The sequence below is a fragment of the Mycobacterium syngnathidarum genome (assembly GCF_001942625.1).
GTDB classification, from domain to species: Bacteria; Actinomycetota; Actinomycetes; order Mycobacteriales; family Mycobacteriaceae; genus Mycobacterium; species Mycobacterium syngnathidarum.
The window spans coordinates 397,087-451,073 of sequence record NZ_MLCL01000062.1; the positions used below are offsets into that span (position 1 = coordinate 397,087).

The window sequence follows — 53,987 nt, forward strand, 5'->3', positions numbered from 1 at the left end:
ATCGAGTCGATCGCCGCAACGGACCGCTGGGTGCCCGACTTCCTGTCGTTGCCGATCGCGGTGGAGAACAGCCTCAAGAACCAGACCTACAACACCCCGGCCATCGCGACGCTGATCCTGCTGGCCGAGCAGCTCGACTGGCTCAACGGCAACGGCGGCCTGGACTGGGCCATCAAGCGCACGGCAGATTCGTCCGAGCGGCTCTACTCGTGGGCCGAGGGCACGTCGTTCGCCACCCCGTTCGTCACCGATCCCGCATTGCGCTCGCAGGTGGTCGGCACCATCGACTTCGACGATTCGGTGGACGCCGCCGCGGTCGCCAAGGTGCTGCGGGCCAACGGCGTCGTCGACACCGAGCCCTACCGCAAGCTGGGCCGTAACCAGCTGCGAATCGGCATGTTCCCGGCCGTGGACCCCGATGACGTGAGCGCGCTGACCAGCTGCGTCGACTGGGTCGTCGGAAAGCTCTGAGTCCGTCGCACTCCCGCCAGCGTGTCAGCCCGGTCACGGGCTGATAACGCAGTAGGGTTCGCGCAGGAGGTTTGGTCGGTATGCGAGAACTCAGAGTCGTTGGTTTGAACGTAGACGGCAGACGCATCATCTGTGAATCCGACGACACCGCCAAGGACATGTTCAGCTTGCGTGTCGATGACCGGCTGCGTGCCGCCATGCGCGGTGACAAGGTCGCCTCGAATCAGACCGATATCGATGCAGAGGTGCAGAACGTGCTGCGACCCAAGGAGATTCAGGCCAGGATTCGCGCCGGGGCATCGGTGGAGCAGTTGGCCGAAGCAGCCGGGGTGCCTGTCGAACGGGTCGAGCGGTTCGCTCATCCGGTCTTGCTGGAACGCGCCCGGGCAGCCGAGCTGGCCACCGCGGCACATCCGGTACTGGCCGACGGACCTGCAGTACTGACGCTGCTGGAGACCGTCACCACTGCCCTGGTGGGTCGCGGACTCGACCCGGACTCCATTGCCTGGGACGCCTGGCGCAACGAGGACAGCCGCTGGACCGTGCAGCTGGCCTGGAAGGCCGGACGGTCCGACAACGTTGCGCATTTCCGGTACTCCCCCGGAGCTCACGGCGGCACCGTCACCGCGTCAGACGATGCCGCCCGCCAGTTGATCAACCCCGATTTCGGTCGGCCGTTGCGCCCCGTCGCGGCGGTACCGCACCTCTTCGACCATCACGAAACCCCCGAAGTTCAGGAGAGCCCGGCCGCGGCCGTGCCCGACGAGTTCAGCCGGCCGGCCGAACCGGAGCCCGCCCCTGCCCCGCAGGCGCCCAAGCGCGGCCGCAAGGCGCGGCCGGCGGTTCCCGCGTGGGAGGACGTGCTGCTGGGCGTGCGGTCGTCCGGCACTCAGCCCTGATCGTCTTCGAGGAGCCTGTGCTGAAGTTTGCGGCCATCAGGTAGCCGCAATCTTCAGCGTTGACAGCCCTCCACGTCAGGCCGCCAGCTCAACGCCGGTGAACTCGCAGCCCGGACCGCAGGCGTGGCCACTCACCCTGATCCCGTGGCGCCGCATCACCTGGGCGATCTTCGCGGCGGTCCGGCACGGTCGGTCGAAAACCTGACGGTAGGACAGTCGGACGGTTGAGCGGCCGTCGACCGCGGCGTCGAGATCACGCTCGACATCCTCGTTTCGTGCCGATGCCGTGTTGTGGAACAAGAGGCCATCGAGTTCGACCACGAGCCGTTGGTCGTACTCAGCATCGCGGTAGCTCACCCCCACCGATGAGGTCGAACGCTTCTGACGAGCGGCCCGTGGCAATCCGTGCGCCCGTTCCACGCGATTGAGATATCCGTGCTCCAGAACCGAGCAGGTGCCCTCGGCAATGTCGACCATCACCGCCCGCAGCCAGCGTCTTCTGCGAACCCGTAAACGAGCGTCGAGGGCTCGCAGTAGATGTCGTGCGGTGGTTCGCCGCGATTGGCAGGCGTTGGCCAGCACCGCGATGGCATCGAACTCGGATTTGGCCTGGCATGCGACGTCAAGGGCGGCTTCCTCGAAACGCAGCCGTGGCGGACCGACGTGCCAGAGCACCCGTTCCTGCAGGTGGGCCTGATGGTGGATGCGCACTCCGTGGGGTTCGGCGAGCACGCCCCGGTCGCGGGAGACTGCGATATGGATCACCGCACCCTCGTCGGTCAACGCCGATTCCAGGCACAGCGCCGCCGGAGCCGCGTAAAGCACTGCGGCCCAGGCCCGTTGCAGCCACGTCAACGGTCCGGTGTGATCGATGTACACGCCGTCGTGGACCCGCGCCCACTCATTACGCCGGAGCAACCGTCGAATGTCGTGCTGCTGCATCCCCGCGTCCAGGGCTTGCCGACGCGAAACAACTCCCGACTGCTGCCCAAGCACGTCCCCGATGTCCACGCCGTCGATGCTCGTCGACCGGCGACTCCCCGACCAGACCCGTTCCGCGCACTTGTGGATAACTACGTGCGCTGAAGATCGCGGCTACCTGGTGGCCGCAATCCTCAGCACTCACAGGCCCGCAGTGTGGTGCACCGACCACCAACGTGAGCAGGGTCTGGAGACCGAACTGGTGGCCTGAGCGGTCAGCCCTGGGTCAGCCCGATCGCCAGCAGCGCCAACCAGCCACCCGCCACCCCGACGCCCGAACCCAGGACGAACCAGCGCCACACCGGCCGGTGCCGCCAACCCCACACCGTCGGGGCCAGACCTCCGACGGCCACCATGTTCAGCCCGATCGCTAGAAGCGGGTGAACACGCAGCAACCCGACCCCGAGCACCACGATCGCCGCACCGAGCACCACGGCCACGAAGGCGGCCACCGTCAGGCCGGTACCCCACGGCGTGGAATCGTCGGTCACGGAGTCAATCTAGCGCGATCTCAGCTTCCGAGCCTGGCGCGTTCGTAGAACGCGAGCGCCGCCGCGGTGGCGACGTTGAGCGAATCGGTGCCGCGCGACATCGGAATGCGCACCCGCACATCGCTGGCCCGCATCGTGTGCTCGGTCAGACCGGGACCTTCCGCGCCGACCAGGATCGCCACCCGGTCCCCTTCGAGCTGCGACATCGCCTCCGACAATGTCGCGGCAGCCGGATCGGGCGTCATCGCCATGACCCGAAACCCTTTGTCGCGCAACAATGTCAAATCGCCGGGCCAGGATGCAGCCCGGGCGAACGGCACCAGCAGGGCGTGCCCCATCGACACCCGCACCGCGCGCCGGTACAGCGGATCGGCGCAGCCCGCGCCGAACACCACCGCATCGACTGCGAGCCCGGCGGCATTACGGAAGATCGACCCCAGATTCTCGTGGTCGTTGACTCCTTCGAGCACCGCCACGGTGCGTGCACCGGAAATCACCTCGGCCACCGACAACTCGGGTGCCCGGGAGGCCGACGCCAGCACGCCACGGTTGAGGTGGAAGCCGACCGCGGCGGCCATCACCTCAGCACTCGTCCGGTAGAAAGGCACATCCACACCGTCGAGATCAGCCGCGAGCTCGGTCAGGCGCCGATCGGTGCCCAGCAGGGCGCGCGGGACGAACCGGGAGGCCAGCAAACGCTGTACGACCAGCACCCCCTCGGCGATCACCAGCCCCTTGCCGCTGGGCAGATCGGGCCGGCGGTCCACGCTGTTGAGATCACGGAAGTCGTCCAACCGGGAATCGGCCGGGTCCTCGATATCGATTACCTGCAGCAGACTCACGCGCCTTCGAGAACCATTGCCGACATCAGATCGGTCGCGGTGACCAGAGTCTGCCGTTCAGCCGGGTCCAACCGCGACAGCTGCGCCATCAGCCACTCCTGGCTGGCCTTGCGCTCGGCCTCGACCAGGGTCACGCCGGCCGGTGAAGCCGACACCACGATCTGGCGCCCGTCGACCGGATGGGCGGATCGCGCCACGAGCCCCTGCTCGGCCAGTGAAGCGATCACCCGGGTCATCGACGGAGGGCGCACCCGCTCACGCAACGCCAAGGCACCCGGCGTCATCGCGCCCTCCTTGGCCAAGGTGGCCAGCGCCGAGAACTGGGTCAGCGAAACCGGGGATTCCGCACGCCGCGTACGCAATTGACGCGCAAGACGGACTACCGCCAGAGCCAGATCATTCGCCAGGAGCGCCTCCGGATCCTTCACATCGGAAATAGTACTGAGGCTGACGCAGTAAAGGGCTAAAACCAGGACCAATGAATCGCCCTGCCATCGGATACGTTGGTCACCGATGACCGACGACACCGACGACGCGCAGGAGCCCCAGCCACCGGCCCTACCGCGTGCACTGCTGGAACCGTGGCCGGTGATCGCGGTGATCGCCACCGGCTGGTTGATCGCCACCGTCGTGGCGTTCACCGTCAGCGGTCTGCAACACTGGCGGCCGTTCACGCTCGCCGGGCTGGCGATCGGCGTTCTCGGCACGACCATCTTTCTGATCCAGCGCCGTGCCGTGCGTCGCGGATCCCGCGGCGCACAAAGCGGATTGACCTGAGGAGACACCATGGCCGCACCACTTCTGCAAGCCACCATCGACATCGAGGCACCGGTCGACAAAGTGTGGGGGCTGGTCTCGGACTTGAGCCGGATGCCGCAGTGGAGCCCGCAGTGCCGGTACATGGGGCCCCTCGGCCCGCTGCGGCCGGGAACCCGCACCTTCAATCTCAACCGGCGCAAGTTCATGTTCTGGCCCACCACCTCACGCATCACCGAGGTCGTCGACAACAAGAAGCTCGCATTTCTGGTGGAGGGTAACAACACCATCTGGAGCTACGAACTGGAGCCGACTGCCACCGGTACCAGGGTGACCGAATCCCGCCACGCCGAGAACGGCACCACGGCCGTGTCCAACGCTCTGGTCGGCGCGTTGTTCGGCGGAGTCCCCAGCTTCGAGGATGAGCTGGTCGACGGGATGAATGCGTCACTGGCGCGGATCAAGGCCGCCGCCGAGAACTGAGCCCTATTCGGCGGTGTCGAGGACACCGTCGTCGTAGGGCTCGTACATCGGTGACCCGGTGCCGGGCGGTTGCGGGGTGTCCGAATGGGCCCCGCAGCCGTATTCGGCCTCCACCACATGCCCGTCAGCAGACAGATCGTTGGCACACACGCCGAACATCACGCCCAGCGCACCGCCGAGCGGCAGATAGAACCCGCAGTCGCGGCAGACCCGGCGCGTCGAGCGGGCCATCGCCGAACCCGGCCCGTGATCACCGTCGTGCCACCGCTGCGCCGCCTGCGCCCGGCCCCACGCACTGAGCACCTGGCGCCGGCCGAGGCCGAGCTCGAGCGGAGCGTCGTCGATCAGCGGATCCCCGGTGGCCACGTATCCGGGAACCAAACGGGGATCGTTCGGTGGCGGAGCCAGCAGGTCGCCGGGCCCCAGATCGCCGGGACGGACCCGGTCCTGCCACGGCACCCACTGCGGTGCCAGCAGCGCCGTCGGGCCCGGAATCAGCACCAACTCGCTGATCGTCGCGTGATCGGCGCCCGGATAGGCCGCCACCACGACAGCCCACTGCCACCCGCGGTAACCAGGCAGGTCAGCCAGGAATCGGTGCGTGGCCGAGGCGGCATCTTCGATGCTCACACCGAGGTACTCACCGACGGCGCCCTCGCCGCTGAACTCGATCAGCGCCGCGCGCGCCTGCTCGGCGGCACCCGAGAGCAACGCCTCCTGTTCCGGCGACGGTGCCGCAGGGCCGGTTTCCCGGTCGGATTCGTAGGCCTGCTCGGCTGGTTCGGTCACGCTTTCCATCGCCTCCATAGTGCCTGATCGGGGCGACCGCGGGCCACACCGGTCGCCTGTCGGCCGCCTGGACGCCGGATAAGAGAGAATCGAGGGGTGACCTACTACCCGCCGCGGCCCCCAGCCGATCACGGTGCGGAACATCCCGGAATGGCGAACTACCCCAGCGATGAGACGCCGCGCCGGCCACGCAGGCAATCAGTGCCCAGCTCCAACCGCTGGCTGCCGCCACTCGATGAGCAACACACCGCCGCGCATTCCGCGCCCGACGACACACCGCCGCGCCGGGGTGTCGGGTCAGCGGCCGGCGAGAGGGTCACAGTCACCCGGGCAGCAGCGGCGCGCAGTCGCGAAATGGGTTCGCGCATGTACGGTTTCGTACACCGTGCGGCAACCGCCGACGGCGCCGACAAGTCGGGGCTGACGGCACTGACCTGGCCGGTCGTGGCGAACTTCGCCGTCGACGCGGCCATGGCCGTGGCCCTGGCCAACACGCTGTTCTTCGCCGCGGCCAGCGGCGAGTCCAAGGGCAAGGTGGCGCTGTACCTGCTGATCACCATCGCACCGTTCGCGGTGATCGCCCCACTGATCGGGCCCGCACTCGACCGCCTGCAGCACGGCCGCCGAGTGGCGCTGGCCGCGTCCTTCGCGCTGCGCACCGTGCTGATCGTGGTGCTGATCGCCAACTACGACGGCGCCACCGGAAGCTATCCGTCCTGGGTGCTCTATCCATGCGCGCTCGGAATGATGGTGCTGTCCAAATCCTTCTCCGTGCTGCGCAGCGCGGTCACCCCGCGCGTGTTGCCCCCGTCGATCGACCTGGTCCGGGTGAACTCCCGGTTGACCACCTTCGGACTACTCGGTGGCACCGTCGTGGGCGGCGCGATCGCCGCCGGCGCCGAGTACCTGTTCAACATGGCGGAACTGCCCGGGGCGCTGTACATGGTGGTCGCGGTCAGCGTCGCCGGCGCCGTGCTGTCCATGCGGATCCCGAAATGGGTCGAGGTGACCGAAGGTGAGGTGCCCACCACGCTCAGCTACCACGGTCAATCGGCGGGCCGGGCCGACGAGCTGCGTCGGCACCCCGACAAGCCCAAGGCCGAACGTCAGCCGTTGGGCCGCAACACCATCACCGCGTTGTGGGGCAACTGCACCATCAAGGTGATGGTCGGGTTCCTGTTCCTCTACCCCGCATTCGTCGCCAAGTCCCACGATGCCAGCGGTTGGGAACAGCTGCTGATCCTCGGGCTGATCGGCGCCGCGGCCGGCATCGGAAACTTCGGCGGCAACATCACCGCGGCCCGGCTCAAACTCGGCCACCCCGCCCAGCTGGTGGTACGGGCGGCCGGGGCGGTCACCGTCGTCGCCCTGGCCACCGCACTGACCGGAAATCTTCTGGTGGCTGCCGGGGCCACGCTCGTCACCTCGGCCGCCAGCGCCATCGCCAAGGCCTCGCTGGACGCGTCCCTGCAGGACGATCTGCCCGAGGCCTCACGGGCCTCGGCGTTCGGCCGGTCCGAATCGGTGCTGCAGCTGGCCTGGGTGGCCGGCGGCGCCACCGGGGTGCTGATCTACACAGACCTCACAGTCGGGTTCACTACGATCACGGCCGTGCTGATATTGGGCCTGGCGCAGACGATCGTGAGCTACCGCGGCGAATCACTGATTCCCGGCCTGGGCGGCAACCGCCCGGTCCATGCCGCACGAGAAGGCGGCAGCCGCCGCTCCGCCGCCCCGAGGACAGCACAGTGGGAGTCCCGATGAAACGTGCTCTGGCGGTCCTGGCGGCCGTGGTCGTGCTGGCGATCGCCGGCACCGCGGTCGGGGTCTGGCGCCTGCACAGTTCGCACGGCGACCGACTGCCGCAGATCAGTGCGTACTCGCACGGGCACTCGGTGCGGGTCGAACCGTTCCAGTACTGCGAGGTGCTCAACCTCGATGACTGCCAGGAACCGCGCGACACGGGTGAGCTTCGGGTCACCGAGGACAGCCCGGTGCAGCTCTCCGTGCCCAGCGCGGTCGCCCGGGCGCCGTGGCGCCTGCTGCGGGTCTACGAGAATCCGATCGACACAACCGTCACGTACTACGCACCCAAGACCACGCTGGCCGTCACCATCCCCACGGTCGACCCCAACCGGGGCCGGCTGACCGGGCTGGCGGTCCAGCTGCTGACCCTGGTCCAGGATCAAGACGGCGAGGAGTTCGCGCTGCCGCACGCCGAGTGGTCGGTCAGCACGATATGGCCGGACCGCGAGCACGCGGACCCGCGCTAGCCGGCTGAGTGTCCGGACGGTACGCGCTCGCCCTCGGGCGTCGGCCCCGGCGGGGTGCCGTCGCCGAAAGGCCTGCCGCCCAATGATTCCCGACCATGCGGCGTGAGCCAGTTGGCCAGATCCGGACCCTTGGGCACGATCTGCGTCGGATTGATGTCCGAATGCACGAGGTAGTAGTGCTGTTTGATCTGGACGAAATCGATGGTGTCACCGAATCCCGGCGTCTGGAACAGATCCCGCGCGTACGCCCACAGCACGTCCATCTCGGCGAGCTTGGACCGGTTGCACTTGAAATGCCCGTGATAGACCGGGTCGAACCGGGCCAGTGTGGTGAACAGCCGCACGTCGGCCTCGGTGATGGTGTCGCCCACCAGAAATCGCTGAGTGCTCAGCCGGTCGGTCAGCCAGTCCAACGCGGCGAACAACCGGTCGTAGGCCGCATCGTAGGCCTGCTGTGAGCCGGCGAAACCACACCGGTACACCCCGTTGTTGATCTCGGTGTAGATACGCTTGGCCACCTCGTCGATCTCGGCACGCAGCGGCTCGGGATACAGCTGCGGGGCACCCTCGCGGTGATAGGCCGTCCACTCGGTGGAAAAGTCCAGCGTCATCTGGGCGAAATCGTTGGTGACCACCGCACCCGTGTCGATCTCGACGATCGCGGGCACGGTGATGCCCTTCGGATACTCGGGGTCACGCTTGAAGTACGCGTCCTGCAACCGCGGGATCTTGAGCACCGGATCGAGACCGCCGGGGTCGAGGTCGAAGGTCCAACTGCGCGCATCGTGCGTAGGCCCGCAAAAGCCAATGGACAGAACATCTTCCAGACCCAGCAGGCGCCGGACGATGATCGTGCGGTTGGCCCAGGGGCAGGCCCGCGCGACGATCAGCCGGTACCGGCCCGGTTCGACGGGAAAGCCGTCACGGCCATCGGCCGTGATCCTGGTGGTGATGTAGTTGGTATCGCGGTTGAACTCACCGCTGCCGGTTGCGACGTACGAGCCCTGGGCCATATCCCCAGCATGCCCGCAGACAGCGTCAGGCGTCGAGCTCCTGCGCCACAGCCTTGACCACCTCGGACACCCGGCGCGCGACCTTGCGGTCGGGGTAGCGGCCCTTGCGCAGCTCGGGCTGGACGATGTCCTCGAGCAGCGTGATCATGTCCGAAACCATGCCGTGCAACTCGTCGGGCGTGTGCTTGTGCTCGGGACGCTCGGCCTCGCGGCGGGCCCGGCTCAAGCTCGGGGGCGGGTCGATGAGCTTGAGGCTCAACGCCTGCGGGCCACGACGACCGGCAGCCACGCCGAATTCCACGCGTTGACCGGCCTTGAGGCCTTCGACACCCGCGGGCAACGCCGAGGACCGCACATAGACGTCCTCACCGTCCTCTTGGGACACAAAGCCGAAGCCCTTTTCGGCGTCGTACCACTTCACCTTGCCGGTCGGCACTGCACTCACCCGCTCGTCTTGTCAGAACTGCCTACACACATAAAGCTCGCGTCCCGTCAGCGCCGGGACGCGATGGAGCGATCTTACTCGGCCCTCCCTCGGTGCTTCACCCCTATTACTCGGTAGGCTGGAAACCACCTCTGGAAGAGAGATACGCCGGTAATGCGAGTGATTCTGAACATCATCTGGTTGGTCTTCGGCGGCCTGTGGCTGGCGTTGGGATACCTGCTGGCCGCGCTCATCTGCTTCGTCCTGATCATCACGATCCCGTTCGGGTTCGCCTCGCTGCGCATCGCCTCCTACGCCCTGTGGCCCTTTGGCCGCACGATCGTGGAGAAGCCCGGCGCCAGGCCCGGCGCCCTGATCGGCAACGTCATCTGGGTGCTGTTGTTCGGCATCTGGTTGGCCATCGGCCACCTGGTCAGCGCGGCGGCCATGGCCGTCACCATCATCGGAATCCCATTGGCGCTCGCCGACCTCAAGATGATCCCGGTCTCGCTGGTGCCGCTGGGCAAGGAGATCGTCCCGGTCGACTCACTCAAGGCCGCGGTATGACGCTGACCTCGCTCGGGCTGCCCGCCGTCAACAGGTCGGGTGGCGCGCCGCATGCTCCGGCCCCCACCACCGGCCCGCTGGTGGACACCTACGGCCGGATCGCCACCGACCTGCGGGTCTCCCTGACCGACAAGTGCAATCTGCGGTGCACGTACTGCATGCCCGCTGAAGGCCTGGACTGGCTGCCCGGCGAGGCGCTGCTCAGCGCCGAGGAACTGAGCCGGTTGTTGGGCATCGCCGTCACCCGGCTCGGCATCACCAGCGTGCGGTTCACCGGCGGCGAACCGTTGGTCACCCGCCATCTGGAGGATGTGGTGTCCGCCGCTGCAGCATTGCAGCCGCGGCCGGAGATCACCCTGACCACCAACGGCATCGGTTTGGCGCGGCGCGCGGCAGGGCTCAAACAAGCCGGGCTGAACCGGATCAACGTGTCACTGGACAGCGTCGACGCCGCCCATTTCGCCCGGATCACCCGCCGAGACCGGCTGGTCGACGTGCTCGACGGTCTGGCGGCCGCCAAAGCGGCCGGCCTGGAGCCGGTGAAGGTCAACGCGGTACTCGACCCGGTTTCGGGCCTCGACGACGCGGTGGGCCTACTGGCCTACTGCCTGGATCACGGATACCAGCTGCGGATCATCGAGCAGATGCCGCTCGACGCCGGGCACACCTGGCAGCGCGGCACCGTGATCGACGCCGAGGCCATCCTGACCACGTTGCGTCGCCACTTCGACCTGCAGCCCGATCCGTCGCCGCGCGGTTCCGCGCCGGCCGAGCTGTGGCAGGTCGCCGAGAGCGCCGATCACCCCGCAGGCGCTGTCGGCGTGATCGCCTCGGTGTCGCACGCATTCTGTGGGGCCTGTGACCGCACCAGGCTGACCGCCGACGGCCAGATCCGCAGTTGCCTGTTCTCCACGGAGGAGAGCGACCTGCGCGCGCTGTTGCGCGGGGACGCCGATGACGACGCCATCGAGGCGGCCTGGCGTACGGCGATGTGGGCCAAGCCCGCGGGGCACGGCATCAATGACCCCGATTTCGTGCAGCCGGTCCGGCCGATGAGTGCGATCGGCGGGTAGATGACAGAGCCCACCACGGCCGTAACGGTCCGTTATTTCGCCGCTGCGGCAGCCGCAGCCGGAGTTGATACGGAAACGTTAGATTTGGCAAAGGATTCCACCGTCGCGACGCTCGTGGATCAGCTCAGCGGTCGCGACGCGGAACTCGCCCGGGTACTAAAGCGCTGCTCATACCTGTTGGACGGGGTGGCGGTCCGCGATATGGACAAGCCGCTTTCAACGTCGGAGACCATCGATGTGTTACCGCCCTTCGCCGGCGGCTAACGTGATTTGCATCACATAACGAAATGGTCACGAGCTGGCTACAGCGCGGTGGAGCCCTTCGCCCACCTGCGAGAACGCCGAAATAACCTGCACCTTTAAACAACTTTTAGAGTTTGCTCAGAGCCAAAACGCCCGAGGCCGCCAAAAGTGACGGGATAGCGGGAAGCCGTTACCGTTCATTCCCAAGTCAACCGACCCTAATCAGTTGACCTACCCCAACCGGTAGCGCCGAGCTCCATCCATCGGGCAGGGGTTAACGACGAACAACAAGGATGGAGGCGGGGGACCCAACCGGTCCACCGATTTATCTCAGGACCAGGAGCCGCTTGCGGCCCCTTGGGGTGAAGCCGTCGCCGTTTCGACGACGCCGGCCGGGTGACCTCTCCCACCCGAACCCGACAGCTGACCTCGTGGGCGCATACGAGAGGACCTTCACGCTTATGAGTGGACGGCATCGCAAGCCTGCTTCCTCGTCTTCAGCAAAGAATGTCGCCAAGATCGCCTTTACCGGCGCTGTGCTCGGTGGAAGCGGCCTCGCCATGGCCGGTCAGGCCATGGCTGCCACTGACGGCGAGTGGGACCAGGTAGCCCGCTGCGAGTCCGGTGGCAACTGGGCGATCAACACAGGCAACGGCTACCACGGCGGTCTGCAGTTCTCCCCGAGCACGTGGGCCTCCCACGGCGGCGGCGAGTACGCGCCCACCGCCTTCATGGCCACCAAGGAAGAGCAGATCGCCGTCGCCGAGCGCGTTCTGGCCAGCCAGGGCAAGGGCGCTTGGCCCACCTGCGGTCGCGGCCTCTCGGGCGCCAGCCCGCGCAACGTCGTCGCCGAGCCCGCTCCTGCTCCGCTGGACGCGCCTGCGGTCAACGGTGAACTGCCGCCGCCCCCCGACGCCGCGCCGCTCGACGCACCGCTGCCGGCCGACGCCCCGCCGGCTCCAGAAAACTTGCCGCCGGCCCCCGAGAACCTGCCGCCGGCCCCTGAGGCCCCCGCACCGGCCCCCGAGGCCGTCCCGGTGGATGCCGCGCTGGCGCCGGCCCCCGAGGCCGCCCCGATCGCCGACGCCGCACTGCAGGTGCCCGCTCCCGAGGCGCCGCCGGCGCCTGAGGCACCCGCTCCCGTGGATGCCCCGCTGCCCGAGGCCCCGGCTCCCGAAGCGGCCCCGGCACCCGTACAGCCGGTGAGCTACACCGAGAAGATCCAGCAGGCCATCGAGCAGCAAGGTCTCGACGGCAACGTCATCATCAACGGCTGAGTTTCAGGCCGAGCCGACCCACTCGTCGGTGCCGTCGGAGAAGTACTGGTGCTTCCACACCGGTAGCCGCTCTTTGACGGTGTCGACGAGCCGGGCGCAGGTTTCGAACGCCGCCGCGCGATGGTCTGCGGCCACCGCAGCCACCAAGGCGGCGTCTCCGATTTGCAGGGTCCCGATACGGTGGCTGACTGCGATCGCACGCACGCCGGTGGCTTCCGCGGCCACCTCGGCGGCCACCTCTTGCAAGGTTTGAAGGGCATTGGGGTGCGCGGAATAGTCGAGCCGAGTGACCGAACGGCCCCCGTCGTGATCACGGACCACCCCGGAGAACCCGACTACCGCCCCGGCCGCCTCATGGGCCACCAGAGCCTCGTACTCGGTCAGCGAGATGGGCGTCTCGGCCAGTTCGACACGGACGACGGTTGCGCTCATCTGGTGGGGTGGTCCTTTCCGCTGAGCTGGTCCAAAGCATGCTCGAGCACACCGGCCAACACGCCAAGGCCGTCTTTCACCCCGCCAGGTGACCCGGGCAGGTTGACGATCAACGTGCGTCCGGCGACACCACACACGCCTCGGGACAACACGGCGGTGGGCACCTTGTGCACGCCGGCCCGGCGAATGGCATCGGCCAACCCGGGAATCTGGTAGTCGAGTACCGACGCGGTGGTTTCCGGCGTCGCATCGGTCGGGGAGATACCGGTTCCGCCGGAGGTGATGATCAGGTCGACGCGCTCAGCCAGGGCGGCGCGCAGCGCATCGGCGACGGCGTGCCCATCGGCGACGACCATCTGCTCGGTGACGTCGTAGCCGCGATCGGACAGCCAGCCGACGATGAGGGGGCCGGTTCGGTCGTCGTACACCCCCGCCGCGGCGCGGGTGGAGGCGATGATGACCCGCGCCGAACGCGTCACTGCTGAGTTTTTTCCGACGGGCTTTCCCATACTCCCGTTTTACCGCCTTCTTTCCGCAGCACTTTGATGTCGTCGATGCGTGCGGCGGGGTCGACGGCCTTGATCATGTCGTACAGCGTCAGCGCGGCGACGCTCACCGCGGTCAGGGCTTCCATCTCGACCCCGGTGCGATCAGTGCTGCGCACGGTGGCGGTGATGGCCACTGCGGCATCGCGGACGCCGAAATCCACATCGACGCCGGTCAGCGCCAATTGATGGCACAGCGGGATCAGCTCGGGCGTCCGCTTGGCGGCCATGATTCCGGCCACCCGCGCGGTGGCCAGGGCGTCACCCTTCGGCAGACCCCCCGAGGCGATCAGGGCCACCACATCGGGCCGCGTGTGCAGGGTGCCCACGGCCACCGCGGTGCGCTTGGTGACGTCCTTGGCCGAGACGTCGACCATGTGTGCCGCGCCGGACTCGTCGAGGTGCGACAGTCCCACTGTTACCTGTTGACGACGGTGGCCGACTGGATGAAGGGCAGTTCGTCGGCCGGCAATGGAAAGGTCACATCGCCGAACGGGGACAGTGCGCCGGTGCGGTCGGTGGCGAGCTCACTTACGGCGTGATCATCGCCGTCGGAGAGCACGGGCCAGCCGTTGTCGACGTAATGGTTCTTCTTGTTGTCAGCCACGCCCCACATTGTGGCAGGCTCCTCGTCTGGTGGCGAGACCGGCGGGCTGCTCTACGCTGGTCAGGAAATGACCGCCGCACAGACTCCCGGATACCCGCTGGGCGCCTGGCTGTCCGACCTCGACGACAAGGGCCTCATCCGCCTGCTGGAACTGCGGCCCGACCTGAGCCAGCCCCCACCGGGAACGATCGCTGCGCTTGCCGCGCGCGCCACCTCACGGCAGTCGGTCAAGGCTGCCACCGATTCCCTGGACTTCCTGCGGCTGGCTGTCCTGGACGCATTGCTCGTCCTGCATGCCGACGCACATGCCGTGGCGGTGTCCGAAGTGAACGAACTGCTCGGCGAGCGCGTCGGCGCCGATGACATCACCGCCGCCCTGGAAGATCTGCGCGAGCGGGCTCTCGTCTGGGGCGAGGCCACCCTGCGGGTAGCGCCCGAAGTCGCCTCCGGACTGCCCTGGTTCGTCGGCCAGGCCGCCGTCGAAGTGTCCGAGCGCAGCGCCGACGAGATCGCCGGCCTACTGGCAGGCCTCGACGAAGCCCAGAGCGATCTGCTGGCCCGTCTGCTGGAAGGGTCGCCCATGGGCCGCACGCGTGACGCGGCCCCCGGCACCCCGCCCGACCGGCCGGTGCCACGGCTGGTGGAGGCCGGGCTGCTACGCCGGATCGACGACGAGACGGTGATCCTGCCGCGGGTGGTCGGCCAGGTGATGCGCGGTGAGGCCCCCGGCCCGGTGGAACTGACCGCACCGGTCCTCGAGACGACCGTGACAACGCCCGCCGATGTGGACGCCGTGGCCGCCGGTGCGGCAATCGACCTCCTACGTGAGATCGACCTGATCATCGAAACCCTGGGCAGCGCACCGGTTCCCGAGTTACGCAACGGCGGGCTCGGAGTGCGTGACGTCAAACGCTTGGCCAAGACCACCGGCATCGACGAACCGCGGCTGGGACTGCTGCTGGAACTGTCCGCGGGCTCGGGGCTGATCGCGGCCGGCATGCCCGAACCGGATCCGGGTGACGGGACCGGGCCTTACTGGGCGCCGACGGTGGCAGCCGACCGGTTCGTCGAATCCCCCACCGCCGTGCGCTGGCACCTGCTGGCCGCGACCTGGCTGGACCTGCCGGCCCGGCCCGCCCTGATCGGCAGTCGCGGGCCGGACAACAAACCCTTTGCCGCCCTCTCGGATTCGCTGTATTCGACGGCCGCTCCGCTGGACCGCCGGCTGATGCTGAGGGTGCTGGCCGAGCTGGCCCCGGGCACCGGGGTCGACGGCACTGAGGCATCGCGCGCGATGGTCTGGCGACGGCCCCGGTGGGCGGCGCGGCTGCAACCGGCGACCGTCAGCGGACTCCTCGCCGAAGCTCATGCGCTGGGCATGGTGGGCCGCGGCGCGATCAGCACGCCGGCCCGCGGTCTGCTGACCGGCGACCCCGACGAGGACGTGCTGGCGGCGATGGAGAAAGCGCTGCCCAAGCCGCTCGACCACTTTCTGCTGCAGGCTGACCTCACGGTGATCGTGCCGGGCCCTCTGGAGCGTGATCTGGCCGAGCATCTGGCCGGGGTGGCCACCGTGGAATCGGCGGGCGCGGCGATGGTCTACCGGATCAGCGAAGCGTCCATCCGGCGCGCGCTCGATGCCGGCCGGACCGCCAGCGAGTTGCACAAACTTTTCGAAAAACACTCGAAAACACCCGTGCCACAGGGGTTGACGTATCTCATCGACGACGTCGCGCGCCGCCACGGCCAGCTGCGCGTCGGCATGGCGTCGTCGTTCTTGCGGTGTGAGGACCCCGCTCTCTTGGCGCAGGCCGTCGCCTCACCAGGTGCCGACCGCCTGGAGCTACGGCTGCTCGCTCCGACCGTTGCGGTGTCTCAGGCCCCGATCGCCGACGTGCTCACGGTGCTGCGCGAAGCCGGATTCGCACCGGCCGCCGAGGACTCCACCGGCACCGTCGTCGACATCAGGGCCCGGGGCGCGCGCGTCGTGGCACCGACCCGCCGCCGCGTCTACCGACCCCCCACCCCACCGACCGCGCAGACCCTGGGCGCGATCGTCGCGGTCCTGCGCAAGGTGGCCTCGGGCCCGTTCGCCAGCGTGCGCCTGGACCCGGCGATGGCCATCACCCAACTGCAGGACGCGGCGATCAACCAGACGTCGGTGGTGATCGGCTACGTCGACCCCGCGGGGGTGGCCACGCAGCGCGTCGTCTCCCCCATCAACGTGCGCGGCGGCCAGCTGACCGCGTTCGATCCGGCGGCCGGGCGGGTCCGCGAGTTCGCCATCCACCGGGTCACGTCCGTGGTCTCGGCCGACACCGACTGACGACCGGGGATCGAGGGTACTTTCGCTGAAGATTGCCGTCACCAGGTGGCCGCAATCTTCCGCATAGTGCTCGGTTCGTAATAATGGACAGAATGACCGACGGCCCACTGATCGTGCAGTCCGACAAGACGGTGCTGCTCGAGGTCGACCACGAACAGGCCGGTGCGGCGCGCGCCGCCATCGCGCCGTTCGCCGAGCTCGAACGCGCCCCCGAGCACGTGCACACCTACCGCATCACCCCGCTGGCGCTGTGGAACGCCCGGGCGGCCGGCCACGACGCCGAGCAGGTGGTCGACGCGCTGGTCAGCTTCTCCCGATACCCGGTACCGCAGCCGCTGCTGGTCGACATCGTCGACACCATGGCCCGCTACGGACGGCTGCAGCTGATCAAGCACCCGGCGCACGGGTTGACGCTGGTCAGCCTGGACCGCGCGGTGCTGGAGGAGGTGCTGCGCAACAAGAAAATCGCCCCGATGCTGGGCGCGCGCATCGACGACGACACCGTGATGGTGCACAACAGCGAGCGTGGCCGCGTCAAGCAGATGCTGCTCAAGATCGGCTGGCCGGCCGAGGACCTGGCCGGCTATGTCGACGGGGAGGCCCATCCGATCGAACTGGCTCAAGACGGCTGGCACCTGCGCGACTACCAGGAGATGGCCGCCGACTCGTTCTGGGCGGGCGGCTCCGGTGTGGTGGTGTTGCCGTGCGGCGCCGGCAAGACGCTGGTCGGGGCGGCCGCGATGGCCAAGGCCGGGGCGACGACGCTGATTCTGGTCACCAACACCGTGGCCGGGCGGCAGTGGAAGCGTGAACTGGTGGCCCGCACCTCGCTGACCGAGGACGAGATCGGCGAATACTCCGGTGAGAAGAAGGAGATCCGCCCGGTCACCATCGCGACGTATCAGGTGATCACGCGCCGCACCAAGGGCGAGTACAAGCATCTCGAACTGTTCGACAGCCGCGACTGGGGGCTGATCATCTACGACGAGGTGCACCTGCTGCCGGCACCGGTGTTCCGGATGACCGCCGATCTGCAGTCCCGGCGCCGATTGGGCCTGACGGCGACGCTGATCCGCGAGGACGGGCGCGAAGGTGACGTGTTCTCGCTGATCGGCCCGAAGCGCTATGACGCACCGTGGAAGGACATCGAGGCCCAGGGCTGGATCGCCCCCGCCGAGTGCATCGAGGTGCGGGTGACGATGACCGACAACGAGCGGATGCTCTACGCCACCGCAGAACCCGAAGAGCGCTACAAGCTGTGCTCGACGGTGCACACCAAGATCGCGGTGGTCCGCTCGATCCTGGAACGCCATCCGGGCGAGCCGACGCTGGTGATCGGAGCCTACCTGGATCAGCTGGAAGAACTGGGTGAGGAACTGAACGCCCCGGTGATCCAGGGGTCGACCAAGAACTCCGAGCGCGAGGCGCTGTTCGACGCGTTCCGCCGCGGCGAGATCTCCACGCTGGTGGTCTCCAAGGTGGCGAACTTCTCCATCGACCTTCCGGAAGCCTCTGTCGCCGTTCAGGTTTCGGGCACCTTCGGCTCCCGCCAAGAAGAGGCCCAGCGGCTGGGCCGGCTGTTGCGCCCCAAGGCCAACGGCGGTGGGGCGGTGTTCTACTCGGTGGTCTCGCGCGATTCATTGGATGCCGAGTACGCCGCGCACCGGCAGCGCTTCCTGGCCGAACAGGGATACGGCTACGTCATCAAGGACGCCGACGACCTGTTGGGCCCGGCGATATGACAGTCCGCCGAGTGATGCCGGTGCTCACGGTGTCCGATTTGGCTGTCGCCGAGGCATACACCCAGACCCTCGGCCTGACCGAGGTGATGAACCACGGCTGGATCGTCACCCTGGCCGATGCCGAGCTGCGCCATCAGGTGAGTCTGATGACGAAGGACGCCACCGCACCGGTGAATCCGTCGGTATCGATCGAAGTCGACGACGTCGACGCCGCCTATGCGGCCGCGGTCGAGGCGGGGTTGGAGATCGTGCATCCACTCAGCAACGAGGAGTGGGGTGTACGGCGGTTCTTCTTCGCCGACGCGGCGGGCAACGTGGTCAATGTGCTCAGTCACCGCCGATAGCCCGCTTGCGCACCGTCATCAGCAATTCACCGTCCGGCCCGCCGGTAAAGGTGAGCTCACGACGTAGCCGTTGCCCCGCAACGAGATCGAGCTCGAAACGCTGGGCGAGGGTGGCGATCACGAGTGCGGCCTCGAAGTTCGCGAAACCCGACGCGACGCACATCCGCCGGCCCGCACCGAACGGCATGTGGGCGCGGCGCTGCGCCGGCTCGAGGTTCTCCTTGAGGAACCGTGCCGGATCGTAGTCGCGCGCGTCAGGCCACACCCGATCGTGGTGGTGCATGCTGTGGGTCAGAATGGCGACGCTGGTGCCGGCCTTGATCGGGTAATCACCCAGCACGTCATCGGATTTCGCCACCCGGGCCACACCCATGATGGGCGGGCAGACGCGCATCGCCTCGGCCACCACAGCCTGTGTCCACGGCAGATTGTCGACGTCGTCCGCGGTGGGTTCGCGACCGCCGAGCACCTCGTCGAGTTCACGTCCGAGCCGGTCGCGGGCATCCGGGTTCTGCGACAGCAGATACCAGGTCCACGCCAGCGCCGCCGCGGTGGTTTCGAAGCCGGCACCGAGGAACGTCATCACCTCGTCGCGGATCTCCAGATCGCTGTAGCGGTAACCGGTTTCGGGATCTTCGGCGGCGATCAACAAGGCCAGCAGATTGTCGGTGCGCTCCATCTTGCCGCTGCGATGGTCGGCGATGAGCTGGTCGATGAACCGCTCGATGCGCCGCAATCCGCGCCGGGTCCGGGGTGCTACCAGCCACGCACCGCGCCGCAACGCGTTGATCGACAGCCGCGGCGACGAGACCCGCTCGGCGATCCGGCGCAGTGGCCGGGCTGCCCCGAGCAGGAAGCCGTACCCGAAAAGCGTCAGCAGACGGGCGAAGTCGGTGCGCATCTGCTCGGCGAGCCGGCCGTTGAGCTCGATGCCGAACATGGTACGGGCGATAATGTCGAGCGTCAGATAGTTCATCTCCGCGGCGACGTCCACCGGTTGGCCTGCGGCCGCGCTGTCCTCCCAACGCCGGGCTGCGGCTACACTGGCCTCGGTCATCTGTGGCGCGAAGGCATCCACCTGCCGCTTGGCGAAGATCGGCTGGACCAGACGCCGGTTACGTTGCCACAGTTCATCATTGAGATCAGTGACCAGACCCCGGCCGAATGCCACGGCCAGCAGGTCGTACTCGGCGTTCTTGGCGTAGTTGTCCTGGTTGGAAACCAGCACGTGCCTGGCGATGTCGGGGTTGCGCACCACCACGAACTTGGCGAGCGGCGTACGGGCGACGACGATGTCGTCCTGGCCCGGCAGTTCGGTGGCGTACTCGTAGATGGTGTGCCGGTAGCCGGCCCGGATCGCCTTGAGGGCCAGCCACCACGATCTGAGGTACCCGACCTCGGTATGTTGCCAGCGCACCGGCGTCGGCGCCCAGCGCGGTGGGTGCAGCGTCCCGACCCCGCGGGCTGGACACGTGCTGTTTGCGGTGTGCGCGCTGGGCACAGTCATCGGCCACCTCCCCGGTGAAGCACCGGGAAGCCAACCCCGGACTCGGGGTATACAGTACCGACGGTATCGGGATAAGGCCAGGCTCAATCTCAGGTGTGCGGACCCATGGCCTTGACCACGGTGAGCAGCACCACCGAATCCTCGAGCGCGTGCAGGCTGTGGCGGGTACGCGGGATCACGATGTGATCGCCGGGAGAGCCTTCCCAACTGGCTTCGGCGTTGGCCAGCTTCACCCGGCCCTCGATCACCTGCAGCGTGGCCTCCCCCGGACTCTCGTGTTCGTCGAGGCCGCTTCCCTCGGTCAGCGCGATCAGGGTCTGGCGCAACTGATGCTCGTGGCCTCCGTAGACCGTGTGGGCACTGCGTCCGCTGCTGGCTGTGCGGGCTGAGGCCAACTGCTGACGGGCAATCGCGGTGAGCGAGATCTTTTCCATACCCACAGATCGTGCCACCTCCCGGCGACGGACCGTGAGCGATAGCGGCAGAACCGCGCTCGCGATCCCCGACCGGTGGGAGACACCGCCTTTCAGCTGTGAGCCTTTCGGTCGTGGCGCTGCGAGATCCGCACGTCACACGATGGGCCGATGCGCACACACGGACACGTGGCCCGAACCGCGGCGGCACTGGCATCGGCGATGGGTATCGGCCGCTTCGTCTATACCCCGATCCTTCCGCTGATGTCGGCGCAGGCCAGTCTCACCGCCCACGATGCCGCCGTCCTCGCCACCGCGAACTATGTGGGTTATCTCGCCGGGGCGCTGGCGGGTTCGATCTGGCCGCGGCTGGCCCGCTCGTTCACGGTGTGCCGCGTGTCTCTTCCCGTGATGGCGGCCAGCTTGGCTGCGATGCCGTTGGCTACGAACACATTCGAATGGGCGGTACTGCGTGGCGTGGCCGGATTCACCAGTGCCTTGGTGTTCGTGATCGCCGTCAACACCATGCTGGAGCACCTGCACGGACATCCCGCACACCTGGCCGGATGGGGATTCGGCGGGGTCGGCGCCGGAATCGCGCTGTCGGCACTGCTGGTGCTGGCCACCGGAGACTGGAAAATGGCCTGGTGGGCGGCGGCCGCGGTGGCTGCCGTGCTGGGTCTGGCCGCCTGGTCGATGCCTGCCGTCCCGCACAGCACCGCAACCGCACCGGCCGGTGACGCCCGGCCGCCCCACGGCCCGTTCACTCTGCTGCTGACCAGCTACACGCTGGAAGGGATCGGCTACATCATCGCCGGAACTTTCCTGGTGGCGGCCGTCGCCCAGGGTGCACCGGAGTGGCTGGGTGGGAGCACATGGCTGGTCGTCGGCCTCGCCACGGTGCCGTCGGCAGCGCTGTGGGCGGCGCTGAGCAGCCGATGGTCACATCCGGCACTGTTGGTGGCGGCGCTGGCGCTGCAGGCGGTCGGGATCGCCGTGGCCGGCATGGTCGGCGGGGTCACCGCTGCGCTGGTGGGCGCGGTGCTGTTCGGCGGCACCTTCATCGGTGTCAGCACGCTGGCTCTGGCCGCAGGCAGGCTGCTGCGGTACCCGCGCGCCGTCGCGCTGCTCACCACCGGCTACTCGGTCGGCCAGATCCTCGGCCCGCTCGTGGTCGCGCCGCTGCTGCACCGAGGTTTCGCGCCAGCACTGCTGGTCGGCGCCCTGGTGGTGTCAGCTGCCGCCGTGGTGTCGGCGGTGATGCGGATCGTCGTCGGGCACCCAGGCGCCGGGGTCGTCCAGACCGAGATCGCCGATGCCGCGGGTGAACTCGTCGACGACGGCGAGAACCGCCGGGCTGTCCTCGGCCCGACGCCACACCAACGACCACGTCCATAACGGGGTGGGCGCCACCACGGGGCGACGCACCAGGCCCGCGGGCAACGACACATCCTGCCCCTTTGGATTGTTGAGGACGGGCCGGCGCAGCCGTCGCACATGCTCGAAGAACGTGGGGCCGGTGACGCCCCCGTCATCGGTGCGCATCACGGGCGCCCCGACCGCCGCGGCGAACAGCTCGCCGTAGCGATTCCACGACGACCAGCTTGCCGCGTCCGTATCGACCAGCACCGTGGTGTCGCGGGCGGCGACCGGGGATTCGTCGGTACCGGCGCACAGCGCGTACAACCGATCCACCCCAATCAGCCTGGCCTGCAACGACAGCGCCTCCAGGTCGGTGTTCTGCACCCAGCAGATCGCCAGATCGAGGTTTCCTTCGGCGACCCGGGCGGCCTGCGTGTGCGACGGCATCACCCAGGTGTCCACCCGCACCTGGGCCACCCCCGAGGCCCGCTCGGCCCAATCCGTCGGGCACCAGTTCACATATCCGATCCGAACCGGCTCTGATGCCGCCAGACCTTGTGCGCGCCTGCGCAATTCATCGGCTTGCTGGACCAGCGCCCGCGCCTCGGGCAGTAGTGCGGTGCCTGCTTGAGTCAGCGCCACCGAGCGCCGGTCGCGGTCGAACAGGGTGACTTTGAGGTCGCGTTCCAACGCCTTGATCTGCTGGGACAGTGACGGCCCGGCGATACGCAGGCGCTCGGCGGCCCGGCCGAAGTTCAACTCTTCGGCGACGGTGACGAAATAGCGCAGCTGGCGTAGCTCCACCGTTGCAGCGTAGTAGGCGCAGCCTCCCAGCAAGGAGCCAACAGGTCGCGCAGGGCGGACATGACATGGGCGGCGGGCACGTTGAGCAGTGCATCAGTCCAGACGTTTTCAAACAAGGAGTTCCCATGAGCACCACACCACACGTCGTGGTCATCACCGGCGCCTCCCAGGGCATCGGCGAGGCCCTGGTAGCGGGCTACCGCAAGCTGGGCTACGCCGTCGTCGCCAATTCCCGGACCATCGATGCGAGCGACGATCCGATGGTGTTGACCGTCCCCGGCGATATCGGGCAACCCGGAGTGGGTAGAAAACTGATCGACGCCGCCGTCGAGCGATTCGGCCGTGTCGACACCATCGTGAACAACGCCGGCATCTTCGTCGCCAAGCCCTTCACCGAGTACACCGACGACGACTACGACGCCGTCACCGGAGTCAACCAACGTGGATTCTTCGAACTGACCCGCGCCGGGATCGCAGCGATCGAATTGCACGGCGGAGGCGGACACGTGGTCACCATCTCCACGAGCCTCGTCGATCACGCCAACTCCCAGGTGCCCTCGGTACTGGCGTCGCTGACCAAGGGCGGTCTGAACGCCGCAACCAAGGCACTGGCCATCGAGTACGCGTCGCGTGGCATCCGAGCCAACGCCGTCGCGCTGGGCACCATCCGGACCCCGATGCACACGCTCGAAACCCACGACTTCCTGGCGGCGCTGCATCCGCTCGGACGCATGGGCGATATCGACGAGGTAGTCGACGCAGTGCTCTACTTGGAGCAGGCCGGATTCGTGACCGGCGAGATCCTGCATGTGGACGGGGGCCAAAGTGCCGGACACTGAGCAGGTTCTGCGCGGGGTGCTCGACGAGTGGCGGGCCGGCATCGCCCACTATCGGGTCGTCGCCGTACCCGACTGAACAACTCTGGCAGCAGCCGAACCGGCCCCCGCTGTTCAAATCACCCGGAGTGAATCTCCGTCGTAGCCAAATCGGGACCGCAACTGGACCAGCAGACGCTCGGCCTCGGCGATCCGTGCGTGCAGCCGAACGAGCCCTTCCGGCATGGGCGCGTCGGCCACTCGGCGGCGTTCCCGAACGCGTCGCCACCGCAGCTCGGTGGCCGCGAGAAGGTCCCGCAGCTCGGCGATCTCGCCGACCAGAATGTCCTCGAACAGCCGCGATTGAGCGATGTCAGCGCTGTGCACGGGCCTGGAACAGTCGATCGCGGCGGCCGCGCGAGAAGCCATGCGCGGCAGGGGGTTGAGCACCGTGGCCACGTCGGCCCCGATTGTCGGGGCAGAAACAGATCTGCCCGTGACTTCCCGCATTTTCAGCGTCACGTGGGGATCATGGGGCACCCACCCGACTCACAGCGACAACACAGGCATGACCCGAGATATCGCCTCTGGTCATCTCCCGGTCGCGCGATGTACGTTTGACGGCCTTCCGCGCCGGCTAGCTCAGCGCGGGGATGACCTTCTGCTCGAACAGTTCAATGCCCGACCGGTCGTAGGCGGCCTCAGGGAAGTACAGAATCGCGTACTCGCACCCCAGATCGCGCATCCGCTTCAGTTTGTCGATGACCTGTTCGGGTGTACCGCTGGCCGACTCGGGTGCGAGGGTATTGGCGAGCATGGCATCGACAGCGGCTTCTCCGGCCACCGGCACCTGCCGGGCCCGCAACCGCGCGACGCGGTCGGCGACATCGGCCTCGGAATCCCCGATGACGGCGTTGAAATTGGCCGATCGGACGATCGAGTCGTAGTCGGTGCCGACATCTTGGCAATGGCCGGCCAGCACTTGGGACTTGTGCGCAAACCCGTCGGGCTCGGAGGTGAAGTTGGTGTACTGCGCGTACTTGGCCGCGATGCGCAGCGTCACCTTCTCCCCACCGCCGGCGATCCACAACGGGATACCGGTGTCCTGCAACGGCTTAGGGGCGACGATCGCGCCGTCGACCTGGTAGTGCTTGCCGTCGAAGCTGACCCGCCCGTCGCGCCAGGCGTCCCGCATGATCTGGACGCCCTCGTCGAGCCGGCCCAGGCGCACCCCGGCTGAAGGAAAGCCGTAGCCGTAGGCCCGCCATTCATGCTCGTACCAGCCGCCGCCGATGCCCATCTGCACGCGGCCACCGGAGATGATGTCGGTGGTGGCCGCGATTTTGGCGAGGTAAACCGGATTGCGGTAGCTCATCGCGGTGCACATCTGGCCCAGCTTGATCCGTGACGTTGTCGCGGCATAGGCCGACATCAGCGACCAGGCCTCGTGGGTGGCCTCATCGGTCGGCACCGGAACGGTGTGGAAGTGGTCGTAGACCCACAGCGAATCCCAGTCGCCTGCGTCGGCGTAGGCCGCGAGGTCACGCATCACCGGCCAGTGGCTTTCGGTGGGAATATCGACGAGATCAAGGCGCCAGCCCTGCGGGATGAAGAGTCCGAAGCGCATGGACCCCGACTCTACGACGCCGACGCGTGTCATGGCATCGGACTAGCCTGACTTTCATGGCCCTATCCAAGGAAGAACGCGAACAGTTTCTGGCCGAACCTCACATCGCCGCCCTCTCGGTATACGCAGGGGACAAGCGCGGTCCGCTGACCGTCCCGATCTGGTACCAATACAGCCCCGGCGGGGAGCCGTGGGTGTTGACCGGCGTGGGATCACGCAAGCATCGACTGATCGAGGCAGCCGGGCATGTGACCCTGATGGTCGAGCGGCTCGAGCCGACGGTGCGCTATGTCGCCGTCGACGGTGCGGTCACCCGCATCGAACCGGGCACCGACGAGCAGCTCCTCGAGATGACCAAGCGCTACCTGGCTCCTGAGAAGGTCGAGCCGTATCTGGAGTTCGCCCGCCGTGAGCACGGTGAGAGTGTCGCGGTGTTCTTCAAGCCCGAGCACTGGCTGTCCTCGGACCTGGGGTCGCTGTGACGCCATGAGCTCGCGCCAACGGCTGTTCCGGTGGCTCTACCGGCTCGGGTTCACGCCCTGGGACGGCCACCCGTTGGCGCATAGCCTGACCAAGCTCGTCGAGAGTACCCACCCCACGTCGCCGCCCGGTACCGCACTCGACCTGGGCTGCGGTACCGGCGACAACGCGGTGTATCTGGCCCGGCACGGTTGGCGGGTCACCGGGGTGGACTACGTGGCCAAACCGCTGAAGAAGGCTCGCGCCAAAGGCGCCGGGCTGCCCGTGAACTTCGTCAAAGCCGATGTGACGCAACTGAGTTCATCAGGTATCGGCGCGGGCTTCCAGCTGATCGTCGACAGTGGCTGCCTACACGGGATGAGCCCCGCCGACCGCGACGCCTACGTACGGGAAGTCGGTGCGGTGGCCGCCCCCGGCGCACAACTGCTGATCGTGGCCTTCATCCCTGGTGCGGCGGTGGGTGTGCCCGGCATCGGATTCGACGAAGTGCAACGCCGCTTCAAGGACGGCTGGACGTTGCTGTCGAGCGGGGATGAGCCTGCGCTGGACCAGAACGGCACCAACCGGGCGCGACATTACCTCTTCACCCATTCAATCTGACACGCGATCCCTGCAGAAAATCTGCGGATACGTCAGCGCTTCTGTTGCAAACGAATTCGCGCTCCGGCAGGCCATGGTCGCAACTACAGGCCCAGCGCAGCCATCGCTCCGTCCACGGTGGCAGTACGCAGCTGCTCGTAGGGCGTGTCGGGGAACTGCAGGCAGCAATCCTGTAGACCGCCGAATGCGATGACCGCGCGGGTGGATTGTTCGAGTGTCGGGCGCCGCCCGAACACCAGCACGCCAAGCCGAGCCCGCCAGGCCAGCAGTTGGTCGATCAACCCCAGATCGACCAACGTGGTCAGCTCGGAAACGATCAGGACGAGATCGGCGCGGTGCCGGAAATGGAAGTCGAAGTAACCCTCCAGGAGTTCCCGCGCCGAGGCGCGGGATGCGCCGCGTTTGCGTTCCTGCTCGGCGATGAAGGCCTCCCCCTCGTCGATGAGGGGCTGCAGGATGCTGCGGACCAGGTCTTCCCGGGACCGGAAGTGGTAGTACAGAGCGGGCTTGGTGATGCCGAGGCGGTCGGCGATGTCCTGCAGGCTGGTGCGCACCACGCCCTTCTCGGCGAACAGTTCGCGCGCCACATCGAGGATGCGTTGCCGGGTATCCAATGCAGGCTTGGCCACGTAGCCACCCTAACTTACTTAACGATAGGTAAGCTCACGGAAGGAGCACTTACCGACCGTTAAGTAAGGAGCCATCGTGAAGGTTCTCATCTCCGGCGCCAGCATTGCCGGACCTGTACTCGCCTACTGGCTGTCGCGGCACGGGGTCGACGTCACCGTCGTCGAACACTCCCCCGCATTGCGCAAGACGGGCGGCCACGCCGTCGACCTGTTCCGACCCGCCATGGAGATCTCCGAGCGCATGGGCGTGCTGTCCGACATCGAGGCACACGCCACCGGCACCACAGCGCTGATCGTTCACCGACCCGGCACGGCGCGCCCGGCCCGCCTGGACTACCTCAAGATCATCGGGGCAATGTCCGACCGGCACGTCGAGATCATGCGAGACGACCTCAGCGAGATCTATTACCGCGCCGGTCGTGACGACGTCGAGTATCTCTTCGGCGACACCATCACCTCGATCTCGCCCGACGGGGACGTGACGTTCGAGCACAACGGCCCACGCCGCTTCGACGTGGTTGTGGGAGCCGACGGCCTGCACTCCGGCGTGCGTCGACTGACGTTCGGCGACAACGTTTCCGAGAGCTTTCTCGGCGGATACCTCTCTGTCGTCTCGGTCCCCAAGGGCATGGCCCGCGACGGCGAGATGACCGGCCACTTCAAGCCCGGCCACATGGCGGGGATCTACACCGCCGACCATCTCGACGATGCGCGCGCGGTGTTCATCTTCCGCCCCAGCCGGCCGCTGGACTACGACTACCGCGACGCGGACCGCCAGAAATCACAACTGCGCGCCGCCTTCGAGCACATGGGACCCGAGGTTGACCGCTGGCTCGGCGAGGTGCCCACGACGCCGACGTTCTACTTCGACGCCATCACACAGCTGGAGATGGCGACGTGGTCACGCGGACGGGTGACCCTCGTCGGCGACGCGGGCTATTGCCCCGGGCCCGCGGTCGGTGGCAGCACCAGCCTTGCGGTGTACGGCGCCTACGTCTTGGCCGCCGAGATGGCCAGGGCCGGTGACGATTACGCTGCGGCCTTCGCCGCCTACGAACGCACGATGCTCGCGCCGGTCGTCGGCAGCCGGAAGCTGGCCCGCGTCAACGCGAAAACCGTTGTTCCGAACAGCAATTGGGGCATTCGCGCACTGGTCGGCGCGGGCCGGCTGATCTCGGTGCTGCCATTGGGCGTGACACAGTCGCTCGCCCGGCTCAACACAAAGGGCGTGCGGCTCTACGACACCATGCCGTTGCCGGACTGGCCCGCCCCGTTCAACGGAACCGGCTGATCGTCGATGAACGTGACCGTTTCGGTCAGCGGGGCCCGGCCGGTACGGATGTAGCTGACCGACGGATCCTCGTACCCGACCGACATGCCACAGAAGAGCATGAGCTCATCCGGGGGTGAGACGAACTGCGCGACGGTCTTGCGGACCTTCGCCCACGACATCTGCGGACAGCTGTGCAGACCTTCGGCACGCAACAGCAACATGACCGTCTGAAGGAACATCCCCAGGTCTGACCACTGGGGCCGGCCCAGGTCACAGTCGATGTAGCAGAACAGGGCTGCGGGCGCGCCGAAGGCTTCCCAGTTCGCGATGGCCGCCCGCTGACGCGCCTCCCAGTCCTCGCGCGCGATGCCGAGTGCGCTGTACCGCTCCTTCCCGAATTGGGATCGCCGGTCGCCATATGGTGATTTCAGTTCGGGCGGGTACATCACGTACTCGGGCTCGTCCCACTCATCGCCGGTGGCCACCCGCTCGACGGCGAGCTTCTTGAGCCGGGCGAGCGGCTCTCCGGCGACCACGAAGATGCGCCAGGGCTGCAGGTTCGACCCGGACGGCGCCCACGCCGCAGCCGAAAGCACACGCTGCAGCACCTCCCTGGGGACGGGCCGATCGGTGAAGCCGCGGACCGCGCGACGGGTGGCTACTGCCTCGTAGACGTCCACGATCGTCCGCCTTTCTCGCCAATCGGCTTGACTCGTTGTACTCAGCCTGCCGGTCAGCGACGGCCAACGGACCCTTGTAAGTCCGTAGTCTGCGGGACCGTGCCGACCGACCATGCCGTTCGGGCGCCTCACGGGTCCCCGCCCCGGGCGTAGCGTGGCTACATGGGCGAACTCACCGACGACGTGATCACGTTCTTGTCCGAAGGCACCCGCACCGCGGTGCTGAGCTGGGTGGCCGCCGACGGCAGACCATTGTCGGCACCGGTCTGGTTCGTGGTCGACGACGGCGAACTGGTCTTCAACACCGGCAAGGACACCGCCAAGGGCCGGGCGCTGGCCCGCGACCCGCGGGTGGTGCTGTGTATCCATGACGACACCCCGCCGTTCGCGTTCGTCCAAGTCCAGGGCGTCGCCGCGGTCAGCGAGGATCCCGCCGAGCTACTCGACATCGCCACCCGCACCGGCGGCCGTTACATGGGTGCCGAGCGGGCCGAGGAATTCGGCCGCCGCAACGGGGTGCCAGGCGAACTCGTGGTGCGGGTCAAGCCCACGAAAGTCCACGCCGCGTTCGACGTGGCGGATTGAGGTACGGCCATGACCGACATATCGCAGTTCGCCGACATGCTGTCCCGCGATCACGGGCTCTGCGTGCTGAGCACGCTGCGCGGCGACGGCAGCATCCAGTCCTCGGTGGTCAATGCCGGGGTGATGGCACATCCCCGGACCGCTGAGCCCGTCGTCGCCCTCGTCGCAATCGGCGGAGCACGAAAACTCGCGCACCTGCGCGCCGATCCCCGGGCCACCGTCGTCGCCCGCGCCGGCTGGCAATGGGTGACGGTCGAGGGCACCGTCGACATCGTCGGGCCCGACGATCCTGATCCCGGCACCGACGCCGAGAAGCTGCGGCTGCTCTTGCGCGGCGTCTTCGAAGCCGCCGGCGGTACCCACGACGACTGGGACACCTACGACCGCGTCATGCGCGACGAACGCCGCGCCGCAGTGCTGATCACGCCCACCCGGGTGTACTCGAACCCGAGCTGAGATGCCCAGGCACGCAAAAGCCCCCGACTCGCGCCGGGGGCTTTTGACGTTGTTGCTCAGGACTCCAGCGAAGCCGGGGGCAGGAAGCGGTCGCCGTAGCGGGCGGCCAGCTCCTTGGCACGGGCCACGAAGGCCTCCTTGCCGACACCGAGCTCACCCTGGTAGCCGACGATGAACTGGGCCGAACCACCGGTGTAGGGCGGGAAGCCGATACCCATGATCGAGCCGATGTTCGCATCAGCGGTAGAGGTGAGCACACCCTCGTCGATGCACTTCTGAGTCTCCAGCGCCTCGGCGAAGAGCATGCGGTCGATCATGTCCTGCAGCGGGATCGAGGAGGTTCCGGAGTTGAAGGTCTCCTTCAGACCCGGCCACAGCTGCGTCCGCTTGCCGTCGACGTACTCGTAGAAACCGGCACCCTTCAGACGCGACGGGCGGCCGATCTCGATCATCTTCTCCACGACGGCCTCAGCCGGGTGCGGCACGTGGGTGCCGCCGGCAGCCTCGATACCTTCCTTGGTGGCCACGGCGATCTTGTGCATGAGCTCCAGGTTGAGCTCATCGCTCAGCTGCAGCGGCGCCGCCGGGTAACCGGCCTGCGCACCCGCCTGCTCGATCGATGCGGGCTCCACGCCCTCGCCGAGCATGGCCAGCGCCTCGTTGACGAAGGTGCCGATCACGCGCGAGGTGAAGAAGCCGCGGCTGTCGTTGACGACGATCGGGGTCTTCTTGATGGCCAGCGTGTAGTCGAACACCCGGGCCAGCGCCTCGTCAGAGGTCTTCTCGCCCTTGATGATCTCCACCAGCGGCATCTTGTCGACCGGCGAGAAGAAGTGGATGCCGATGAAGTCCTCCTGGCGCTTCACGCCGGTCGCCAGACCGGTGATCGGCAGCGTGGAGGTGTTCGAGCCGAGCAGTGCGTTGGGCTCGACGATGTCCTCGATCTCCTGGAACACCTTGTGCTTGAGTTCCTGGTTCTCGAACACGGCCTCGATCACGAAGTCGACGCCCTTGAGATCCTGCGGATCGGCGGTCGGGGTGATCCGAGCCAGCAGCGCCGCGGACTTCTCCTCGGTGGTCTTGCCACGCTTGAGCGCCTTGGCCTCCAAGCCCTCCGAGTACGCCTTGCCCTTCTGGGCGGCCTCGACGGTGACGTCCTTCAGGACGACGTCGTAGCCGGCCTTGGCCGAAACATAGGCGATACCGGCGCCCATCATGCCTGCGCCCAGCACACCGATCTTCTTGATGTCCTGCTTGGCGATGCCGTCGGGACGCGATGCGCCACCGTTGATGGCCTGCAGGTCCAGGAAGAACGCCTGAATCATGTTCTTGGCGGTCTGTCCGGTGACCAGCGAGACGAAGTAGCGGCTCTCGATGCGGCTGGCGGTGTCGAAGTCGACCTGGGCACCCTCGACAGCAGCGTCCAGGATGGCCCGCGGTGCGGGCATCGGGGCACCCTTGAGTTGCTTCTTCAACAGGGCCGGGAAGGACGGCAGGATCGCGGCCAGCGCCGGGCTGGACGGGGTGCCGCCGGGGATCTTGTAGCCCTTGACGTCCCACGGCTGCGTGTGGGCCTCGGGGTTGGCCTTGATCCAGGCCTTGGCAGCAGGGACCAGCTCGTCGACCGAACCGACGAGCTCGTCGACCAGGCCCGTCTCCTTGGCCTTGGTGGGGTTGAAGCGGGTGCCCTGCGAGAGGACCTCCATGAAGGCCTTCTGGATACCGAACATGCGCACGGTGCGGGCCACGCCGCCACCGCCGGGCAGCAGGCCCAGGGTGACCTCGGGCAGCCCGATCTGGCTGCCCTTGACGTCGGCGGCGATGCGGTGGTTGGTGGCCAGCGCGATCTCCAAGCCGCCGCCGAGCGCGGCGCCGTTGATGGCGGCCACGACGGGCTTGGGCAGGGTCTCCAGCTTGCGCAGGTCGGCCTTGATGGTCTCGACCATCTCGAACGCCTGGGCGGCGTCGTCGGGGCCGATGTTCATCATGCCCTTGAGGTCACCACCGGCGAAGAAGGTCTTCTTGGCGCTGGTGATCACCACGCCGGTGATCGAATCAGGGTCTTCTGCCACAAGCCGTGCTAACTCTTCTACAGCGTTATGCATCGATACCTTGTAGTGATCGTTCATCACGTTGGCCGAACCGGTCGGGTCGTCCAACGTCAGGGTGACGATGCCGTCGGCATCCTTGTCCCACTGAATGGTGTTCTCAGCCATCTGTATTCAGTCCTTTGTGTTCGGCCGCGCTCAGACGCGCTCGATGATGGTGGCCACGCCCATGCCGCCGCCGATGCACAGCGTGACCAGGGCACGCTTGGCGCCGCGGCGCTCGAGCTCGTCGACCATGGTTCCGGTGATCATGGCGCCGGTGGCACCCAGCGGGTGGCCCATCGCGATGGCGCCGCCGTTGACGTTGAGCTTCTCGTCGGGGATGTTGAGGTCCTTCTGGAACTTCAGGACCACGGAGGCGAAGGCCTCGTTGAGCTCGAACAGGTCGATGTCATCGACGGTCAGGCCGGCACGGTCCAGCACCTTCTTGGTGGCCGGGGTGGGGCCGGTGAGCATGATGACCGGGTCGGCGCCGCTGGTGGCGGTGGCCACGATGCGGGCGCGCGGGGTCAGATTCTGAGCTTTCCCCGCACTTTCGCTACCGATCAGCAGCAGGCCTGCGCCGTCCACGATGCCCGAGCTGTTGCCGCCGGTGTGGACGTGGTTGATCTTCTCGACGTAGTGGTACTTCTGCAGCGCCACATCGTCGAAGCCGCCCATCGCGCCGACGCCGTCGAAGGCGGTCTTGAGCTTGCCCAGGCTCTCCACGGTGGAACCGGGACGCATGTGCTCGTCATGATCGAGGACCACGAGGCCGTTCTGGTCGCGGACCGGGATCACGGACTTGGCGAAGTAGCCGCCGGACCAGGCCGCCGCGGCACGCTCCTGCGACCGCGCGGCGTAGGCGTCGACGTCCTCGCGGGAGAAGCCCTCGATGGTGGCGATCAGGTCGGCGCCGATGCCCTGCGGGACGAAGCCGATGCGGTAGTTGGTCTCCGGGTCAGAAGCCCAGGCGCCGCCGTCGGAGCCCATCGGAACGCGGCTCATCGACTCGACACCACCGGCGAGCACCAGGTCATCCCAGCCGGAGCGGACCTTCTGAGCGGCCAGGTTGACGGCCTCAAGGCCCGAGGCGCAGAAGCGGTTGAGCTGGAAACCACCGGTGGTCTCGGGCAGCTTGGCCACCAGACCGGCGGTACGGGCGATATCGCCGCCCTGGTCGCCGACCGGGGAGACGACACCCAGGATGACATCGCTGATCAGCGTCTCATCCAGATCGGGGTAACGGCTGCGGATCTCCTCGATCAGGCCGACAACCAGGTTGACCGGCTTGATCTCGTTGAGTGCGCCACCGCGCTGCTTGCCACGCGGCGTGCGGATCGCCTCGTAGATGAAGGCTTCTTCGGACATGTCTGCTCCCCTGCCGTATCGGCGTTGGTTCAGGTTGGGTTGTGGAACCGCCCGACGAATGTGGGCGGTCCTCTGAACGGCAGCGTAGCAGCCTCGCCCAACCCGTTGGTTGGGCCTGTGCTCAGCATCTCCTTGCACACAGATCGACTCTGCGGCAAGGGCCTACTTCACCCGCACTTTTCCAACCCTCACCGCAGCATCAAACTCGCTTCAGCACCCGGTCGAGCGCCGCGCGGCCGTGCCCGCGGTGCGGCAGGTGCCATCCATCGCCGCGCATGAAGCGCCATGGCGGGAAACCAAGGCCCGAAATTCACCACAGCGCTTCATACGCGGGGGCCGTCAGGCGGAGCGCGGCTCTTCGATCGCCATCAACGTCGGATAGTCGGTGTAGCCGACCGGGCCGGGCGCATAGAAGGTCGCCATGTCGGGTTCGTTGAGCTCAGCACCCAGGATCAGCCGGTCGATGAGGTCAGGGTTGGCCAGGAACGCCCGCCCCACCGCGGCCGCGCTGATCGCCCCCCACTCGGCGTAGCTCTCCAACTGCGAGAAGTCGGTGCCGCAGTTGCGGCCGGTGTTGAGGACGAACGTGCCCGACCACAGCGCGCGGATGACGCCGAACGTGTGCTCGGCCGGGTCGATCAGCACGTGCAGGTAGGCCAGCCCGAGCCCAGCGATGCGCTCCAACAACGCCTCGTAGGCACTGACCGTGTCGTTCTCCTGCATACCGCCGGCGGTGTTCCCGGGTGAGATACGCAGCCCGACCCGGGCCGCACCGATCTCGTCGACGACGGCCTCGACCACCTCGGCTGTCAGCCGGGCCCGATTCTCCGGCGAACCGCCGTAGGCGTCGGTGCGCTGGTTGACCACATCGGAGGCGAACTGGTGCAGCAGGTAGCCGTTGGCACCGTGGATCTCCACGCCGTCCATGCCCGCATCGATCGCGCGGCGGGCGGCAGCCCGGAACTGCTCGACGATCACCGGGATCTCGGCGGTCTCGAGCGCGCGCGGCGTCTGCAGCGGCTTCTTACCCGTGGGCGTGTGGGTGAGCACATCGGCCGCGATCGCCGACGGCGCGACGGGTTCGAACCCGCTGATGTCAGGGTGCGCCATCCGGCCGACATGCCACAGCTGAACGAACATCTTGCCGCCCGCCGCATGGACCGAGTCGGCGATCTCGGCCCAGCCGTGCTGATGGCGGTCGGTGTAGATGCCGGGGGTGTTCATGTAGGCGCCGTTGGCGGTCTCGGCGACAGCGGTGGCCTCGCTGATGATCAGGCCCGCTCCGGCGCGTTGCGTGTAGTACTGCGCGGCCAGCGGTGAAGGAGTGCCGTCGGCGTCGGCACGTGAACGCGTCAGCGGTGCCATGAACAGACGGTTGGTAGCGGCGGTCTCGCCAACCTGGATCGGCTGCAGCAGTGCGGCGTCGGCGTTCAGTTTGTAGGTCACGCCGTATCAGAGCGCCGAGAGTGCGGCAATCATTCCCGCACTAGCCTGATGCACCATGACCGTGCAGAGACTGCAACCCTTTGCCGTCACCATCTTCGCGGAGATGTCGGCGCTGGCCAGCCGCCTGGGCGCGGTCAACCTCGGCCAGGGCTTTCCCGATGAGGACGGCCCGGCCGAAATGCTCAAAATCGCCATCGACTCGATCTCCAGCGGCCACAACCAGTACCCGCCCGGACTCGGAATCGCCGAGTTGCGTCACGCCATCGCCGGGCAGCGCAAACGCCACTACGGCATCGACTACGACCCCGACACCGAGGTGCTGGTGACCGTCGGCGCCACCGAGGCCATCGCCGCGTCGGTGCTCGGCCTGGTCGAGCCCGGCTCGGAGGTACTGGTGATCGAGCCGTTCTACGACTCGTACTCCCCCGTGATCGCCATGGCCGGCTGCGTACGTACCGCCGTGCCGCTGGTCGCCGACGGCGCCGGATTCGGGATCGACGTCGAAGGCTTGCGCCGGGCGGTCACCCCGAAGACCCGCGCGCTGATGCTCAACTCCCCGCACAATCCGACGGGTGCGGTGGCCTCCGATGCAGAGTTGCGCGCCATCGCGGCACTGGCCATCGAGCACGATCTGCTGGTGATCACCGACGAGGTGTACGAGCAGCTGGTGTTCGACGTCGAGCACCTGCCGCTGGCCGGATACCCCGGCATGGCCGAACGCACCGTGACCATCTCGAGCGCAGCCAAGATGTTCAACGTCACCGGCTGGAAGATCGGCTGGGCCTGTGGCCCTGCCGATCTGATCGCAGGGGTGCGTGCCGCCAAGCAATACCTGACTTACGTGGGCGGCAGCCCGTTCCAACCCGCGGTTGCCCATGCGCTCGATCACGAGGACGGCTGGGTGGCGCAACTGCGCCAGTCTTTCCAGGCCAGGCGCGATCGTTTGGGCAACGCTTTGGCCGACATCGGGTTCGAGGTGCATGACAGCCGCGGCACGTACTTCCTGTGCGCCGACCCACGGCCGCTGGGCTATTCGGACAGCACGCAGTTCTGCGCCGAGCTGCCGCAGAAGGCCGGGGTGGCCGCGATCCCGATGTCAGCGTTCTGCGATCCGGAGGCCCCGCACGCCGATCTGTGGAACCACTTGGTGCGCTTCGCTTTCTGTAAGCGAGACGACACCATGGAGGAGGCGATCCGCCGCCTCGGTGCGCTGCGAATCTAGCTTTCGTCGCTCATCGCGATGGCGCGCTCCCTGGCCGTCATCGCTCCCCAGATGCCGTAGGGCTCGGGAGCGGAGAGGGCATGCGCGCGACACCGGTCCAGCACCGGGCATGCCAGGCAGATGGCTTTGGCCGCGTTCTCCCGGCTGCGCAGCGGCCGGCCCCGAACCTCCTCCGGGAAGAACACCTCTGCCGGATGGTCCCGACACAGCCCGCGCAGCTGCCAACTCCACTCATCGAGGGCCGGGGGCGGCAGGTTGCGCGGGGAGCGGTAGACCGGGATGGCCGGGCGGGCGGCGATATTGCGTATCGCCTGTGGTTCAACGACTTCCAGCGGCGGGTGGTTGTCGAAAAGCGTGCGGGACAAAGGCATTCACCCCTTTGGCGGAAGTGGCGTGTGGCCTGCCATGCTGCCAGCCAAGCCTGCGTGCCCACGTTGTCATCATGTAAAGGATCGGCGGCAGATCGCGACACTTTGCTGCCCCGTTCCGGCACACCGCGGGCGATCAAGTGGTATGCCCCGCCCCTGCCATAGCCGGCCCCAATTCGAGTAGTCCGATACTCGCGCGGAACCCCACCAAATTTGCCACCATCGTAAAGATACTGGTGGGAGGGGTAAATGAACCTCGGAGTTAGAACGCTTGGGCGCGCTGGGGGACTCACGGCGGTCGTCACGTCTGCGGTGCTGGTGGTGGCGTGCAGTGCGGAGACCCACAATGATCCGCCGCCACCGCCGCCGCCGTCGAGTGGGACCTTGACCCTGCCGTCCACCACGACAACCTCAGGACCGCTGACCACGTACAAGGCCCCGACGACCACCCGGAACTCAGGCGGCTACACCAGCACGACGCTTCCGTTGCCCACAACAACGCTTCCGTTGCCGACCACGACGCTTCCGTTGCCCACCACGACGTTGCCCACCACGACGACGGATAACGTTCCGGTGACATCGGATCCGCCTACCACGCAGGCACCCCCGGCGTGACCGACGAGACGAAGTCACTCACCCAATCGGCCGAGCGGTGGCTGAGCCTGGCGGCCCTGGTGGTCGCACCGACATCGCTGATCACCGGCCTGTGCTACTTCTTCGGCCTCCTCGCGATCCGTAACCGGTTGCACTATTTCGGCGTCGATCCGGCGACCGTGGGCTACACGTCGGCCGACTATGTCGTCACCACCATCGGAACGTTCTTCTTCGCGTCGTTGCGGGTGCTGATCGTTCTCGCCATCCTGGTGGTGTTGGCCGTGGCTTTTCGACACGCGGCCACCACCGGCCGACGAATCACATTGCTGCGCAGCGTCGCATGGGCGGTGGTCGGCCTGGGCGCGGTGGGTTTGACCGTCGCCGTGGTGTGGCTGGTATCCGATCACAGCCTGATTCAATCGGTAATCCACAATCCCACCGACATGTACATGGCGGTGACGGTCGCCGCCGGAATCGCCCTGCTGGCCGTCGGCTACTGGGCGCTGACTGTCACCGGCGTGGGCCGGTTACCGAAGGCGGCCGAGCGGGTCCTGCTCGCACTGGCGGCTGCGGGCCTGGTGGTGGCGTTGTTCTGGGTCACCGATCTGTACGCCGTCGCCCAAGGCAAGCGCAGCGGGCAGGATGCCGCAAGCAAGCTTTGGCCTGCCGACGGTGAGTACACGGCGGTGCAACTCGATACCACTGAGGCGCTGAACATTCCAGACAATCTGGTGAAGATGACAGTGCTGCCCAGCCAGGGGCCGCCGGCCGCACCCGTTTACCGTTACCAATGCCTTCGCGTCCTGGAGGCGCACGCAGGCCGCTACGTGCTGGTGCCAGCCAGGTGGTCACGAGAGCAGGGATACGCCATCACCGTGACTCCCGATTCGACACACCGCGTCACCGCGGTGGTGGATTCGACGCCCGTGGCGCCGGGGACCACAGTCGATGACTTCTGGCAATGCCCCGAGGTGGTGCGCACCTACCAGAAGCCTGACCTCGAACCGATCCTCATCGGTCCCGAGACGGCCCAGTCCCTGGTGGGCGTGGGCCAGCTCAGCACCACCGGACCCGACACCACCAGCGACACCGCACCCGCCGACGACAACCCCGCTTCATCGAAAGGTTGTGTATCCGAAGCAGATCCATCCGCCCCTCCGTCGGCGCTGCCGCCCTACCCCACAGGTGTCGCGGCAACCCGGGAACGCGAGATCACCGGCGACGGGGCGTCCGGCCGGGTGCGGTTGGCGCAGCGGGCGATGATCTTCCCCGACCCCGCAGCGGCCCAGAACTTCATGGCCGCGGTACAGGAGCACTGGGGTTACTGCACGGATAGGACAGCCGCGGTAAACCGCGACGGGGAGGCTCAACTGCGCACCCTCGGCGCACGGACAGTGCAGGAAGGCATTGTGTCGGTGACTGATTCCGCGCTGTCGAGCTCAGTGCCGGACTGCGCCCAGGCCCTGACCGCCAAGGCCAATATCGTCGTCACAGTCGACTTGTGCGGGGTAAGGGATCCAGCTCAGGCCGCCGCAGTCGCCCACGACGTGCGCAACCGGATTCCCACGGACTACTAGCGCACTGTGGCCGTCGAATTGCTGGACAGCCACCGGCTACGTCCTGGCAACGCTCACCGGCGTCGTGAATGACTCATGACACGCCGCCGCAAGCGATCGATGGCGACGTCGAGGACCAGCGCCCTCGCGCGCCGGATCAGGAACTCCGGGATCGGCATCGCGAGGTCGACGATGACGTCGAACCGCACGCGCGTCTTGTCCACCTCAGGTGTCAGGTTGTATTCAACGTGCTGACCGCGCTGCTGCAGGTTGGGCTCGGCGTCCCAGACCATCCAATGGTCGCCCCAGTGGAATTCGAGTATTTCCTTGTCCGTGATTCCGAGCAGGCGCATCGTCGCCTTGACGTGGTGGGGCTTGCCGTCGGGATAGCGGTCGATGACCTTGACCCGCCGATGCAACGCCGACCAGGACGGCAGCGCGTCGACGTCGGCGAGCACCTCCATGATCGCCTCCGGTGTGGCGTCGAAAACCGCCTCACGTGATGCCTGCACGGCCACACCTCCGAATCTAGCGAAGCGCGCCGCCCGCGGCGGTGATTCTGCGATGCGAGCCGGTCCGGCAGCAACCAGACCCCGATGATCAGCTGGTTTGCCTGGCCACGATCACCGGTGCGGTGGACGAATTGACCACTGCCGAGCTGACCGATCCGAGCAGCAACCCGGTGAACCCCCCGCGTCCGCGATTGCCGACCACCACCAGCTGCGCGGTCTCAGCCTGCGCCAGCAGCTGCCGTGCGGGCTTGTCAGGCATGACCACGCGGCGGACCGCAACGTCGGGATACCGCTCACACCAGCCGGCCAACTGCTCGGCAAGCGCGCGCTCGGCCTCAGCGCTCAGGTCCTCCCACCGCACGTCGGGGAATTCGAAGTTCAGATCTGTCCAGGTGTGCACCACCACGAGTTCCACTCCGCGACGCGACGCCTCGTCGAAGGCGATCTCCGTGGCGAGTTCGGAGGCACGCGACCCATCGACCCCGACCACCACGGGCCCGTTCGGCGGTTCGGTTTCGGGGATCACCGCGACAGGGCCGTGGGCATGAGCGGCCAGGCTCGAGCTCACCGATCCGAGCAGCCGGCGACTCCACTTGCTCAGGCCGCGAGAGCCGACGACGACCAGGTCGGCCTGCCTGGAGTACTCGATCAGGGTGCCCACCGCGTGCCCGGGTACTGCTTTCGCGATGATCCGTGGTTCCTGCTGGCCGGCAATGGCCTTGACCGCGACACCGCGCGCGGCATCGAGAATCTCCTGACCGTGCTGTTCCTGATAATCCCAATAGTCTTGGGGCAGTGCGACATCCAACCAGACCGGTGATGCGGCGCCCGGCAGTGCATACACCAGCGTGAGCCCGACACCCCGCAATACCGCGGTGTGAGCCGCCCAGGCCACCGCGGCGTCCGACGAGGGTGACCCGTCAACGCCGACCACGATGCCGTGCCGGACGTCATGCTCACTCATGCGATTCTCCTTCTCGCGCGGCCCGGCAGATCATCACCGGCACCGGACTGTGGTGCAGCAGGTTCAGGCTGGTCGAACCCAGCAGGACGCCGGCCAACGCGTTGCGGCCCCTGGATCCGACCACCACGAGCCCCGAGCCGGCGACATGCTTCAGCAGCGCCTTGCCGGGCGAGTCCGGCTCGACGAAACATTTGGCGTCGACGCCCGGGTGCCGTTTGTGGTGGACGTCGACGGTCTCGGTGAGGCCGGCCAGCTCCGCGGACTCGACGCCGTCCCAATCGATAAGCAGTGGGATGGTGACACCGGTCTCGGCTGGTGCGGCCAGCGACAATGAGCGCACGGCGTTGACGGCGAGCCCGAACTGACCGGCGTATTCGAATGCCGACTCCAATGCGGCCTGCGCGGCCGGACTGTCGTCCACCCCGACGACGACACTGCCGTCGCCCGGCGCCACCTTGTCTCCGCGGAAGGCAACCACCGGGCACGCCGCCCGGGTGGCCACCGACAGCGCCGTCGACCCGAGCAGCAATGCCGCGGCCGGGCTGACCTTCTTTCCCCCGAGGACGACCAGACGCGCGTCGGCGCCGGCGTCGATCAACACCTGGTCGGCCGGCTCGTTGAACGAGACGGTGGACACCGAGAGCTCGGGATTCTCGGCACGCACAGCCTCGTCCGCGGCCTTGAGGAACGCCTCGGCCATATCGCGCTGATAGGACATCATCGCTGCGGTGAATGCGGCCGCCGTCTGAGTCAGATTGCGACCGACGGCGGGCAGTGCGTGCACGATGCGCAGCGGTGCGCCGAAGCGCGCCGCGACCGCGCCGGCCCACCGAGCCGCGTCCAGCGCGCCGTCACTGCCGTCGATCCCGACTACTACGGGTGCGTTCGAAGAAGTCACACCTTCATCGTGGCCGCTGCGCGCCCCGATGGCCAGGGACCAAAGTCTCTAAGTGCCTGGCCACTCAGTATTCGAACCTGAGCTTGTGTGCGAAGAATGTCGAAAATCTCGCACACGAGCTCAGGCTCGGCGAGTATCACTCCCAGCCGACGTCGGCGATATCGGTGCTCGACTGCGGGGGCTGGCCCGGCATGCCTGGCGAGGTTCGGGAGAACCGCGGCGCCGGGGCGGCCTGTGCGACACCGTCGACGGTGATCAGCGTCGACCGGTCCAGCAGATGCTCGCTCTCGGCGGCCTCACCCCAGGTGAGCACCGGTGTCACGCAGGCGTCGGTGCCCGCGAAAATCGCGGTCCACTCGTCGCGGGTCTTGGTGGCGAACCGCTCGGTGAAGATGGCCCGCATCTCGTCGTACCGGGTCAGCTCGAACTGGCCGGGGATCTCGTCGGCATCCAGGCCCAGACCGGCCACCAACTGCGCGAAGAACTGCGGCTCGATCGACCCGACCGCCATATGGCCGCCGTCGGCAGTCTCATACGTCCGGTAATAGGGGGCGCCCCCGTCGAGCAAGAATGATTCACGTTCGTCACGCAACGAACCGGTGGCCCGCATGGTCCACATCATCTGCGACAGCATGCTGACCCCGTCGACCATCGCGGCATCGACGACCTGGCCCTTGCCGGAGCGCTCCCGCTCGTAGAGCGCAGTGACAATGCCCATGACGACGAGCATCGACCCACCGCCGAAATCGGCGACCAGGTTCAGCGGGGCCACCGGCGGGCGGTCACGGTAACCGATCGCCGAGAGTGCACCGGTCTGTGACAGATAGTTGATGTCGTGGCCGGCGGTGCTCGCCAGCGGTCCGTCCTGCCCCCAGCCGGTGATCCGGGCAAAGATCAGCCGCGGGTTGACGGCCTCGCAGTCCGCCGGACCGATGCCGAGTCGCTCACAGGTTCCCGGCCGGAAACAGTCCAGCAGCACATCGGCTTTGGCGACCAGGTCCAGCAGCTTGCCCGGTTCGCTCTTCACATCGAGGTCGACGATGCGCTTGCCGCGGTGCAGCAGGTCGACATTCTCGGCGGGCATGGTCAGGCCACCCGGCCGGCGCACCCGCACCACGTCGGCGCCCAGGTCCGACAGCATCATCGCGGCGTGTGGCCCGGGGCCGATGCCGCCGAGTTCGATAACTCGCACTCCGGCGAGCGGTCCGGTGTTGGTCATGCGAGGCACACTAAGGGATGGCTGAAAACCTCTACACCGTCGGTGACTATCTGCTGGACCGCCTCGCCGAACTCGGCGTGACCGAGGTCTTCGGCGTGCCCGGCGATTATCAGCTGGAATTCCTCGACCACATCCTGGCTCACCCGACGCTTCGCTGGGTGGGCGGCGCCAACGAACTCAACGCCGGCTATGCGGCCGACGGCTACGGCCGGCTGCGAGGTATGGCCGCGTTGGTCACCACGTTCGGGGTCGGCGAGTTGTCGGCGGCGAACGCAGTCGCGGGCAGCTACGCCGAGCACGTGCCGGTGGTCCACATCGTCGGCGCGCCGTCCAAGGATTCCCAGGGCGCTCGGCGCATCGTGCACCACACGCTCGGCGACGGCGACTTCGAGCACTTCCTGCGGATCAGCCGGGAAATCACCTGTGCCCAAGCCAATCTGGCGCCCGCCACGGCGACCCGGGAGATCGACCGCGTGCTCTCGGAAGTGCGTGAGCAGAAGCGTCCCGGCTATCTGTTGATCGCCACCGACGTAGCCCGCTTCCCCACCGAACCTCCCGCCGCACCGCTGCCCCGCTACACCGGCGGGACGAGTCCGCGCGCCCTGTCGATGTTCACCGCGGCTGCCGCCGAACTGATCGGTGATCACCGACTGACGGTGCTCGCCGATTTCCTGGTGCACCGGATGGGCTGCGTCGACGAACTCGGTGCACTGCTGGGGGCCGACACCGTAGGGCACGCCACCTTGATGTGGGGCAAGAGCCTGGTCGATGAGAGCTCGCCCAACTATCTGGGCATCTATGCCGGTGCGGCCAGCGAGGTTTCGGTGCGCAAGGCGATCGAGGAAGCCCCGGTCCTGGTCACCGCGGGTGTGCTGTTCACCGACATGGTCAGCGGATTCTTCAGCCAACGCATCGACCCGGCGCGCACCATCGACATCGGCGTGAACCAGAGTGTGGTGGCCGGGCAGGTCTATGCCCCACTGGACATGTCGGCCGCGCTCGAGGCCATCACCACGATCCTCACCGGACGCGGCATAACCTCACCGGCGTTGCCGCCCTTGCCAGCCCGGACCACGACCGAGCCACCCGCACCTGACGTGGCGCTGACTCAGGAAACCCTGTGGGACAGGCTCGCTGAGGCATTGACCCCGGGCAACGTGGTACTCGCCGATCAGGGCACGTCGTTCTACGGAATGGCCGGACACCGACTGGCCTCCGGGGTGACGTTCATCGGCCAACCGCTGTGGGGTTCGATCGGCTACACGCTGCCCGCGGCGCTCGGGGCCGGGCTGGCCGACCGGGGCCGACGCACGGTGCTGCTGATCGGTGACGGCGCCGCCCAGTTGACCATCCAGGAGTTGGGCACGTTCGGCCGCGAGGGGCTGGCCCCCGTCGTGGTGGTGGTCAACAACGACGGCTACACCGTCGAACGCGCGATCCACGGCGTCACAGCCGAATACAACGACATCACCGGCTGGCGCTGGACCGAGCTGCCCGCCGCACTCGGCGTACCCGATGCGCTGACCTTCCGGGCCAGCACCTACGGCGAACTCGATGACGCGCTCACCATCGCGGCGGCCACGCCCGATCGCATGGTGCTCGTCGAGGTGATGCTGGGCCGCATGGACATCCCGCCGTTGCTGACCGAGTTGGCGCAATCCGCCTCTGACGCGAACTCAAGCTAGTCCGGGCCGGAATCGAGTAGGCCACTACTCTATTCGCGGTCGCCCCACCTGGATGGAATGGAAGGTGAAAACGCCGGCCGCACAGGGAGACATCAGATGTCCACAGAAATCTTCGCGAAAATCGGTGACATCAAAGGTGAATCTGTCGATGCCAGGCATCCCGACGAGATCGACGTGGTGTCGTTCTCCTGGGCTGTCACCCAGGCCGAGTCGGTGGTGGCAGGCGGCGGCGGGGGCGCGGGCAAGCCCACGTTCCAGGATCTGCTGTTCGTCCACACCATCGACAGCGCAACACCCGCCTTGCTCCTGGCCTGCGCTACCGGACGGCATCTGCCGCAGGCGACGATCAGCCACCGCAGGGCCGGCGAGAACCAGGACTACCTGACGGTCAAGCTCTCCGACGTGACCATCACGGCCGTCAGCCAGAACGGTTTGGAGGTCCAGCCGTACACCGAAACGGTGAGCGTGCGGTTCGGCAAGGTCGACCTGCTGTATCGGCGCAGGCGACTGGACGGGACCCTCGACGAGGGTCAGCATTTCGTCTTCGACGTGCAGAGCAACCAACCCGGCTGACCCGATCGCGGACGCGCCGCGGGCGCTCAGCCCTTCTTGACCTTGAGAACCTGCTTGCGCAGGCCTTCCGTCGCGGTTTCCACACCGCCCTTCATGGTTCGCTTCAGGATGAAACCGGGCAGCGGTACCGACAGGTCGATCGTGATGTCGAACCGGACCTTGGTCTTGTCGCCGTCGGGAGTCAAGGTGTAGCTGGCGTCCTGGGCCTTGAGCTGACCGGCGCTCACCAGCGTCCAGCTGACCTTGTTCTCGCCCCAGGTGTATTCGATCACCTGCTCGTCGGTCAGCCCGGCAGCCTTGACGGTCATCTTGACCTGCTTCGGCCGGCCGTCGTCGTAACTCTCCAGGATCTCGGCGCGCTGGTACTGCGGCGACCAGCTGGGCGTCGCCTCCACATCGGCCACAACGTCGAGGATCTCCTGCGGGGTCGCCTCGATGACTACTTCACGGGAATCGCTGGTTGCCATGCGGCGAGATTACTCGGGATGGGCCCGCTGTCAGCTGACCGGCGTCAGCATGGCGGTGCACGCCAGTACCGCGTCCTCGGTGATCTCGCCTACCTGACCACCGCTTTCCACGGTCATCGCAGTCAGCTCACGCAACCCACCGATCATCATGATGATGCGGCGCCGCGAGATCGATATTCCGGCCGAGCGGAACGCTTCGGTATTGGCCATGGTCTGGACCATGGCGATGAACTTCTCCATCGATTCGCGCTGCAGCGCACGCGCCGCATTACCCAGCGTCGGCAGATCGCGAATCCAGGCCAGCATCAATGCCGGGTGGGCCTCATAGGAGGCGATCCACGCTTCGACCGCCTGGCGCACCTGCGTCTGCCAAGGCACCTCCTGGTCTACAGCTACCGCGATCGACCGCACATGTTTGGCGTTGATGCTGGTGAGCAGAGCGACGAAGCACTCTTCACGGCTGGCGAAGTGCTCGTAGAAGGTGCGGCGCGATGTCTTGGCCCGACGCACGATGTCGGCAACAGTGGTGTTCTGATAGCCGTCCTCGACGATCGATTCGATCATGGCGGCGAGCAGACGCGAGCGGAACGTGCTCTTGTCGGCCTCAACCGACGTCGTGGGACTGTTCATCTCGGGCAGTCATGGTAATGCCGATCAACGCCGCACGGTGGGGCTGTGTCCGACGACCGATCGAGCGCCCGGACTGGCCGCCGGCGGCCGGTTCTGCTTGAAGCTCAGGCAGACACCCAGGTTGCCACCCACACACGGAACCCCGTTCACAGTGGGCACCGGCCCTCCGGAACGGTTCCCGGTCGGATCCAGGGCCGCCGGCTCAGCACTGGCCGACGGCGCGAACACCACCGCCAATGCGCAGAGACCGAGGACCATCCGGTGCATATGTCCAGCGTAGCGCCGGCAATCAGCCGATCGGCGTCAGCGGGCTCAGCACATCACGTACGAACTGGGCGGTGTTCACCGACGGATTGCCGTCAGGGAAGCTCACCGTGGCCAGCACGGTGCCACCGGCGTCGGCGAAGTTCTTGTCGGCGCGGCCCTGATGCGTCGAGGAAGTCACCACGATGATGCCGGTGGCGCCCGCCTTCTTCGCCAGCGGCACCGAGAACTGCGCGTTCTGCACCGTGCTGTTGGCCCGGTCCTCGACGATGATCCGGCTGGGCGGAAGGCCAAGCATGACAAGAAGATTGCGCATCTGTGCGGCCTCGGTCTGACCGTTTCGCGGGTTTCCACCGGTGACGATGACCGGAGCCTGCGGGAACGCCTGCGCGATCGCGAGGCCGGTGAGGGTGCGGTGATACAGGATGGCGCGCATCGAGCCGTCGGGCTTCAGGCCGTAGCCGAGGATGACGATGGCGGGCTTGGTGAAATCCTTGCCGGCCACGGGCGGGACGGCGTGTGCGGTGACCGGACTGACGGTCAGGGTGAGCACACACGCCAGGACCAACACGAGAACCCTCAGCCAGTTACGCATCTCACCCCCCAACAGCTGCGACACCTGTGAATGTCGTTACCAGTGGGGTCGATGTTACCGATCTGGCGAATGTGGCGACGGGCCAGCGGTTCGACACCCCCCCGGGCCTAGGCACGAATTTTCCTCAGACAACCGCCACCAACTCCTCACCGCCTTCTGCCCCCCCGGCGTGCACGCTTGCTGGTTCAGCGGGGCCGCGCGACAACGCTGTCGCCTGAAAGTTGGGACCGGTAAGGGGCTTTGACACGAGCAAGGTGATGCACAACCGAACACCAGGAGGTGATGTGATGTCGATCGAGAACCTGCTTGACCGGTACGCCGAGGCGATAACCGCAATGGGCTACGGATATCTGGCCGCATTGGCGACGACGATCGTCTTCGCGGTGGTCTGGCGGATCGCCACGACTCCGCGGCGTCCGGCGATCACCGAACCGATCAGCATGACCGAGCTGGCGTTCCTGCGATCGGACATCGCCTCCGTAGTGACCTCGCTGGCCAGCCTGCGGGCCAGTGGACGGGTCACCGCGAACGGGCGGGTGGACCGGGAGGTAAGCGGCCCGGAGACCGACCCCTTCATCGGGCGGGTACTCGAACGCGTCGCGGCCGACCCGGAGCACACCGTGCCGGGCCTGTACGCTGAATCCGGTGACGAGCTCGCGGCGCTCGAAGAGGAGCTGAGCCGGCGCGGCCTGGTGCGAACCGGTGCCGAACGCGCCCGCATGCGCTGGGGCAGCGCACCCTCGATCGTGGTGATGGCGTTCGGTGTCGGCTACGGCATCTATCTGGTGACAACGCTGTCCGACCATCCGATCCACGCGGTGACGTTCGTCTCGGTGGCAGTCGCCACGGTGCTGTACGGAACGCTGGTGCTTCCGCACCTACTCGGGGTGAATCGCCTGACCCGCGCCGGCCGTCGTCTGCTCGCCTCCCGGCAGCGGGAAATGGCATATCTGGAGCCGGCCAAGAAACCCGCCTTCGACACCTATGGTCCCGCGGCGGTGGCACTGTCGGTGGCCCTGTTCGGTACCGGCGCACTGTGGGCCATCGACGCCGACTACTCGACGTCGGTGCAGCTGGCCGGATCCTCCTCGGGCGGTGCTGACGGCGGCTGCGGCGCCTCCTGCGGGGGCGACGGTGGCGGCGGGTGCGGGGGCTGCGGAGGCTGTGGCGGGTGCGGAGGATGCGGCGGATGAACACGACAGCCCGTACCGTGCCGGCCCTCGGCGATGTGGGTATCGGCTGGCGACGTGAGATCACCGGGGTGATCGCCGATCTGCGACCCGGGTTCTGCGAGGTGATCGCCGAGTCGATCCCGATCCGCCGCCGTCGAGCCCGGCCAGAGCCGGCTCTGGCCGACCTCGTCGCGCGCGGTATCCCGGTGATACCGCACGGCGTTGCGCTCTCGCTGGGCGGCACAGAACCCGTGCAGCCCAGGCGAGTACGCCGCCTGACTGCCTGCGCACAGGCTCTGTGCGCTCCGGTGGTCAGTGAGCACATCGCCTTCGTCCGGGCCGGCGGCATCGAGGCCGGACACCTGCTTCCGGTGCCGCGCACCCGCGAGGCCCTCGACGTGCTCACCGCCAACATCAACCGCACCCGACAGGAACTCCCGGTGCCGCTGGCCCTGGAGAACATCGCCTCCTTCGTCGAGTGGCCGGAATCAGATCTCACCGAGTCGGAGTTCCTCACCGAGTTGGTGGAACGCACCGGGGTGTTACTGGTTCTCGACGTGGCCAACGTCTACGCCAATGCGCGTAACCGCGGACGGGATCCGCTGCGGGAGTTGGCGCGTCTGCCGGTGGGGCAGGTGGCCTACAGCCACGTCGCGGGTGGGCGAGAGGGGGCGGATTTCTATCACGACACCCACACCGATCGGACACCGCCGGAGGTGCTCGACCTGGTCACCGCGCTGCGCGAGCGGGTGGACACCCCGTTCATGTTGGAGCGCGACGGCCGGTTCCCGCCTGCCGCAGAGCTTTTCGACGAGTTGGACGCGGTCGCCGCCGCCGCGGGAGCCGCGCCGATCACCACCGGAGCACGAGAGGTGTGGGTATGACCGAAACCTTGGCGCAACGGCAGCAAGCTTTGGTGCGGGCATTGGTGGCGGGTGGACCGGTACCGCCTGGCTTCGACCCGGCGGCAGTCGCCGCCGCCGGCGAGGTGTGCCGTCACAAACGGGATGCGCACTCGGGGACGGCTACTCGGCGACGCCGGTGGTGGCCGGATTACCGGAGATGGCTGAGCCGCATGACACGATGGTGGGATGAGTGACTGGACGACGGGCAGGCTTTTCGGCGCATTGCGGGCAGCTGCAGCCGCTTCGATGGTGGGCTGTGCGTTCGTGTTGGGTGCCGGTGCCGCGCAGGCAGATCCGGCGCCGTTCGAGCCGCCCAGGCTGGTCCCCGGCGACGGCGCGACCGTCGGTGTGGCCCAACCGATCATCGTCAACTTCCCCGGCCCGGTCGACGATGCCGGTGCCACCGAGAACTCGATTCACATCTCGTCGGTCCCGGAAGTTCCCGGCAAGTTCTACTGGATCACCCCGACGCAACTGCGTTGGCGTCCGTTGAGCTTCTGGCCGGCACACACCACGGTCACCGTCGATGCCGGCGGCACGATGTCCAACTTCAACATCGGGGACGAGCTGGTGGCCACCGCCAACGACACCACCCACCAGATGACCGTGACCCGCAACGGCACTGTGGTGAAAACCATCCCGATGTCGATGGGTATGGCATCGGGCGGTCACCAGACTCCGAACGGCACGTTCTACGTGCAAGAGAAGATGCCCTCGGTGGTGATGGATTCGTCGACCTACGGTGTTCCGGTCAATTCGCCGAACGGATACAAGCTGACCGTCGATCTGGCCGTCCGGTTCGATGACAGCGGCGACTTCGTGCACAGCGCACCGTGGTCGGTCGCTGATCAGGGCAAGCGCAATGTCAGTCACGGCTGCATCAACATCAGCCCGGCAAACGCCCGATGGTTCTTCGACAACTTCAACGCCGGCGATCCCATCATCGTTCAGAACTCGACCGGCACATACTCCCGGTACGACGGCTCCAACGATTGGCAGATCTAGGCTTTGTCCGGACATCCGCCGCGCACTGGAGTTCGGGCCAAGTTTGTTTAACCCTCGTCGGTGAAGTCGGTGTTCCCAGGCTCCGGAGGCCCGGTGTCATCACCAGCACCGTGATTCGGGTTCGTGCAGATGCTCCCCTCGCACGGCGTATCGCCGTCATCGCCGGCACCGTTGTTGGGGTTCGTGCAAATGCTCCCCTCACACGGCGTATCGCCGTCATCACCAGCACCATGATTCGGGTTCGTACAGATGCTCCCCTCACACGGCGTATCGCCGTCATCACCGGCACCATGATTCGGGTTCGTACAGATGCTGCCCTCGCACGGCACGTAGGTGCCGTCGCCGTTGGGGTTGGGAATCCAGTAGCCGCCGTCATCGCCGGCACCGTTGTTGGGGTTCGTACAGATGCTGCCCTCACACGGCACCCAGGTCCCGTCGCCATTGGGGTTGGGGATCATAGGCGTGGTAGGCCTGGGGGTGCCCGATGGAATCGCCGGGATGTACACAGTCTTGCCGGTGCTCGGCTTGATCGTCGTACTTGCCCGGTGGGAAGTCGTCGAGGAGGCTCCGGAAGGAGTGTTCGAGCTGGCACACGCCGTGGTGCCGAACCCGAACAGCATCAGGGCGGCAAGGGCCGCAAATAACCGTGAGCACGTCGAAGCAGTCATGGTCGCGGCAGTTTATCCGGACTATCCCCCAACGGCTTTCGAATTAGCGGTCGGCACTTTTCAAAATCCGAATTCGTGGCCACAGTGGTGCGTCCACTTTTGCGAAAGTCGCGGTCTTTCAGAAAGCGAACCCGACGTTCGCTGTATACGGTCCGCTTTGGTGCGCCGGGATGCCCGCCCCGGCCGCGACTCTAGGAGATTCCCGTGCTGAAGAGGATTGTTGTCGCCGGTGCACTGGCGCTGGGCGGGGGGCTGGCCAACGTGACCGGCGTCGCGCATGCCGACGACATCCTCGTGGTTGGCTACGACGGCGTCGAGGAGTACTACAACACCGAAGCCGAGTGCCGCGAGGACGGGCCGAACGTGCACCTGCAGATCAACGACACCGTCTACCCGTATTGGTACTGCCGGATCGGTGATGACCGCGGCGACACGGTGCACTGGTACCTCTGGAACTCCGACGTACCGAACTAGTCGATGCATGCGCCGGCAGCGCTCGGGTGCGACAGCTCCGGTCGGGGGGTACGGAGCTGTCGAACCCGCTCCGAGCGCCACCGGCTCTTGCCCACCGGCGGTAGTCGAGTCGGATCATTCGCAGCCAAGAACGAAGGAGTGCGATGAAGTTTGGCGGACGGGTCTGGGCCGGCATCCTGATCACCATCGGTGTCATGCTCGGTTCTCCGAACGTTGCTGCGGCTGAGGAGATCCTGCCTGTCGGCTCGAACGGCGTCACGTATATCCGGACCGAGTCGGGACGAACGATGTGTGGCGTCCACGGAGACGCGGTGAACTGCACTGTGCAGTTCGTGAATCCGCCCCAGACTGCCGACGGTGCGCCCGCGAACTCGGTGACCCTGGTCCAGGACGGAACCTTCACCTACCTGGCCGCCGATCTCGGTGTCGCCGATCCGATGCACGCCATCGCCTACAACCAGACCTACATCACCAACGGCTGGGCGGTCGAGGCATTCAGCGACGGCACCCGATTCACCAACAACCGGACCAACGAGGGCTTTTGGGTGAGTGTCACCGAGGTCAATGCCCTCGGTCAGATGTGACGGCGCATCGGGCCGCGATCAAGCGGCTGGGCGCGCGCGGTGCCCTCGTCGGCGGAATCGCCCTACTGCTGTCGATCACCGGCAGTCTGAGCGTCTACCTGGTGCATCGAAATGCGAACTACTCCACGGAATCCGGTGCCGTGGATGCCGCCGATCGCGTCAACGTCCAGGTCTGGATCAATCAGATCGACACCACCCGCCAGACCATGTCGGTCGAGATTGTCGACATCGAACCAATCGGGGCACTGGCCGACTCCGACGGGAGCTTTGCCCGCGACATCGTGCTCACCACCTCCGCCCTGGGAGATCCAATCACCGTGCGAGAGGGGCAGACAGGAACCGACACCCCGCGCACGTTCGCGGTGAACGGAACCGTCACCGACTACCCGTTCGACCGGTACCACTCGCTGATGACGTTCGGGGCGACCGCCGACGGGGCATCTATACCCGTCGCGGTGACAATCTCGAGCGCCGATCCGTTCTTCCGTAACACGCCCGCTGTCGCACCATCGGTAGCGGATCAATCCGACGAGGTGAGCATCGACCTGACGTCGACCCGCTCCACGCCGACCCTGGTGTTCGCCGTGTTTGTCATGGTGCTGATGCTGGGCCTGGCGGCCGCGACGGTCACCGCGAGCTACTACATTCTGCGCTGGCGCAGGGGCCTGATCTTTCCTGGCTGCTCGATGATGGCAGCCATCCTCTTCGCGCTGATCCCGCTGCGCAACGCGGTCCCCGGCAACCCACCGATCGGCTCAGTGATCGACTTCGTGTCGTTCTTCATCGCCGAGACCGTGATCGCGGCGGCGCTGATCGCGTCGGTGATCGTGGGGTACCGGGTGGAGATCGCCAACGAGCTCGCCGAAACCGATTGAGATTCACAACGTCACAAGGAGCTTCATCATGAGGAGTCGCCAGCCGATGCGGACCGGTGCCGCCGCAGTGCTGCTGCTGTTGGGCACGGCGGTCGCCGGCTGCGGCACAGAGGACGCCACCAGCGACAGAGCCCAAACCCAGGCGGTGTCAGCACAGGCGCCTGCTGGCCTGCCCACGCCACGTGCGGCCGGTCCGGTGTACGGCGACCCGGACGACGCATCGAGATACTGGGTGGAGCAGTCCTACAGCGACTGCGGTCTGCTGGCCGTGGCCACCGTCGTAGGCATGGTCAGCGGAGATGCCCCGACCGAACAGAACATGATCGAGCTGGCCGGCCAAGAACGGCGCGGGCCCATCTACCTACCACCCCAACCAGGGGACGACACCACCGACAACGCCACCGCCCCCGAAGATCAGCTTCGCCTGCTCAAACACTTCGACATCGCAGCCACCGTCACCAACGACGACATCGCCGCCGCCGGCGGAATCCCCACCGGCCTCGACGCGCTACAGCAATACCTCGGCGTAGGCCGCAAAACGATCGCCGCGGTGAACGCGGAAACCATCTGGGGCCAGGACGGCGACCACACCGAGGAAGACCACGCCGTCGTCGTCGCCGCGATCGACAGCGACCAACAGATCGCCTACCTGTCCGACAGCGGCACCGAAGCCGGTGCAGGAGAACAAGTCCCGCTCGACACCTTCGAAGCCGGATGGCGGGCCAGCGGGCACGCGCTGCTGGTCACCGACCAACCGGCCTGACGAGAGGCACAACCATGACAGAGCACTCCACTGCACCACCGCCGCGAACCCCGACACAATTGCCACGGCCGACTACGGGCTGGGCGATCGCCGCACTGATCTTCGGCATCATCGGCGGCGCGGTGATCGGCATCATCTGCGGGCTCGTGGCGCTCAGCAAAACCAGAACCGGCCGGTTCGGTGGTCGTGGCCTCGCCATCGTCGGCTTGATCCTGTCGGGGCTGTGGATCGTCGTCGGCATCATCGCCGTTGTGGCGCTGACCTTGCTGCCGAGCGATGCCGACCATTTCGTTCCCGCCGCCGGGACATGTTTCGCCGCAGAGCCCGACGGAAGCTTCTACGAGAGCGACGTCCTCTCGTGCGACCAGCCGCACAAAGTCGAGGTGTTCGCGGTGTTCACCGTCCCCGGCGACCAGTATCCCGGCGACGCTGCCGCTGAGAAGTTCGTCGAACGCTGCAACAGCGAGTACGCGGCATACGCCGCGGAAGACGCCCCAAACGTCGACATCGAAGCTCTCCGCCCCACCGCGCAAACCTGGGGTGAGGGTGTCCGCACCGTCAAATGTCTTGCGGTCTCAGAAGAACCCCTCACCGGATCCGCCAAAGGTTGAGGCCCAACATCCGGCGGCGCAAACACGTCAGTTGTCGAACCTCTCCGCCTTCGGCCACATGGCTGCGCGGTAGGCGGTCGGAGTCACACCGACTCGGTTCTTGAAGGTTGTCGCGAAGTGACTCGGTGTGGAAAAGCCGACGAGACTTCCGATCTCGGTGATCGATATGGGCGCAGACTCCAGCAGCATCTTGGCCTCGGCGATCCGCTGATCCAACACGAACTGGTACGGCGTCATGTGAAACGCCTTGCCGAACGCCTGACGAAACACGTCGAGCTTCATCCCGACGAGTCCGGCCAGCGTGGGCAGGTCGATCTCGGAACCGAGGCCGTCGCGGATGAACTCCACCAGTTGCCGCTGCTCGGACCGGCTCAGTTCCCGACCCATCCTGGGCCTCTGCGGAGCACCACTGCCGTAACGGTCGCGCACATGCAGACGCAATCCCTCGGCAAGTGTCTCCTGCAGCAGCCGCGCCGCGACATCGCCTCGGCCGTCCACGCTGACGATCCGTTCGATCATGTAGTGCAGCAAGGGATCCTGACCGCCCACCGCGGGTTTCAACGTGTCGCGCCCGATGATTCCTATCGGCAAAGTCAACTGGGCAAAACTGCACTCTGCGTGTGTTGCCAACGCCGCTGACCGTTGTTCAGCCGGAATCACCCAGACATTG

At 66.9% G+C, this 53,987-nt stretch carries 66 protein-coding genes, 1 pseudogene and 1 riboswitch (2 of these 68 only partly in view); of the genes and pseudogenes, 34 read left to right on the plus strand and 33 right to left on the minus strand.

Translation table 11 applies throughout. The features are described from left to right. Both serC and sepH read left to right on the plus strand, forming a co-directional pair. On the plus strand, positions 1-471 hold the end of the coding sequence (gene serC, locus BKG60_RS17510; protein ID WP_070944757.1) for a phosphoserine transaminase. Its footprint begins 636 nt before the window's first position; the window shows 471 of its 1,107 coding nt (coding positions 637-1,107); its start codon lies off the left edge, out of view; it ends in the stop codon at positions 469-471. A gap of 80 nt (positions 472-551) precedes the next feature. After that, positions 552-1,370, plus strand: coding sequence for a septation protein SepH (gene sepH / locus BKG60_RS17515; RefSeq protein WP_070944756.1), 819 nt, complete (start codon positions 552-554; stop codon positions 1,368-1,370). A gap of 75 nt (positions 1,371-1,445) precedes the next feature. Here sepH and BKG60_RS17520 read toward each other — a convergent pair whose 3' ends face one another. Continuing rightward, complete coding sequence (locus BKG60_RS17520) at positions 1,446-2,381, minus strand: type IV toxin-antitoxin system AbiEi family antitoxin domain-containing protein (RefSeq protein ID WP_070944755.1); 936 nt, start codon at positions 2,379-2,381, stop codon at positions 1,446-1,448. Here BKG60_RS17520 and BKG60_RS31730 point away from each other — a divergent pair. Continuing rightward, positions 2,374-2,562 carry a hypothetical protein gene (locus tag BKG60_RS31730; RefSeq protein WP_131823376.1) on the plus strand — a complete coding sequence of 63 codons (189 nt, stop codon included), beginning with the start codon at positions 2,374-2,376 and terminating at the stop codon, positions 2,560-2,562. The two genes, BKG60_RS17520 and BKG60_RS31730, sit on opposite strands and share 8 nt — an antisense overlap. A gap of 4 nt (positions 2,563-2,566) precedes the next feature. Here the strand turns inward: BKG60_RS31730 and BKG60_RS17525 are convergent, their stop codons facing one another. The 3 genes from BKG60_RS17525 to BKG60_RS17535 are packed head-to-tail and all read right to left on the minus strand — an operon-like array spanning position 2,567 to position 4,112. Further along, a complete protein-coding gene (locus BKG60_RS17525) occupies positions 2,567-2,842 on the minus strand; it encodes a DUF2537 domain-containing protein (RefSeq protein WP_070944754.1) in 276 nt (91 codons plus the stop codon). 20 nt (positions 2,843-2,862) lie between these two features. Beyond that, entirely contained in the window at positions 2,863-3,684 is an 822-nt protein-coding gene (locus BKG60_RS17530) for a TrmH family RNA methyltransferase (RefSeq protein WP_070944753.1), read from the minus strand. Then, complete coding sequence (locus BKG60_RS17535) at positions 3,681-4,112, minus strand: Rv0880 family HTH-type transcriptional regulator (RefSeq protein WP_070944752.1); 432 nt, start codon at positions 4,110-4,112, stop codon at positions 3,681-3,683. Before BKG60_RS17535 ends, BKG60_RS17530 begins: the two co-directional genes overlap by 4 nt. A gap of 85 nt (positions 4,113-4,197) precedes the next feature. On the opposite strand from BKG60_RS17535, the gene BKG60_RS17540 reads away from it, so the two are divergent. Next, on the plus strand, positions 4,198-4,461 hold the full coding sequence (locus BKG60_RS17540; RefSeq protein WP_070184573.1) for a DUF2530 domain-containing protein: 264 nt from the start codon (positions 4,198-4,200) through the stop codon (positions 4,459-4,461). A gap of 9 nt (positions 4,462-4,470) precedes the next feature. Continuing rightward, positions 4,471-4,923, plus strand: coding sequence for an SRPBCC family protein (locus tag BKG60_RS17545; RefSeq protein WP_070944751.1), 453 nt, complete (start codon positions 4,471-4,473; stop codon positions 4,921-4,923). A 3-nt stretch (positions 4,924-4,926) separates the two neighbouring features. Here the strand turns inward: BKG60_RS17545 and BKG60_RS17550 are convergent, their stop codons facing one another. After that, positions 4,927-5,721 (minus strand): DUF3027 domain-containing protein, encoded by a 795-nt coding sequence (locus tag BKG60_RS17550; protein ID WP_207549561.1) that lies wholly within the window; start codon positions 5,719-5,721, stop codon positions 4,927-4,929. 141 nt (positions 5,722-5,862) lie between these two features. Here BKG60_RS17550 and BKG60_RS17555 point away from each other — a divergent pair, with 141 nt between their 5' ends. Both BKG60_RS17555 and BKG60_RS17560 read left to right on the plus strand, forming a co-directional pair. After that, entirely contained in the window at positions 5,863-7,476 is a 1,614-nt protein-coding gene (locus BKG60_RS17555) for an MFS transporter (protein ID WP_234998135.1), read from the plus strand. Beyond that, positions 7,473-7,985, plus strand: a complete 513-nt coding sequence (locus tag BKG60_RS17560; protein WP_070184576.1) for a DUF2771 domain-containing protein — start codon at positions 7,473-7,475, stop codon at positions 7,983-7,985. Before BKG60_RS17555 ends, BKG60_RS17560 begins: the two co-directional genes overlap by 4 nt. On the opposite strand, the gene BKG60_RS17565 is transcribed toward BKG60_RS17560, so the two are convergent. Together BKG60_RS17565 and BKG60_RS17570 are read right to left on the minus strand one after the other, a co-directional pair. After that, positions 7,982-8,998: a glutathione S-transferase family protein gene (locus BKG60_RS17565; protein ID WP_070944750.1), complete on the minus strand. Its 1,017-nt coding sequence runs from the start codon at positions 8,996-8,998 to the stop codon at positions 7,982-7,984. The two genes, BKG60_RS17560 and BKG60_RS17565, sit on opposite strands and share 4 nt — an antisense overlap. Before the next feature lie 25 nt (positions 8,999-9,023). Next, complete coding sequence (locus BKG60_RS17570) at positions 9,024-9,434, minus strand: cold-shock protein (protein WP_003884584.1); 411 nt, start codon at positions 9,432-9,434, stop codon at positions 9,024-9,026. 162 nt (positions 9,435-9,596) lie between these two features. On the opposite strand from BKG60_RS17570, the gene BKG60_RS17575 reads away from it, so the two are divergent. From BKG60_RS17575 to BKG60_RS17590, 4 genes are all read left to right on the plus strand, one after another. Beyond that, positions 9,597-9,989, plus strand: a complete 393-nt coding sequence (locus tag BKG60_RS17575; RefSeq protein ID WP_070184578.1) for a YccF domain-containing protein — start codon at positions 9,597-9,599, stop codon at positions 9,987-9,989. Further along, entirely contained in the window at positions 9,986-11,062 is a 1,077-nt protein-coding gene (moaA, locus tag BKG60_RS17580; protein WP_070184579.1) for a GTP 3',8-cyclase MoaA, read from the plus strand. The genes BKG60_RS17575 and moaA overlap by 4 nt, the downstream gene beginning before the upstream one ends. Beyond that, positions 11,063-11,326, plus strand: coding sequence for a MoaD/ThiS family protein (locus BKG60_RS17585; RefSeq protein WP_070184580.1), 264 nt, complete (start codon positions 11,063-11,065; stop codon positions 11,324-11,326). It begins immediately after the preceding gene. A 247-nt stretch (positions 11,327-11,573) separates the two neighbouring features. After that, positions 11,574-11,758, plus strand: a riboswitch (cyclic di-AMP (ydaO/yuaA leader). Positions 11,759-11,766: 8 nt separating this feature from the next. Further along, positions 11,767-12,582 (plus strand): transglycosylase family protein, encoded by an 816-nt coding sequence (locus tag BKG60_RS17590; RefSeq protein ID WP_070944749.1) that lies wholly within the window; start codon positions 11,767-11,769, stop codon positions 12,580-12,582. A gap of 3 nt (positions 12,583-12,585) precedes the next feature. Here the strand turns inward: BKG60_RS17590 and BKG60_RS17595 are convergent, their stop codons facing one another. The 4 genes from BKG60_RS17595 to BKG60_RS17610 are packed head-to-tail and all read right to left on the minus strand — an operon-like array spanning position 12,586 to position 14,175. Further along, the gene (locus tag BKG60_RS17595) at positions 12,586-13,014 is read right to left on the minus strand and encodes a molybdenum cofactor biosynthesis protein MoaE (protein ID WP_070944748.1); all 429 of its coding nucleotides are present in this window, start codon (positions 13,012-13,014) and stop codon (positions 12,586-12,588) included. Beyond that, complete coding sequence (locus tag BKG60_RS17600) at positions 13,011-13,493, minus strand: MogA/MoaB family molybdenum cofactor biosynthesis protein (RefSeq protein WP_070944747.1); 483 nt, start codon at positions 13,491-13,493, stop codon at positions 13,011-13,013. Before BKG60_RS17600 ends, BKG60_RS17595 begins: the two co-directional genes overlap by 4 nt. Next, positions 13,490-13,975 carry a cyclic pyranopterin monophosphate synthase MoaC gene (gene moaC, locus BKG60_RS17605; RefSeq protein WP_075909794.1) on the minus strand — a complete coding sequence of 162 codons (486 nt, stop codon included), beginning with the start codon at positions 13,973-13,975 and terminating at the stop codon, positions 13,490-13,492. The genes BKG60_RS17600 and moaC overlap by 4 nt, the downstream gene beginning before the upstream one ends. Positions 13,976-13,977: 2 nt before the next feature. Further along, a complete protein-coding gene (locus BKG60_RS17610) occupies positions 13,978-14,175 on the minus strand; it encodes a hypothetical protein (RefSeq protein ID WP_070944746.1) in 198 nt (65 codons plus the stop codon). A 58-nt stretch (positions 14,176-14,233) separates the two neighbouring features. On the opposite strand from BKG60_RS17610, the gene BKG60_RS17615 reads away from it, so the two are divergent. The 3 genes from BKG60_RS17615 to BKG60_RS17625 all read left to right on the plus strand — a co-directional run bounded on the left by BKG60_RS17615 (position 14,234) and on the right by BKG60_RS17625 (position 18,578). Continuing rightward, positions 14,234-16,492: a helicase-associated domain-containing protein gene (locus tag BKG60_RS17615; RefSeq protein WP_070944745.1), complete on the plus strand. Its 2,259-nt coding sequence runs from the start codon at positions 14,234-14,236 to the stop codon at positions 16,490-16,492. A 92-nt stretch (positions 16,493-16,584) separates the two neighbouring features. Next, positions 16,585-18,234: a DNA repair helicase XPB gene (locus tag BKG60_RS17620; protein WP_070944744.1), complete on the plus strand. Its 1,650-nt coding sequence runs from the start codon at positions 16,585-16,587 to the stop codon at positions 18,232-18,234. Then, entirely contained in the window at positions 18,231-18,578 is a 348-nt protein-coding gene (locus tag BKG60_RS17625) for a VOC family protein (protein WP_070944743.1), read from the plus strand. Before BKG60_RS17620 ends, BKG60_RS17625 begins: the two co-directional genes overlap by 4 nt. Here the strand turns inward: BKG60_RS17625 and BKG60_RS17630 are convergent. Further along, a complete protein-coding gene (locus BKG60_RS17630) occupies positions 18,562-20,085 on the minus strand; it encodes a cytochrome P450 (RefSeq protein WP_070944742.1) in 1,524 nt (507 codons plus the stop codon). The genes BKG60_RS17625 and BKG60_RS17630 overlap by 17 nt on opposite strands. Positions 20,086-20,174: 89 nt before the next feature. After that, on the minus strand, positions 20,175-20,519 hold the full coding sequence (locus BKG60_RS17635) for a cupin domain-containing protein (protein WP_070944741.1): 345 nt from the start codon (positions 20,517-20,519) through the stop codon (positions 20,175-20,177). Between the two features lie 201 nt (positions 20,520-20,720). Here BKG60_RS17635 and BKG60_RS32525 point away from each other — a divergent pair. Further along, positions 20,721-21,689 (plus strand): annotated as a pseudogene (locus tag BKG60_RS32525) (YbfB/YjiJ family MFS transporter); the annotation flags it as partial. A gap of 42 nt (positions 21,690-21,731) precedes the next feature. Here the strand turns inward: BKG60_RS32525 and BKG60_RS17645 are convergent. Next, positions 21,732-22,664, minus strand: a complete 933-nt coding sequence (locus tag BKG60_RS17645; protein ID WP_075909796.1) for a LysR family transcriptional regulator — start codon at positions 22,662-22,664, stop codon at positions 21,732-21,734. 125 nt (positions 22,665-22,789) lie between these two features. Between BKG60_RS17645 and BKG60_RS17650 the strand changes: the two genes are divergently transcribed. Continuing rightward, complete coding sequence (locus tag BKG60_RS17650) at positions 22,790-23,503, plus strand: SDR family NAD(P)-dependent oxidoreductase (RefSeq protein ID WP_070944739.1); 714 nt, start codon at positions 22,790-22,792, stop codon at positions 23,501-23,503. 111 nt (positions 23,504-23,614) lie between these two features. Here BKG60_RS17650 and BKG60_RS17655 read toward each other — a convergent pair whose 3' ends face one another. Further along, positions 23,615-24,001, minus strand: coding sequence for a hypothetical protein (locus tag BKG60_RS17655; protein WP_131823375.1), 387 nt, complete (start codon positions 23,999-24,001; stop codon positions 23,615-23,617). A gap of 115 nt (positions 24,002-24,116) precedes the next feature. Next, positions 24,117-25,106 (minus strand): LLM class F420-dependent oxidoreductase, encoded by a 990-nt coding sequence (locus BKG60_RS17660; RefSeq protein ID WP_070944737.1) that lies wholly within the window; start codon positions 25,104-25,106, stop codon positions 24,117-24,119. A gap of 56 nt (positions 25,107-25,162) precedes the next feature. On the opposite strand from BKG60_RS17660, the gene BKG60_RS17665 reads away from it, so the two are divergent. Beyond that, entirely contained in the window at positions 25,163-25,588 is a 426-nt protein-coding gene (locus tag BKG60_RS17665) for a pyridoxamine 5'-phosphate oxidase family protein (RefSeq protein ID WP_070944736.1), read from the plus strand. 4 nt (positions 25,589-25,592) lie between these two features. Beyond that, positions 25,593-26,186 carry a class I SAM-dependent methyltransferase gene (locus BKG60_RS17670; protein ID WP_070944735.1) on the plus strand — a complete coding sequence of 198 codons (594 nt, stop codon included), beginning with the start codon at positions 25,593-25,595 and terminating at the stop codon, positions 26,184-26,186. A gap of 83 nt (positions 26,187-26,269) precedes the next feature. Here the strand turns inward: BKG60_RS17670 and BKG60_RS17675 are convergent, their stop codons facing one another. Beyond that, complete coding sequence (locus BKG60_RS17675) at positions 26,270-26,815, minus strand: TetR/AcrR family transcriptional regulator (protein ID WP_070944734.1); 546 nt, start codon at positions 26,813-26,815, stop codon at positions 26,270-26,272. A 76-nt stretch (positions 26,816-26,891) separates the two neighbouring features. Here BKG60_RS17675 and BKG60_RS17680 point away from each other — a divergent pair, with 76 nt between their 5' ends. Continuing rightward, a complete protein-coding gene (locus BKG60_RS17680; protein WP_070944733.1) occupies positions 26,892-28,106 on the plus strand; it encodes an FAD-dependent monooxygenase in 1,215 nt (404 codons plus the stop codon). Here the strand turns inward: BKG60_RS17680 and BKG60_RS17685 are convergent. Then, positions 28,052-28,768: a nitroreductase gene (locus BKG60_RS17685; RefSeq protein WP_070944732.1), complete on the minus strand. Its 717-nt coding sequence runs from the start codon at positions 28,766-28,768 to the stop codon at positions 28,052-28,054. The two genes, BKG60_RS17680 and BKG60_RS17685, sit on opposite strands and share 55 nt — an antisense overlap. Before the next feature lie 162 nt (positions 28,769-28,930). On the opposite strand from BKG60_RS17685, the gene BKG60_RS17690 reads away from it, so the two are divergent. Both BKG60_RS17690 and BKG60_RS17695 read left to right on the plus strand, forming a co-directional pair. Beyond that, the gene (locus tag BKG60_RS17690; protein ID WP_070944731.1) at positions 28,931-29,353 is read left to right on the plus strand and encodes a PPOX class F420-dependent oxidoreductase; all 423 of its coding nucleotides are present in this window, start codon (positions 28,931-28,933) and stop codon (positions 29,351-29,353) included. 9 nt (positions 29,354-29,362) lie between these two features. Then, positions 29,363-29,809, plus strand: coding sequence for a TIGR03618 family F420-dependent PPOX class oxidoreductase (locus BKG60_RS17695; RefSeq protein WP_070944730.1), 447 nt, complete (start codon positions 29,363-29,365; stop codon positions 29,807-29,809). 56 nt (positions 29,810-29,865) lie between these two features. On the opposite strand, the gene BKG60_RS17700 is transcribed toward BKG60_RS17695, so the two are convergent. From BKG60_RS17700 to BKG60_RS17710, 3 genes are all read right to left on the minus strand, one after another. Beyond that, positions 29,866-32,025, minus strand: a complete 2,160-nt coding sequence (locus BKG60_RS17700; RefSeq protein ID WP_070944729.1) for a 3-hydroxyacyl-CoA dehydrogenase NAD-binding domain-containing protein — start codon at positions 32,023-32,025, stop codon at positions 29,866-29,868. Positions 32,026-32,055: 30 nt separating this feature from the next. Then, positions 32,056-33,267: an acetyl-CoA C-acetyltransferase gene (locus BKG60_RS17705; protein WP_070944728.1), complete on the minus strand. Its 1,212-nt coding sequence runs from the start codon at positions 33,265-33,267 to the stop codon at positions 32,056-32,058. Between the two features lie 339 nt (positions 33,268-33,606). Further along, entirely contained in the window at positions 33,607-34,713 is a 1,107-nt protein-coding gene (locus BKG60_RS17710; RefSeq protein WP_070944727.1) for an alkene reductase, read from the minus strand. A gap of 55 nt (positions 34,714-34,768) precedes the next feature. Here BKG60_RS17710 and BKG60_RS17715 point away from each other — a divergent pair, with 55 nt between their 5' ends. Further along, positions 34,769-35,935: a pyridoxal phosphate-dependent aminotransferase gene (locus BKG60_RS17715; RefSeq protein WP_070947191.1), complete on the plus strand. Its 1,167-nt coding sequence runs from the start codon at positions 34,769-34,771 to the stop codon at positions 35,933-35,935. On the opposite strand, the gene BKG60_RS17720 is transcribed toward BKG60_RS17715, so the two are convergent. Both BKG60_RS17720 and BKG60_RS32705 read right to left on the minus strand, forming a co-directional pair. After that, complete coding sequence (locus BKG60_RS17720; protein WP_239252136.1) at positions 35,932-36,300, minus strand: WhiB family transcriptional regulator; 369 nt, start codon at positions 36,298-36,300, stop codon at positions 35,932-35,934. The genes BKG60_RS17715 and BKG60_RS17720 overlap by 4 nt on opposite strands. Positions 36,301-36,767: 467 nt before the next feature. Further along, positions 36,768-36,899, minus strand: a complete 132-nt coding sequence (locus BKG60_RS32705) for a hypothetical protein (RefSeq protein ID WP_255740232.1) — start codon at positions 36,897-36,899, stop codon at positions 36,768-36,770. Between the two features lie 15 nt (positions 36,900-36,914). Here BKG60_RS32705 and BKG60_RS17725 point away from each other — a divergent pair, with 15 nt between their 5' ends. Further along, positions 36,915-38,474, plus strand: coding sequence for a sensor domain-containing protein (locus tag BKG60_RS17725; RefSeq protein WP_070947190.1), 1,560 nt, complete (start codon positions 36,915-36,917; stop codon positions 38,472-38,474). Between the two features lie 53 nt (positions 38,475-38,527). Here the strand turns inward: BKG60_RS17725 and BKG60_RS17730 are convergent, their stop codons facing one another. From BKG60_RS17730 to BKG60_RS17745, 4 genes are all read right to left on the minus strand, one after another. Continuing rightward, complete coding sequence (locus BKG60_RS17730; RefSeq protein ID WP_070947189.1) at positions 38,528-38,971, minus strand: SRPBCC family protein; 444 nt, start codon at positions 38,969-38,971, stop codon at positions 38,528-38,530. An 82-nt stretch (positions 38,972-39,053) separates the two neighbouring features. Further along, positions 39,054-39,929, minus strand: a complete 876-nt coding sequence (locus tag BKG60_RS17735) for a universal stress protein (protein WP_070947188.1) — start codon at positions 39,927-39,929, stop codon at positions 39,054-39,056. Then, entirely contained in the window at positions 39,922-40,827 is a 906-nt protein-coding gene (locus BKG60_RS17740) for a universal stress protein (protein ID WP_070947187.1), read from the minus strand. The genes BKG60_RS17735 and BKG60_RS17740 overlap by 8 nt, the downstream gene beginning before the upstream one ends. A gap of 136 nt (positions 40,828-40,963) precedes the next feature. Beyond that, positions 40,964-42,046, minus strand: a complete 1,083-nt coding sequence (locus tag BKG60_RS17745) for a CaiB/BaiF CoA transferase family protein (RefSeq protein WP_070947186.1) — start codon at positions 42,044-42,046, stop codon at positions 40,964-40,966. Between the two features lie 17 nt (positions 42,047-42,063). Between BKG60_RS17745 and BKG60_RS17750 the strand changes: the two genes are divergently transcribed. After that, the gene (locus BKG60_RS17750) at positions 42,064-43,731 is read left to right on the plus strand and encodes an alpha-keto acid decarboxylase family protein (protein WP_070947185.1); all 1,668 of its coding nucleotides are present in this window, start codon (positions 42,064-42,066) and stop codon (positions 43,729-43,731) included. A gap of 96 nt (positions 43,732-43,827) precedes the next feature. Continuing rightward, positions 43,828-44,304: an Hcp family type VI secretion system effector gene (locus BKG60_RS17755; protein WP_070947184.1), complete on the plus strand. Its 477-nt coding sequence runs from the start codon at positions 43,828-43,830 to the stop codon at positions 44,302-44,304. A 26-nt stretch (positions 44,305-44,330) separates the two neighbouring features. On the opposite strand, the gene BKG60_RS17760 is transcribed toward BKG60_RS17755, so the two are convergent. The 4 genes from BKG60_RS17760 to BKG60_RS17775 are packed head-to-tail and all read right to left on the minus strand — an operon-like array spanning position 44,331 to position 46,284. Further along, complete coding sequence (locus BKG60_RS17760) at positions 44,331-44,771, minus strand: SRPBCC family protein (RefSeq protein ID WP_039325007.1); 441 nt, start codon at positions 44,769-44,771, stop codon at positions 44,331-44,333. A 30-nt stretch (positions 44,772-44,801) separates the two neighbouring features. Beyond that, positions 44,802-45,401: a TetR/AcrR family transcriptional regulator gene (locus BKG60_RS17765; RefSeq protein WP_070947183.1), complete on the minus strand. Its 600-nt coding sequence runs from the start codon at positions 45,399-45,401 to the stop codon at positions 44,802-44,804. Between the two features lie 24 nt (positions 45,402-45,425). Further along, positions 45,426-45,668: a hypothetical protein gene (locus BKG60_RS17770; protein WP_083339447.1), complete on the minus strand. Its 243-nt coding sequence runs from the start codon at positions 45,666-45,668 to the stop codon at positions 45,426-45,428. 22 nt (positions 45,669-45,690) lie between these two features. Continuing rightward, positions 45,691-46,284, minus strand: coding sequence for a YdcF family protein (locus tag BKG60_RS17775; protein WP_374243093.1), 594 nt, complete (start codon positions 46,282-46,284; stop codon positions 45,691-45,693). A 263-nt stretch (positions 46,285-46,547) separates the two neighbouring features. Here BKG60_RS17775 and BKG60_RS17780 point away from each other — a divergent pair, with 263 nt between their 5' ends. From BKG60_RS17780 to BKG60_RS17795, 4 genes are read left to right on the plus strand one after another with little or no spacing between them, the layout of a single operon-like run. Beyond that, positions 46,548-47,453, plus strand: a complete 906-nt coding sequence (locus BKG60_RS17780; protein WP_070947195.1) for a TIGR04222 domain-containing membrane protein — start codon at positions 46,548-46,550, stop codon at positions 47,451-47,453. Continuing rightward, entirely contained in the window at positions 47,441-48,316 is an 876-nt protein-coding gene (locus BKG60_RS17785) for an MbnB/TglH/ChrH family RiPP precursor modification enzyme (protein WP_070947182.1), read from the plus strand. Before BKG60_RS17780 ends, BKG60_RS17785 begins: the two co-directional genes overlap by 13 nt. Next, positions 48,313-48,531 (plus strand): SCO6045 C-terminal-like domain-containing protein, encoded by a 219-nt coding sequence (locus BKG60_RS31995; RefSeq protein WP_075909797.1) that lies wholly within the window; start codon positions 48,313-48,315, stop codon positions 48,529-48,531. Before BKG60_RS17785 ends, BKG60_RS31995 begins: the two co-directional genes overlap by 4 nt. Continuing rightward, on the plus strand, positions 48,524-49,342 hold the full coding sequence (locus tag BKG60_RS17795; RefSeq protein WP_070947181.1) for a L,D-transpeptidase: 819 nt from the start codon (positions 48,524-48,526) through the stop codon (positions 49,340-49,342). The genes BKG60_RS31995 and BKG60_RS17795 overlap by 8 nt, the downstream gene beginning before the upstream one ends. A gap of 47 nt (positions 49,343-49,389) precedes the next feature. Here the strand turns inward: BKG60_RS17795 and BKG60_RS32530 are convergent, their stop codons facing one another. Further along, the gene (locus BKG60_RS32530) at positions 49,390-50,010 is read right to left on the minus strand and encodes a hypothetical protein (RefSeq protein WP_239252134.1); all 621 of its coding nucleotides are present in this window, start codon (positions 50,008-50,010) and stop codon (positions 49,390-49,392) included. Between the two features lie 204 nt (positions 50,011-50,214). On the opposite strand from BKG60_RS32530, the gene BKG60_RS17805 reads away from it, so the two are divergent. From BKG60_RS17805 to BKG60_RS17825, 5 genes are all read left to right on the plus strand, one after another. Beyond that, the gene (locus BKG60_RS17805; protein ID WP_070947179.1) at positions 50,215-50,484 is read left to right on the plus strand and encodes a hypothetical protein; all 270 of its coding nucleotides are present in this window, start codon (positions 50,215-50,217) and stop codon (positions 50,482-50,484) included. Positions 50,485-50,627: 143 nt separating this feature from the next. Then, positions 50,628-51,068 (plus strand): hypothetical protein, encoded by a 441-nt coding sequence (locus BKG60_RS17810; protein ID WP_070947178.1) that lies wholly within the window; start codon positions 50,628-50,630, stop codon positions 51,066-51,068. Next, positions 51,065-51,943: a DUF4436 family protein gene (locus tag BKG60_RS17815; RefSeq protein ID WP_239252132.1), complete on the plus strand. Its 879-nt coding sequence runs from the start codon at positions 51,065-51,067 to the stop codon at positions 51,941-51,943. Before BKG60_RS17810 ends, BKG60_RS17815 begins: the two co-directional genes overlap by 4 nt. 28 nt (positions 51,944-51,971) lie before the next feature. Next, a complete protein-coding gene (locus BKG60_RS17820; RefSeq protein WP_131823455.1) occupies positions 51,972-52,706 on the plus strand; it encodes a cysteine peptidase family C39 domain-containing protein in 735 nt (244 codons plus the stop codon). A 14-nt stretch (positions 52,707-52,720) separates the two neighbouring features. Beyond that, positions 52,721-53,317, plus strand: a complete 597-nt coding sequence (locus BKG60_RS17825) for a DUF4190 domain-containing protein (RefSeq protein WP_165617870.1) — start codon at positions 52,721-52,723, stop codon at positions 53,315-53,317. Positions 53,318-53,344: 27 nt separating this feature from the next. On the opposite strand, the gene BKG60_RS17830 is transcribed toward BKG60_RS17825, so the two are convergent. Next, positions 53,345-53,987, minus strand: the 3' portion of a protein-coding gene (locus BKG60_RS17830; protein ID WP_239252130.1) for a helix-turn-helix transcriptional regulator. Its footprint extends 248 nt past the window's final position; 643 of the gene's 891 nt are visible here — the last part of the coding sequence; the start codon falls outside the window, past its right edge — the gene reads right to left on this strand; it ends in the stop codon at positions 53,345-53,347.

Coding starts and splice junctions, on each gene's coding strand:
- BKG60_RS17750 (WP_070947185.1), top strand. CDS start 42,064: ATGGCTGAAAACCTCTACACCGTCGGTGACTATCTGCTGGACCGCCTC.
- BKG60_RS17620 (WP_070944744.1), top strand. CDS start 16,585: ATGACCGACGGCCCACTGATCGTGCAGTCCGACAAGACGGTGCTGCTC.
- BKG60_RS17745 (WP_070947186.1), bottom strand. CDS start 42,046: ATGACCAACACCGGACCGCTCGCCGGAGTGCGAGTTATCGAACTCGGC.
- BKG60_RS17770 (WP_083339447.1), bottom strand. CDS start 45,668: ATGCACCGGATGGTCCTCGGTCTCTGCGCATTGGCGGTGGTGTTCGCG.
- BKG60_RS17615 (WP_070944745.1), top strand. CDS start 14,234: ATGACCGCCGCACAGACTCCCGGATACCCGCTGGGCGCCTGGCTGTCC.
- BKG60_RS17560 (WP_070184576.1), top strand. CDS start 7,473: ATGAAACGTGCTCTGGCGGTCCTGGCGGCCGTGGTCGTGCTGGCGATC.
- BKG60_RS17585 (WP_070184580.1), top strand. CDS start 11,063: ATGACAGAGCCCACCACGGCCGTAACGGTCCGTTATTTCGCCGCTGCG.
- BKG60_RS17565 (WP_070944750.1), bottom strand. CDS start 8,998: ATGGCCCAGGGCTCGTACGTCGCAACCGGCAGCGGTGAGTTCAACCGC.
- BKG60_RS17665 (WP_070944736.1), top strand. CDS start 25,163: ATGGCCCTATCCAAGGAAGAACGCGAACAGTTTCTGGCCGAACCTCAC.
- BKG60_RS17630 (WP_070944742.1), bottom strand. CDS start 20,085: ATGACTGTGCCCAGCGCGCACACCGCAAACAGCACGTGTCCAGCCCGC.
- BKG60_RS17625 (WP_070944743.1), top strand. CDS start 18,231: ATGACAGTCCGCCGAGTGATGCCGGTGCTCACGGTGTCCGATTTGGCT.
- BKG60_RS17595 (WP_070944748.1), bottom strand. CDS start 13,014: ATGAGCGCAACCGTCGTCCGTGTCGAACTGGCCGAGACGCCCATCTCG.
- BKG60_RS17825 (WP_165617870.1), top strand. CDS start 52,721: ATGACAGAGCACTCCACTGCACCACCGCCGCGAACCCCGACACAATTG.
- BKG60_RS17610 (WP_070944746.1), bottom strand. CDS start 14,175: ATGTGGGGCGTGGCTGACAACAAGAAGAACCATTACGTCGACAACGGC.
- BKG60_RS17575 (WP_070184578.1), top strand. CDS start 9,597: ATGCGAGTGATTCTGAACATCATCTGGTTGGTCTTCGGCGGCCTGTGG.
- BKG60_RS17670 (WP_070944735.1), top strand. CDS start 25,593: ATGAGCTCGCGCCAACGGCTGTTCCGGTGGCTCTACCGGCTCGGGTTC.
- BKG60_RS17715 (WP_070947191.1), top strand. CDS start 34,769: ATGACCGTGCAGAGACTGCAACCCTTTGCCGTCACCATCTTCGCGGAG.
- BKG60_RS17695 (WP_070944730.1), top strand. CDS start 29,363: ATGACCGACATATCGCAGTTCGCCGACATGCTGTCCCGCGATCACGGG.
- BKG60_RS17760 (WP_039325007.1), bottom strand. CDS start 44,771: ATGGCAACCAGCGATTCCCGTGAAGTAGTCATCGAGGCGACCCCGCAG.
- sepH (WP_070944756.1), top strand. CDS start 552: ATGCGAGAACTCAGAGTCGTTGGTTTGAACGTAGACGGCAGACGCATC.
- BKG60_RS17705 (WP_070944728.1), bottom strand. CDS start 33,267: ATGTCCGAAGAAGCCTTCATCTACGAGGCGATCCGCACGCCGCGTGGC.
- BKG60_RS17755 (WP_070947184.1), top strand. CDS start 43,828: ATGTCCACAGAAATCTTCGCGAAAATCGGTGACATCAAAGGTGAATCT.
- BKG60_RS17700 (WP_070944729.1), bottom strand. CDS start 32,025: ATGGCTGAGAACACCATTCAGTGGGACAAGGATGCCGACGGCATCGTC.
- BKG60_RS17820 (WP_131823455.1), top strand. CDS start 51,972: ATGAGGAGTCGCCAGCCGATGCGGACCGGTGCCGCCGCAGTGCTGCTG.
- BKG60_RS17540 (WP_070184573.1), top strand. CDS start 4,198: ATGACCGACGACACCGACGACGCGCAGGAGCCCCAGCCACCGGCCCTA.
- BKG60_RS17635 (WP_070944741.1), bottom strand. CDS start 20,519: ATGGAAAAGATCTCGCTCACCGCGATTGCCCGTCAGCAGTTGGCCTCA.
- BKG60_RS17735 (WP_070947188.1), bottom strand. CDS start 39,929: ATGAGTGAGCATGACGTCCGGCACGGCATCGTGGTCGGCGTTGACGGG.
- BKG60_RS17795 (WP_070947181.1), top strand. CDS start 48,524: ATGAGTGACTGGACGACGGGCAGGCTTTTCGGCGCATTGCGGGCAGCT.
- BKG60_RS31730 (WP_131823376.1), top strand. CDS start 2,374: ATGTCCACGCCGTCGATGCTCGTCGACCGGCGACTCCCCGACCAGACC.
- BKG60_RS17810 (WP_070947178.1), top strand. CDS start 50,628: ATGAAGTTTGGCGGACGGGTCTGGGCCGGCATCCTGATCACCATCGGT.
- BKG60_RS31995 (WP_075909797.1), top strand. CDS start 48,313: ATGACCGAAACCTTGGCGCAACGGCAGCAAGCTTTGGTGCGGGCATTG.
- moaA (WP_070184579.1), top strand. CDS start 9,986: ATGACGCTGACCTCGCTCGGGCTGCCCGCCGTCAACAGGTCGGGTGGC.
- BKG60_RS17590 (WP_070944749.1), top strand. CDS start 11,767: ATGAGTGGACGGCATCGCAAGCCTGCTTCCTCGTCTTCAGCAAAGAAT.
- BKG60_RS17690 (WP_070944731.1), top strand. CDS start 28,931: ATGGGCGAACTCACCGACGACGTGATCACGTTCTTGTCCGAAGGCACC.
- BKG60_RS17555 (WP_234998135.1), top strand. CDS start 5,863: ATGGCGAACTACCCCAGCGATGAGACGCCGCGCCGGCCACGCAGGCAA.
- BKG60_RS17785 (WP_070947182.1), top strand. CDS start 47,441: ATGCGGCGGATGAACACGACAGCCCGTACCGTGCCGGCCCTCGGCGAT.
- BKG60_RS17650 (WP_070944739.1), top strand. CDS start 22,790: ATGAGCACCACACCACACGTCGTGGTCATCACCGGCGCCTCCCAGGGC.
- BKG60_RS17550 (WP_207549561.1), bottom strand. CDS start 5,721: ATGGAAAGCGTGACCGAACCAGCCGAGCAGGCCTACGAATCCGACCGG.
- BKG60_RS17660 (WP_070944737.1), bottom strand. CDS start 25,106: ATGCGCTTCGGACTCTTCATCCCGCAGGGCTGGCGCCTTGATCTCGTC.
- BKG60_RS17765 (WP_070947183.1), bottom strand. CDS start 45,401: ATGAACAGTCCCACGACGTCGGTTGAGGCCGACAAGAGCACGTTCCGC.
- BKG60_RS17545 (WP_070944751.1), top strand. CDS start 4,471: ATGGCCGCACCACTTCTGCAAGCCACCATCGACATCGAGGCACCGGTC.
- BKG60_RS32530 (WP_239252134.1), bottom strand. CDS start 50,010: ATGACTGCTTCGACGTGCTCACGGTTATTTGCGGCCCTTGCCGCCCTG.
- BKG60_RS17780 (WP_070947195.1), top strand. CDS start 46,548: ATGTCGATCGAGAACCTGCTTGACCGGTACGCCGAGGCGATAACCGCA.